This window comes from Afipia clevelandensis ATCC 49720 (assembly GCF_000336555.1).
GTDB lineage: Bacteria > Pseudomonadota > Alphaproteobacteria > Rhizobiales > Xanthobacteraceae > Afipia > Afipia clevelandensis.
In genome coordinates, this window is record NZ_KB375281.1 from 3,781,817 (window position 1) to 3,835,691 (window position 53,875).

At 58.0% G+C, this 53,875-nt stretch carries 60 protein-coding genes and 1 tRNA gene (1 of these 61 only partly in view); 31 read left to right on the forward strand and 30 right to left on the reverse strand.

All coding sequences use genetic code 11. The features are described from left to right. The first annotated feature begins 294 nt into the window (after positions 1-294). The 3 genes from HMPREF9696_RS21700 to HMPREF9696_RS21050 all read left to right on the forward strand — a co-directional run bounded on the left by HMPREF9696_RS21700 (position 295) and on the right by HMPREF9696_RS21050 (position 2,946). Positions 295-867 (forward strand): hypothetical protein, encoded by a 573-nt coding sequence (locus tag HMPREF9696_RS21700; protein ID WP_002714499.1) that lies wholly within the window; start codon positions 295-297, stop codon positions 865-867. A 170-nt stretch (positions 868-1,037) separates the two neighbouring features. Then, positions 1,038-1,982, forward strand: a complete 945-nt coding sequence (locus HMPREF9696_RS18105; protein ID WP_002714500.1) for a phospholipase D-like domain-containing protein — start codon at positions 1,038-1,040, stop codon at positions 1,980-1,982. Between the two features lie 43 nt (positions 1,983-2,025). Continuing rightward, complete coding sequence (locus HMPREF9696_RS21050) at positions 2,026-2,946, forward strand: CarD family transcriptional regulator (RefSeq protein ID WP_002714501.1); 921 nt, start codon at positions 2,026-2,028, stop codon at positions 2,944-2,946. Positions 2,947-3,039: 93 nt separating this feature from the next. On the opposite strand, the gene HMPREF9696_RS18115 is transcribed toward HMPREF9696_RS21050, so the two are convergent. From HMPREF9696_RS18115 to HMPREF9696_RS18120, 3 genes are read right to left on the reverse strand one after another with little or no spacing between them, the layout of a single operon-like run. Further along, positions 3,040-3,498, reverse strand: a complete 459-nt coding sequence (locus HMPREF9696_RS18115; RefSeq protein ID WP_245259242.1) for a DUF6641 family protein — start codon at positions 3,496-3,498, stop codon at positions 3,040-3,042. 56 nt (positions 3,499-3,554) lie between these two features. Continuing rightward, on the reverse strand, positions 3,555-4,259 hold the full coding sequence (locus tag HMPREF9696_RS21350; RefSeq protein ID WP_002714503.1) for a DUF2290 domain-containing protein: 705 nt from the start codon (positions 4,257-4,259) through the stop codon (positions 3,555-3,557). Next, positions 4,256-6,358 carry a DEAD/DEAH box helicase gene (locus tag HMPREF9696_RS18120; RefSeq protein WP_002714504.1) on the reverse strand — a complete coding sequence of 701 codons (2,103 nt, stop codon included), beginning with the start codon at positions 6,356-6,358 and terminating at the stop codon, positions 4,256-4,258. Before HMPREF9696_RS18120 ends, HMPREF9696_RS21350 begins: the two co-directional genes overlap by 4 nt. A 221-nt stretch (positions 6,359-6,579) precedes the next feature. Between HMPREF9696_RS18120 and HMPREF9696_RS18125 the strand changes: the two genes are divergently transcribed. Continuing rightward, complete coding sequence (locus HMPREF9696_RS18125) at positions 6,580-7,149, forward strand: recombinase family protein (RefSeq protein WP_040302161.1); 570 nt, start codon at positions 6,580-6,582, stop codon at positions 7,147-7,149. 165 nt (positions 7,150-7,314) lie between these two features. Here the strand turns inward: HMPREF9696_RS18125 and HMPREF9696_RS18130 are convergent, their stop codons facing one another. The 4 genes from HMPREF9696_RS18130 to HMPREF9696_RS18145 form a co-directional block, all read right to left on the reverse strand. Further along, the gene (locus HMPREF9696_RS18130; protein ID WP_002714506.1) at positions 7,315-8,379 is read right to left on the reverse strand and encodes a thiamine-phosphate kinase; all 1,065 of its coding nucleotides are present in this window, start codon (positions 8,377-8,379) and stop codon (positions 7,315-7,317) included. A gap of 39 nt (positions 8,380-8,418) precedes the next feature. After that, positions 8,419-8,973 carry a phosphoribosyltransferase family protein gene (locus HMPREF9696_RS21355; protein WP_081602413.1) on the reverse strand — a complete coding sequence of 185 codons (555 nt, stop codon included), beginning with the start codon at positions 8,971-8,973 and terminating at the stop codon, positions 8,419-8,421. 29 nt (positions 8,974-9,002) lie between these two features. Beyond that, a complete protein-coding gene (locus HMPREF9696_RS21360; protein ID WP_002714507.1) occupies positions 9,003-10,772 on the reverse strand; it encodes a 5'-methylthioadenosine/S-adenosylhomocysteine nucleosidase family protein in 1,770 nt (589 codons plus the stop codon). A 679-nt stretch (positions 10,773-11,451) separates the two neighbouring features. After that, positions 11,452-11,688: a helix-turn-helix domain-containing protein gene (locus tag HMPREF9696_RS18145; RefSeq protein WP_002714508.1), complete on the reverse strand. Its 237-nt coding sequence runs from the start codon at positions 11,686-11,688 to the stop codon at positions 11,452-11,454. A 612-nt stretch (positions 11,689-12,300) separates the two neighbouring features. On the opposite strand from HMPREF9696_RS18145, the gene HMPREF9696_RS21055 reads away from it, so the two are divergent. The 3 genes from HMPREF9696_RS21055 to HMPREF9696_RS21705 all read left to right on the forward strand — a co-directional run bounded on the left by HMPREF9696_RS21055 (position 12,301) and on the right by HMPREF9696_RS21705 (position 16,589). Further along, on the forward strand, positions 12,301-13,539 hold the full coding sequence (locus tag HMPREF9696_RS21055; protein ID WP_002714509.1) for a tetratricopeptide repeat protein: 1,239 nt from the start codon (positions 12,301-12,303) through the stop codon (positions 13,537-13,539). A 260-nt stretch (positions 13,540-13,799) separates the two neighbouring features. Beyond that, positions 13,800-14,969 carry a hypothetical protein gene (locus HMPREF9696_RS18160; protein ID WP_002714510.1) on the forward strand — a complete coding sequence of 390 codons (1,170 nt, stop codon included), beginning with the start codon at positions 13,800-13,802 and terminating at the stop codon, positions 14,967-14,969. 834 nt (positions 14,970-15,803) lie between these two features. Continuing rightward, complete coding sequence (locus HMPREF9696_RS21705; protein WP_002714512.1) at positions 15,804-16,589, forward strand: hypothetical protein; 786 nt, start codon at positions 15,804-15,806, stop codon at positions 16,587-16,589. 779 nt (positions 16,590-17,368) lie between these two features. Here the strand turns inward: HMPREF9696_RS21705 and HMPREF9696_RS18175 are convergent. The 8 genes from HMPREF9696_RS18175 to HMPREF9696_RS18210 form a co-directional block, all read right to left on the reverse strand. Further along, positions 17,369-17,701 (reverse strand): hypothetical protein, encoded by a 333-nt coding sequence (locus HMPREF9696_RS18175; RefSeq protein ID WP_002714514.1) that lies wholly within the window; start codon positions 17,699-17,701, stop codon positions 17,369-17,371. Between the two features lie 15 nt (positions 17,702-17,716). After that, positions 17,717-19,540, reverse strand: a complete 1,824-nt coding sequence (locus HMPREF9696_RS18180) for a DUF3631 domain-containing protein (protein ID WP_002714515.1) — start codon at positions 19,538-19,540, stop codon at positions 17,717-17,719. Next, a complete protein-coding gene (locus HMPREF9696_RS18185) occupies positions 19,530-19,796 on the reverse strand; it encodes a hypothetical protein (RefSeq protein WP_002714516.1) in 267 nt (88 codons plus the stop codon). The genes HMPREF9696_RS18180 and HMPREF9696_RS18185 overlap by 11 nt, the downstream gene beginning before the upstream one ends. 166 nt (positions 19,797-19,962) lie before the next feature. Further along, on the reverse strand, positions 19,963-20,853 hold the full coding sequence (locus tag HMPREF9696_RS21710; RefSeq protein WP_002714517.1) for a hypothetical protein: 891 nt from the start codon (positions 20,851-20,853) through the stop codon (positions 19,963-19,965). 130 nt (positions 20,854-20,983) lie between these two features. Then, positions 20,984-21,226, reverse strand: coding sequence for a helix-turn-helix domain-containing protein (locus tag HMPREF9696_RS22150; RefSeq protein ID WP_002714518.1), 243 nt, complete (start codon positions 21,224-21,226; stop codon positions 20,984-20,986). A gap of 107 nt (positions 21,227-21,333) precedes the next feature. Then, positions 21,334-22,119 carry a hypothetical protein gene (locus HMPREF9696_RS18200; protein WP_002714519.1) on the reverse strand — a complete coding sequence of 262 codons (786 nt, stop codon included), beginning with the start codon at positions 22,117-22,119 and terminating at the stop codon, positions 21,334-21,336. Continuing rightward, the gene (locus HMPREF9696_RS18205) at positions 22,116-23,321 is read right to left on the reverse strand and encodes a tyrosine-type recombinase/integrase (protein WP_002714520.1); all 1,206 of its coding nucleotides are present in this window, start codon (positions 23,319-23,321) and stop codon (positions 22,116-22,118) included. Before HMPREF9696_RS18205 ends, HMPREF9696_RS18200 begins: the two co-directional genes overlap by 4 nt. 173 nt (positions 23,322-23,494) lie before the next feature. After that, positions 23,495-23,579: transfer RNA gene (locus HMPREF9696_RS18210), tRNA-Leu, on the reverse strand. Between the two features lie 147 nt (positions 23,580-23,726). Here HMPREF9696_RS18210 and HMPREF9696_RS18215 point away from each other — a divergent pair. After that, the gene (locus HMPREF9696_RS18215; RefSeq protein WP_002714521.1) at positions 23,727-24,260 is read left to right on the forward strand and encodes a disulfide bond formation protein B; all 534 of its coding nucleotides are present in this window, start codon (positions 23,727-23,729) and stop codon (positions 24,258-24,260) included. 9 nt (positions 24,261-24,269) lie between these two features. Here HMPREF9696_RS18215 and HMPREF9696_RS18220 read toward each other — a convergent pair whose 3' ends face one another. Together HMPREF9696_RS18220 and HMPREF9696_RS18225 are read right to left on the reverse strand one after the other, a co-directional pair. Further along, a complete protein-coding gene (locus HMPREF9696_RS18220; RefSeq protein WP_002714522.1) occupies positions 24,270-25,361 on the reverse strand; it encodes an AbrB family transcriptional regulator in 1,092 nt (363 codons plus the stop codon). A gap of 140 nt (positions 25,362-25,501) precedes the next feature. After that, positions 25,502-25,801, reverse strand: a complete 300-nt coding sequence (locus tag HMPREF9696_RS18225) for a PsiF family protein (protein ID WP_002714523.1) — start codon at positions 25,799-25,801, stop codon at positions 25,502-25,504. 175 nt (positions 25,802-25,976) lie between these two features. On the opposite strand from HMPREF9696_RS18225, the gene HMPREF9696_RS18230 reads away from it, so the two are divergent. The 4 genes from HMPREF9696_RS18230 (at position 25,977) to HMPREF9696_RS18245 (ending at position 28,520) form a co-directional block, all read left to right on the forward strand. Then, the gene (locus HMPREF9696_RS18230; RefSeq protein WP_002714524.1) at positions 25,977-26,474 is read left to right on the forward strand and encodes a hypothetical protein; all 498 of its coding nucleotides are present in this window, start codon (positions 25,977-25,979) and stop codon (positions 26,472-26,474) included. A 70-nt stretch (positions 26,475-26,544) separates the two neighbouring features. Further along, positions 26,545-27,339 carry an LssY C-terminal domain-containing protein gene (locus HMPREF9696_RS18235; protein WP_051053268.1) on the forward strand — a complete coding sequence of 265 codons (795 nt, stop codon included), beginning with the start codon at positions 26,545-26,547 and terminating at the stop codon, positions 27,337-27,339. A 78-nt stretch (positions 27,340-27,417) separates the two neighbouring features. Beyond that, complete coding sequence (locus tag HMPREF9696_RS18240; protein WP_002714526.1) at positions 27,418-27,801, forward strand: CidA/LrgA family protein; 384 nt, start codon at positions 27,418-27,420, stop codon at positions 27,799-27,801. Continuing rightward, complete coding sequence (locus HMPREF9696_RS18245) at positions 27,798-28,520, forward strand: LrgB family protein (protein WP_002714527.1); 723 nt, start codon at positions 27,798-27,800, stop codon at positions 28,518-28,520. Before HMPREF9696_RS18240 ends, HMPREF9696_RS18245 begins: the two co-directional genes overlap by 4 nt. 53 nt (positions 28,521-28,573) lie before the next feature. On the opposite strand, the gene HMPREF9696_RS18250 is transcribed toward HMPREF9696_RS18245, so the two are convergent. After that, complete coding sequence (locus HMPREF9696_RS18250; protein WP_002714528.1) at positions 28,574-29,383, reverse strand: SDR family NAD(P)-dependent oxidoreductase; 810 nt, start codon at positions 29,381-29,383, stop codon at positions 28,574-28,576. A 128-nt stretch (positions 29,384-29,511) separates the two neighbouring features. On the opposite strand from HMPREF9696_RS18250, the gene HMPREF9696_RS18255 reads away from it, so the two are divergent. Together HMPREF9696_RS18255 and HMPREF9696_RS18260 are read left to right on the forward strand one after the other, a co-directional pair. Next, positions 29,512-30,453, forward strand: coding sequence for a GlxA family transcriptional regulator (locus HMPREF9696_RS18255; protein WP_002714529.1), 942 nt, complete (start codon positions 29,512-29,514; stop codon positions 30,451-30,453). A gap of 102 nt (positions 30,454-30,555) precedes the next feature. After that, complete coding sequence (locus HMPREF9696_RS18260) at positions 30,556-31,671, forward strand: alkene reductase (RefSeq protein WP_002714530.1); 1,116 nt, start codon at positions 30,556-30,558, stop codon at positions 31,669-31,671. Positions 31,672-31,681: 10 nt separating this feature from the next. Here HMPREF9696_RS18260 and HMPREF9696_RS18265 read toward each other — a convergent pair whose 3' ends face one another. The 3 genes from HMPREF9696_RS18265 to HMPREF9696_RS18275 form a co-directional block, all read right to left on the reverse strand. Further along, positions 31,682-32,239, reverse strand: coding sequence for an HNH endonuclease (locus tag HMPREF9696_RS18265; protein WP_002714531.1), 558 nt, complete (start codon positions 32,237-32,239; stop codon positions 31,682-31,684). Between the two features lie 117 nt (positions 32,240-32,356). Then, the gene (locus HMPREF9696_RS18270; RefSeq protein ID WP_002714532.1) at positions 32,357-33,448 is read right to left on the reverse strand and encodes a DUF2855 family protein; all 1,092 of its coding nucleotides are present in this window, start codon (positions 33,446-33,448) and stop codon (positions 32,357-32,359) included. Continuing rightward, positions 33,445-34,275 (reverse strand): DNA-3-methyladenine glycosylase family protein, encoded by an 831-nt coding sequence (locus HMPREF9696_RS18275; RefSeq protein ID WP_040302170.1) that lies wholly within the window; start codon positions 34,273-34,275, stop codon positions 33,445-33,447. Before HMPREF9696_RS18275 ends, HMPREF9696_RS18270 begins: the two co-directional genes overlap by 4 nt. A gap of 68 nt (positions 34,276-34,343) precedes the next feature. Between HMPREF9696_RS18275 and gluQRS the strand changes: the two genes are divergently transcribed. Continuing rightward, a complete protein-coding gene (gene gluQRS, locus HMPREF9696_RS18280; protein ID WP_002714534.1) occupies positions 34,344-35,222 on the forward strand; it encodes a tRNA glutamyl-Q(34) synthetase GluQRS in 879 nt (292 codons plus the stop codon). Between the two features lie 61 nt (positions 35,223-35,283). Next, positions 35,284-36,585, forward strand: coding sequence for an ATP-binding protein (locus HMPREF9696_RS18285; RefSeq protein WP_002714535.1), 1,302 nt, complete (start codon positions 35,284-35,286; stop codon positions 36,583-36,585). Here the strand turns inward: HMPREF9696_RS18285 and HMPREF9696_RS18290 are convergent. Next, entirely contained in the window at positions 36,536-37,420 is an 885-nt protein-coding gene (locus HMPREF9696_RS18290) for a YihY/virulence factor BrkB family protein (protein ID WP_002714536.1), read from the reverse strand. The two genes, HMPREF9696_RS18285 and HMPREF9696_RS18290, sit on opposite strands and share 50 nt — an antisense overlap. A gap of 136 nt (positions 37,421-37,556) precedes the next feature. On the opposite strand from HMPREF9696_RS18290, the gene HMPREF9696_RS18295 reads away from it, so the two are divergent. From HMPREF9696_RS18295 to HMPREF9696_RS18320, 6 genes are all read left to right on the forward strand, one after another. Continuing rightward, positions 37,557-37,754: a twin transmembrane helix small protein gene (locus tag HMPREF9696_RS18295; protein ID WP_002714537.1), complete on the forward strand. Its 198-nt coding sequence runs from the start codon at positions 37,557-37,559 to the stop codon at positions 37,752-37,754. A 29-nt stretch (positions 37,755-37,783) separates the two neighbouring features. Continuing rightward, positions 37,784-38,356: a cob(I)yrinic acid a,c-diamide adenosyltransferase gene (locus HMPREF9696_RS18300; RefSeq protein WP_002714538.1), complete on the forward strand. Its 573-nt coding sequence runs from the start codon at positions 37,784-37,786 to the stop codon at positions 38,354-38,356. Positions 38,357-38,488: 132 nt separating this feature from the next. Beyond that, entirely contained in the window at positions 38,489-39,235 is a 747-nt protein-coding gene (locus tag HMPREF9696_RS18305) for an electron transfer flavoprotein subunit beta/FixA family protein (protein ID WP_002714539.1), read from the forward strand. After that, positions 39,235-40,164, forward strand: coding sequence for an electron transfer flavoprotein subunit alpha/FixB family protein (locus HMPREF9696_RS18310; RefSeq protein WP_002714540.1), 930 nt, complete (start codon positions 39,235-39,237; stop codon positions 40,162-40,164). The genes HMPREF9696_RS18305 and HMPREF9696_RS18310 overlap by 1 nt, the downstream gene beginning before the upstream one ends. 144 nt (positions 40,165-40,308) lie before the next feature. Next, positions 40,309-41,187, forward strand: coding sequence for a 3-hydroxybutyryl-CoA dehydrogenase (locus HMPREF9696_RS18315; protein WP_009735196.1), 879 nt, complete (start codon positions 40,309-40,311; stop codon positions 41,185-41,187). Between the two features lie 74 nt (positions 41,188-41,261). Then, complete coding sequence (locus HMPREF9696_RS18320) at positions 41,262-41,441, forward strand: putative motility protein (RefSeq protein WP_002714542.1); 180 nt, start codon at positions 41,262-41,264, stop codon at positions 41,439-41,441. Here HMPREF9696_RS18320 and HMPREF9696_RS18325 read toward each other — a convergent pair. The 7 genes from HMPREF9696_RS18325 to tlpA all read right to left on the reverse strand — a co-directional run bounded on the left by HMPREF9696_RS18325 (position 41,438) and on the right by tlpA (position 44,847). Next, positions 41,438-41,818 carry a VOC family protein gene (locus HMPREF9696_RS18325; RefSeq protein WP_002714543.1) on the reverse strand — a complete coding sequence of 127 codons (381 nt, stop codon included), beginning with the start codon at positions 41,816-41,818 and terminating at the stop codon, positions 41,438-41,440. The genes HMPREF9696_RS18320 and HMPREF9696_RS18325 overlap by 4 nt on opposite strands. A 41-nt stretch (positions 41,819-41,859) precedes the next feature. Beyond that, on the reverse strand, positions 41,860-42,249 hold the full coding sequence (locus HMPREF9696_RS18330; protein ID WP_009735198.1) for a VOC family protein: 390 nt from the start codon (positions 42,247-42,249) through the stop codon (positions 41,860-41,862). A 142-nt stretch (positions 42,250-42,391) separates the two neighbouring features. Continuing rightward, positions 42,392-42,871 carry a VOC family protein gene (locus HMPREF9696_RS18335; protein ID WP_002714545.1) on the reverse strand — a complete coding sequence of 160 codons (480 nt, stop codon included), beginning with the start codon at positions 42,869-42,871 and terminating at the stop codon, positions 42,392-42,394. 40 nt (positions 42,872-42,911) lie between these two features. Beyond that, positions 42,912-43,271 carry a DUF1428 domain-containing protein gene (locus HMPREF9696_RS18340; protein WP_002714546.1) on the reverse strand — a complete coding sequence of 120 codons (360 nt, stop codon included), beginning with the start codon at positions 43,269-43,271 and terminating at the stop codon, positions 42,912-42,914. A 62-nt stretch (positions 43,272-43,333) separates the two neighbouring features. Continuing rightward, positions 43,334-43,681 (reverse strand): SRPBCC family protein, encoded by a 348-nt coding sequence (locus HMPREF9696_RS18345; RefSeq protein ID WP_245259274.1) that lies wholly within the window; start codon positions 43,679-43,681, stop codon positions 43,334-43,336. After that, positions 43,648-44,097, reverse strand: coding sequence for an ArsR/SmtB family transcription factor (locus HMPREF9696_RS18350; protein ID WP_002714548.1), 450 nt, complete (start codon positions 44,095-44,097; stop codon positions 43,648-43,650). The genes HMPREF9696_RS18345 and HMPREF9696_RS18350 overlap by 34 nt, the downstream gene beginning before the upstream one ends. 63 nt (positions 44,098-44,160) lie before the next feature. Continuing rightward, the gene (gene tlpA, locus HMPREF9696_RS18355; protein ID WP_002714549.1) at positions 44,161-44,847 is read right to left on the reverse strand and encodes a thiol:disulfide interchange protein TlpA; all 687 of its coding nucleotides are present in this window, start codon (positions 44,845-44,847) and stop codon (positions 44,161-44,163) included. A 129-nt stretch (positions 44,848-44,976) separates the two neighbouring features. Between tlpA and argH the strand changes: the two genes are divergently transcribed. The 9 genes from argH to HMPREF9696_RS18400 all read left to right on the forward strand — a co-directional run bounded on the left by argH (position 44,977) and on the right by HMPREF9696_RS18400 (position 53,578). Next, on the forward strand, positions 44,977-46,374 hold the full coding sequence (gene argH, locus HMPREF9696_RS18360) for an argininosuccinate lyase (protein ID WP_002714550.1): 1,398 nt from the start codon (positions 44,977-44,979) through the stop codon (positions 46,372-46,374). Positions 46,375-46,465: 91 nt separating this feature from the next. Further along, the gene (gene lptM, locus HMPREF9696_RS18365; protein ID WP_245259243.1) at positions 46,466-46,753 is read left to right on the forward strand and encodes an LPS translocon maturation chaperone LptM; all 288 of its coding nucleotides are present in this window, start codon (positions 46,466-46,468) and stop codon (positions 46,751-46,753) included. Positions 46,754-46,925: 172 nt separating this feature from the next. Next, positions 46,926-48,191 (forward strand): diaminopimelate decarboxylase, encoded by a 1,266-nt coding sequence (gene lysA, locus HMPREF9696_RS18370; RefSeq protein ID WP_002714552.1) that lies wholly within the window; start codon positions 46,926-46,928, stop codon positions 48,189-48,191. 182 nt (positions 48,192-48,373) lie between these two features. Further along, entirely contained in the window at positions 48,374-50,935 is a 2,562-nt protein-coding gene (locus HMPREF9696_RS18375; protein WP_002714553.1) for a TIGR02302 family protein, read from the forward strand. 206 nt (positions 50,936-51,141) lie between these two features. After that, positions 51,142-51,540 (forward strand): ArsR/SmtB family transcription factor, encoded by a 399-nt coding sequence (locus tag HMPREF9696_RS18380; protein WP_002714554.1) that lies wholly within the window; start codon positions 51,142-51,144, stop codon positions 51,538-51,540. A gap of 43 nt (positions 51,541-51,583) precedes the next feature. Next, positions 51,584-52,021 (forward strand): VOC family protein, encoded by a 438-nt coding sequence (locus HMPREF9696_RS18385; RefSeq protein ID WP_002714555.1) that lies wholly within the window; start codon positions 51,584-51,586, stop codon positions 52,019-52,021. Positions 52,022-52,062: 41 nt separating this feature from the next. Next, a complete protein-coding gene (locus HMPREF9696_RS18390; protein ID WP_002714556.1) occupies positions 52,063-52,593 on the forward strand; it encodes an SRPBCC family protein in 531 nt (176 codons plus the stop codon). 17 nt (positions 52,594-52,610) lie between these two features. After that, positions 52,611-53,009: a DoxX family protein gene (locus HMPREF9696_RS18395; protein WP_002714557.1), complete on the forward strand. Its 399-nt coding sequence runs from the start codon at positions 52,611-52,613 to the stop codon at positions 53,007-53,009. A 23-nt stretch (positions 53,010-53,032) separates the two neighbouring features. Continuing rightward, the gene (locus HMPREF9696_RS18400; RefSeq protein ID WP_002714558.1) at positions 53,033-53,578 is read left to right on the forward strand and encodes an SRPBCC family protein; all 546 of its coding nucleotides are present in this window, start codon (positions 53,033-53,035) and stop codon (positions 53,576-53,578) included. Positions 53,579-53,599: 21 nt separating this feature from the next. On the opposite strand, the gene soxR is transcribed toward HMPREF9696_RS18400, so the two are convergent. Continuing rightward, positions 53,600-53,875, reverse strand: the 3' portion of a protein-coding gene (gene soxR / locus HMPREF9696_RS18405; RefSeq protein WP_002714559.1) for a redox-sensitive transcriptional activator SoxR. It continues 192 nt past the right edge of the window; only the last 276 of its 468 coding nucleotides appear in the window; its start codon lies beyond the right edge, outside the window — the gene reads right to left on this strand; the stop codon is at positions 53,600-53,602.

The following is a 53,875-nucleotide window of genomic DNA, read 5'->3' on the forward strand; positions in this document are numbered from 1 at the left end:
TTCACTTCTATATATAAGCGTCGCCGCCTCAACTCGGCTTGCATAACAAAAATACTGACGTGACGGTGCGCTCGCGCTTTACGTATGATGATTTGGCGCGATCACATACTGAATTTTTGAGTGGCAATTTCACCGGTGAATTCGCCCATTAAAAAGCCCATTATTTAGCCGGTAGGCTCTGGAAAGGCGGCTCGCGCTCGTAGGTAAACTCGCCTGATGAAAAACTCGTAATCTTACGTTGACATTCCGCCGAGAAAATACGGATAGGGATTTGCGTCCGATCAGGAGACGCAGATGCCATCTAATCTGACGCGCCGGAGATTCATCGCAGCCTCATTGGTTGCACCAGCCGCTTTGCCAGTAAACGATGCTCTCGCGATAGATGATCCCGAACGACTTCGCCTGATACAACGTCGCGAATATCTTCAGTCAGAAATTGCAAAGCTCGATCGGCAATGGACTTTGGCCTACGCGAAACTGCCGTCGTGGTGCCGACCCGGATCGAAGTATCGAAGTCAGGATGGGTATATGTTTGGTGGAGTGGTCGGGTGGCCGGACGCCGGGTTTGATGCGATCAAGCTTGCTTCAGGTGATCTTCTTGTTCGTCCGTCAGCTCGGGATATCTTCGAGCTTCGCCAAAGCGATCGATCATCGATGGCTTTCGCTGAGAGCGAGAGGCTTTTTGCGCGTCGGTTGAAAGCATTAATTGGACGCTTACGCGAGCAACGGCGGGTCGAGAATGCTGTGAAGTTGCCACGATCATCCGCATGGCTTCCGCTAGAAATTAAGCTTGAAGGGGTAGAAGCGGCAATATCTTTGCTGCTCACCGGTGAGCATTCCGTATATGAGCGAGGCGCAAGGTTGTGATAGTCAAGAGTACGCGAGATATTGTGCTGAGCGTTTGCGGACGCGATTTCCGACAAGTTAGGCTGTTCGATGATGTTTGACCCGCAATGTAATTGTCACGGGTACACGCGGGAGTTAGGATCGATAGATTGCTTGTGAGATTTTCAGGATTTGCGCCTGTTGGGTGAGATATGAGGGTTCTCTATTCATCAAATGATCTGCATCAGAAGATTCTAGCGTTGTTAGCGAACCCATCTCCTTCCGATGAGCGCGTCATTCTAGTCGCCTATATCGGGACAGATGCGGAGGCGTTCCTGCCAGACCCGAATAAACTCAAAGTTGTTTGCTGCCTCAAGCCAGGAGCGACGGATGCTCTAGTTCTGTCTCGTCTGCACGACAGGAAAGCAAAGATTTTTAGGTCTGAAAGACTGCACATGAAGGTATACTGGTCTCGCGAGCGAGGATGCGTGATTTGCTCCGCAAACGCTTCCGGTGCGGCTCTTGGCAGATACTCTCAGAAGGAGGCTGGGGTATTCATTGAGCCTGGAAAGGTCGATATCAATAGGTTGCTGCGCTACGCGAGGCCGAAGACGATCACGAAAAAGCATCTGGAGAAACTGACGAAGGATACGGAGCGCTTACCAAGTGAATCCTCAAATGTATCTTGGGAGAGCGCACCGGATTTCAGAGAGTGGCGAAAGCGCGGCCTCAATCAGTGGAAAATCTGTTGGTGGTCTGAGGAAGCTAGGTTCGCAGAGGAATCTAAGCAAATATCTCGAAAGCGCTTCGGAATAAATCCATATGATTTTCTAAATGTCGCGGACGGCAAGTTAGAGCGCGGCGATTGGGTCCTATCGTTTGAGTCGCCGAGTTTGCGTAGCCTGGATTGGCTGCATGTTGACTTTATCGTGAAAACAAATCCCTCTTACACGGACTACGAGCCCGATCATCCTTTTCAAGCTGTTCAGGCAAATGCACCCCGTAGATGTCCGAGGCCCCCCTTCAGACTTGATCGGCGGTTTAGGCGCGCATTCAAAGGCGCTGTCAGAGAGTATGGCCTCGAACGGATCGAGCGGTTCGATGGTCGGCGTCCATCCAGAGAGTTTCTCGATTTGATTGTTGCTAACCTCGATTAGCCTTCTCGAATTCCAACCGGTCAGTCGTGCGGGGTGCTGTCTCATGGGAATCTTCGACAATGTCTTCGGAAAAAGTCACCGCAGACAAATGGAAGAAACTCTAAATCCGATACTCGCAATGAAACTCCAGCATTTTGTTGCGATTCCGAGTGAGCGGAATTTTGTCAGACATTGGTTTCAGTTCAAAACTCGCGAGGAAAAGCTTGAGGAATTTATAGTCGTCTGGATGGTCTTTGAAGATCGCGCGATCTATCATCGAACGCTATGGATGCGTGTTGGAATAGACAGCGAGTTCCGAGTGCTATCCGAACGCGGGCCTTGGTCTATAGCGATCGGATTTTTGCAGGAATTGGGCAAGCGGTTGCCTGCAAATACTCAATCACCTGTTGGTCACCATGCTGCTACTGTACCGATCGATCCTCATTTAGATCTCACGCGATCAAATTCGCACGTGAAGGTTGCGGATGAACCTCAGGCGGCGAGTGGTCCTGCAGGGGCTGTCCCCGATCTGCACGGATTCTCGATAGGTGAGATGTTATATTTTAAGCCCCTCAATGCTCTCGCACGAATAGTGGATTTGGAGCGATACGAAGGAGTCAACGGAGAAGGACATCGATTTGTAATTGAGTTGGAAGAGGAGGAGGCTGAGCTTCGCGTACCTGCAGCAAAGCTGCGGGATATTCTTGCTCGAAAGCCCCGTGAGTTTACAGCGGAAGAGCTGGAATCTTTGGAGGACGATGAGGATAATGTTGTTCTATCGGAAAGCCACGGATTTTTTGTCGACGAATATGTAGTTTATCCGGAGCACGGGGTCGGGAAGATAACTGCAATTCAAAGACAAGAGATAGCGGGCACAAGAATGGAAACGTTCGTAATACATTTTAAAGCTAATAACATGACGTTGATGGTGCCGACTGCCAATCACGCGAAAGTTGGCCTTAGAAAGCTTGCTGACGAGATCTAAAAATTCGAAATGCCCCCTGAGGCGCGCTTTAGTAAGTCTTCCTGCCACTTGTGGTGACAGGGGCCAAAATTTGGGCCCCCGTCACTGGTCAGTTCAGTTTGCCTTCTTGCGGGTCGGCGGCGTTCGGGACGCCTGGGCCAATTGCGCATCGAGTTCACCAGATCGCGTCGCGGCTATCAGAGTGTCGATCACGGCGGGAAGCTTATCGAGTGATGGCACCGCAATGGCTGCCTTGCCCTTCTCGAATTCGATTGCCTTCGAACCTGAACGGATGGCGAATAGATATGAGCCGTCGACGTTTTTGCGCCACCAGGGCAAGACGCGCTGATCGCTTTCGACAGACTTGCGAACGCCCTCGACCGTTGCGAACGACCGCACTTTCCGGACGTAACTTGGATTGCTGAGAAGCGCCTTCTGCTCTTCAAGTCGCGTAATTGTCCGAGCCCGACGTTCCATCTTGGGATCGGATTCGGTCTTGGGCAGGGCAGTGAAGTTCAGGGATTTCAGAGAAGTCATCATGTCCTCCATCAAATAGATGTTGAGGACGACCAAGTATAATGCCGATTGGCGCGATCACATACCGAAGAAATGGCGTCCGCACACGGAATCTAAAACGCAGCGAAATGTAGAGAGCGTTTTTCGTTCTCGCTAAAATCGTGGACCACGGTGGAGCGGGATAGTTCATCGATGAACGTCATATCGAGGCACAATGCGGGCGCGTGTCCATAGTACGAGCTTAAAGCCGCCCATCGATCGACATAATACATTTTTACGATCATCATCGTGAAAGTCAGTGGATTAAGGAGTCGAGCATACGGCCAGCGATTCTCAGCGTGTCGACCGATATGCATATGCGCGGCGGGATGTGAAAGCTCTCTATACTGGTGAGTTGCATATTCAAAACGGATAGAGGGAATCGCAGAAGCATAGGGCATGTCTGCAATTAAGTGATCTACATGTTCTGGCTCCATTCCGCCGATTTCTTCCAGCGCCTCCCACTGTTCAACGGCATCCTCGGCTTCATGAACGCCGGCTATCCACGGATTTGGGAGATAAGCTAGTCGCCATGACTGCTCGCCCATCCAGCTATACTGAAACATCGAATAGTCATTGAGTATGATGTTATAATAAGAACGAGATAACGCGGCTAAATAGATATCTCGATATGTAGCGGTTCTCGAAAGCGCTGTTCTGTTAAATTCTTGGTCGACCGGCAACGACGTCAAATTGGATACGGTTCGCGCTAAACCGGCTTCGCCATAGAGCAAATCCCAGGAAGCTCTAATTTTTCGCGCAAAGTCCGCGCTATTCATTTCTTGCGCCTTGAAGCCAAGAGGTTTCGAAGGTCTTCGTCTGTCAGGCCTAGCTCACCCTTCAACTTGTTCATTTCCTCGCGTGCCCGCATCATGCGCGCGTCACGCTCCGCTAGGTCGCGTTGGATCATGTCGATTTGTTTAGGGTCAGGCATTATGAAGCGAAGTTCGGGAGCAAGCTTCAGGGCCTGATCCATCTCGCCAAGAAGCTTATCAAACCCTTGCTTCACGCCGGTCACCCGAAGCCACCCCTTCGTGCGAGTAAATGCTGTGAAGAGGCGATTCCGACCCGTGCGAGACTTTAAGGGAACTGCGTCACAGCCCAAAATAGCAACGACAGCTGCTTCGTTTCCTTTGGCACGATAGACAGTGGACAGTGTTACTTTCCCCTCTATCAGAAAAGGCGGCTCACTGAAACGATCCGCGATAATGTTATTGGATTCTACGCCTTGCTCAGCAAGTGCTAACGATAGCTGAGAAAGATACATTCGAGCTGCGCGATCATCGATTGCAATCGCCATAAGGTCATGAGGTTCTAGCCCCGCAGCCAGAAACTGTCGAAATTGCTCTGCGCAATATCTGACCTCTTCAGCAACGCTGTCGAATGACTTAACTTCAACGAGAGGCTGCTCGTTAGAAGTATGTAGCTTGGCCGGGCTGTTGTGATCGGGTCGCCTTACGATTGTTTCTGTACCCGGACGAAAAGTGCCGCGCAGAACATCGTAACCAACGTCCTTCCAGTGCTCTTCGTCTTGTAACATCTGTACAGGCTGGCCATATAGTCCAAAACCGGTTGCGTGAGCTAAAACAAGTATATCGCGCTGGTTTCTGTAGCATTTAGGAAGAACGAAGTCGTTTGTCTCCGCTGTAGGCGGAACAGATCGTCGAAGGGATATTCTAGGCTGGCTGTCCTCGTCGTCCCCGAATAACTCCTCAGGAGTCCGGACATGCACATTGAAAATATTCTGAAGCTCGTCATAAGCCCAGATGATCTGTTTCTGATCACGATGACCTTTGGCTAAGAAAAAGCAGAGTTGATAAAATCCCTCAGGGAAATCCTGTCCTTCGTCAATGAGGACCAGATCGTAATGCGGCTGCACTCGACCAGAGTTTACCAGCGTCTTACATACGTGATCAAATGGGTCGGCTAGTTGCTTGACCTCACCGAAAGGAATTGGCGAAAGGCCAGCGCGCAAGCTCGCCTCTCGATATACACCGGGCAGATTCTGTTGGCCCCAACCATGTTGAATATCGATGTTCTTCCAATTTGGTTCCCCTTCGGCGAAGTGACGAAAGAACCTTGTGATCAATCTGGTCAGGTGGTCTCGCAAGCTTCTCGTGTAGTATGTGACAAGAATCTTTGCGTTGGGATTTTCTATGTGTGCGAGAGCGGCTTTCATCGCAAGGATTACGGTTTTGCCAGAGCCAGCTAAGCCTCGAATTCTCTGAGGGCAAGGCAATGTTGTTAATGCGACATACCTCTGTTGTGAATCAAACTTTGCTATTTCCTCTTCGAGTCGAGCAAGTGCTACTGCTGCCGGCTTGGATCCCGGATCATCTACCCGACGACGGACGCTGCGAGTTAACGCCTTCGCGCCTTCTAAGATCGAGCGAGCTTCGTCGAGCTCATCTGACGCCAAACCCTGATTTTGAAAAGATTGAACGAATCCCAGTAAGCCAGCTTCTGATGTAATTATCTCCGACCGCGCATCGGGCCAACTCTGAAAGCCTGGAGCGTAGAGGATGGGCACTACGCTGAACTTCAGACGGCGATCCTTGCCACGAAGCAACGCGCTTTTTAACATCTGCGCTTCTGCCGTTGCAGCTGCCTGGGCGATGCTCTCATCGGCTGCCGTTGCAGTGCCTTGATTGGCGTTTGACAGATACCGGATGAGCAAAAGACCCGTCTTATGACTCACTAGGGCTATATCAACGGGATGGCCTACAGCTTCATAGTCCTGAAATTTAGGCCAACCATAGTAGAGAACGCCACCGTCAATACCAAGGGCGGGCCCGTCCTGTTGCAGCCGCGTGATTGCAGCCTGTATCCCAGGAAACTGCCCTTGATCGGTGCGCGTCGGAATAAATTCTAGTGCCAAGTTAATTTCTCATCGTGCTTGCTGAGCGATAAGTTGAACAAATCGGATAAGATATCGCAAGCGTTTGATTTGCTGCAGGCATATCAAAGAAATCTTCGTTTTTCAGAGACTAGCTCACCCGTGAGCAGATCGCGATTTCACAGGTGAAATGGTCTCCTAAAACACTATCTGGAAAAGAGTCCTATCGGATGTTATGGTGCCTACTTTTATCGGAGAGCATCATGAGCCTTATCGGATATGCCCGTGTTTCGACCGGAGACCAGACGCCCGCTATGCAAATAGATGCACTTCAACAGTTGGGCTGCTCAAGAATTTTTATCGAGACCGCATCGGGCGCAAATGCCGACCGACCTCAACTTGCTGCCGCTTTGGACTATCTGCGTGAAGGCGATACCCTAGTCGTTTGGAAACTCGACAGACTGGCTCGTTCAATTAAGCAGCTCATATCTACAGTGGAACGTCTTGATGAAATGAAAGTGGGCTTCAAATCGTTGACTGAAAGCATTGATACAACCTCGCCATCGGGGAAACTCGTGTTTCACATCTTTGGGGCACTCACCGAATTCGAGCGAAGTATCATTCGCGAGCGTACGTCTGCAGGATTAATTGCTGCAAAAGCTAGAGGTCGAGTGGGCGGCAGGCCAAGAGCGATGTCATCACAGCAATTGATTGCGGCGAAGGCGCTAATTGCAGATGGCAGACTGACAATTGTAGAGGTTGCGAGGCAGGTAGGTGTCTCAGACGCAACCCTTTATAAGTACATCCCAGGCCCAAGGCGTAATGCCGCTTAAAACTACAACCAGCGTTTATATTTTAAGCTTGAAGAGAAGGATCGCGGTTAGTCGGATGGGACTCGTTATAAAACGGGTCAAGTATCATCAGTTAATTTTTACCAGCAAATAAAAGGGTAAGAATAATTCGTCAAACCACAAGCTGCGCCTAACAATCGGTAGTATTTACTCAAAAAGATTGTGTTCTTGCCATCGCGTTGGCAGTCGATCAAGCCAATCACCGCCCGTAAAGTTTTCATTATAGAAAAGTCTCAAGTTTCGTTTTTCGCCATCGGCGAAACGCATCGTAGTTCCCTTAGATTCAGTTATACGTCCGATGTTTATGAGGTCACCACCAGTCGCAATCACCAAATTACGAACCGCTTCGAATTTCTCGGCTTCAATCGCAAAAAGGTTTTCCCACACAAATCCTGGGGTGAAAGCAAAACACAACGGATCTACTTTCAATTCATTAGAAACCAGAGAAATTCTATCGTCCAACAAAGCCAAAGCCTTTTCGTAAATTATTTCTGCACCGAACCCTGCGCCATCAGTTAGCAGATGGATCGCACCGCCAAGGCCGTCACTAGTATCGACACATGCGTTAACGGCCCCACTTGAAGCGGCCGCGCGGGTTTCATCGAACGGCAACAACAAGTTATCTTCTAAAAAACTTGATTTAAGATCACTCATTACCTCGTCACTTAAAACGAGTTTGTAATGGTCAGCGATGAAATAACTCCACGCCACTCCGATTTTCTTTTTCCTCTTTGAGGACAAGGCAATTACATCGCCCGGACGAGCAGTCTTGCGACTAAGGAGAAAATCTTTCTCAACCAATCCGATTGCGGTTCCGACAATTGTCTCTTCTCTTGCTTGTTTAGTATCGCCACCGATTAGAAAAGCCCCAAACTTTCGCGCGTGGTCCTGAGTCGCTAAAATCAAGCTCTGCCACTGATTTAAATCGCAGTTTTCGGACATATAAGTATTCAACAGAATGCCAACCGGTCGTCCACCTTTTGCAATCACGTCCGAAAAGCATTGAACTACGCAAAGTCTGCCAGCGTAATCCATTGATCGTAGATATGCCGACGGCGCCACTCTATCTGTAGTCAACAGGAGATAGTCAGACGTTCCAAGGTCAAGAATTGCACAATCATCTCCAACGCCAACGGGATCCAAATCTGATCGAAGAAGTGTTTTGCTCAACCACTTATGAAGGTTGTACTCGCCTATATCATTTAGTTTCATGATGCTTCCTAAGCGAAGATTTAAAGTATTATCGCTACCTTATAAATCAACGCGCTGCGCAACAACAATAGAAGCCACTTCTGCGGCTCCTGCCGCGAACAAAGCCCTTGCACACTCTCTAAGGGTAGCGCCGGATGCGCGAATGTCATCGATGACGACGATGACTTTGCCCGCGACAATCGTGTTCGCTTTCATTGAACCAGCTATTGCTGCATCCCTTTGATTACAATCTATGCCTTTAACAGGGTCCACTTGCCGAACGAAACTTAAAGCCGCGCGCATCGGACCAGAGGAAAGCAGCGGTACTTTGCTCGAAATCGCATCAGCTAGATCGATTAGATGGTACGGCTTTTGTTCAAACCCTAGTTTCGCAGGCACGTAACAAATTGAAAAAGGTGCTGCGTTCTCCGCAAAGACGTTAAGACGGCCCACCAGAAGATCGGCAAATTCATCCACAAATGGCCGCGGCTCATTAAAGCTTTTATATGCGCGAAGATTATTAGAGAAATTGTGCGCATAATCGTTTCGGTAAAACGACGTTACTGCGTCGATCAAGATTGTTCGATGAAGTACGTGGTCAGTAAGAACGCCCATAGTTGTGTTAAACTCAAAAAGCCAAAACCTCACAGCGGAAAGGAAACATCTTCCATCGGCTGGCCGCAGCGCTCAATGTAAAGTCGGAATGCTCGATTAAACGACATCTGTATTTCGACTAAGAAATGGTCGAGATCTTCCGAGCTTTCGATGGGCTCGTAAAAATCGGCGTTCACTAAACCTAACACATAGCGAACGTTGCCGAACTTATCAGGGGCAAAGACCGGGATATTTACGATAGCATTCACAGTAGACGCTTTGGTAATGCTTAAACCTCGTTGATATCCATCCTTCGATTTTGCGTCATATAGGGCCGCGTAGTTTTCAGTAATGCGGATGCCATATCCGGTTTTACGATCAAAAACGGAATTCTTCGTTCGGAGCTTATTGTATTCTTCGGCATGGCGCTCGATCGTGAGATAGCTAGGGAATGAAAACGAATCCGTTCCATTTAATAGGAATAGCTCTTGAAGTGTGCGGCCATTTAAGCCTAGTCGCCTTTTCGTGGTTGCTTTGATTTCATCGTTCGCAAGGAAGCAGTAGTATTTTGAAAATTCATGACTTCTGACAAAAACTTTTTCAGCATTTTCAAGTACTATACACATCCATATCGCGTCATTTCCCCAATATAAATCCGCTTCACGAAGCGTCATCGTCCACGAAGAAGATGCCCCATTTTGCCGGCGCAAAAACATTATATTTGTACCGAGAACTGGAAGCTTAAAGACCCTAAGCTGCTCCGTATAAACAGAAAGCAAACTCTGCAAAATTCGCCAAAATCTTATTCTTGTCAGAAAGGGATCCTCTGGAAAGGACATCGATGCCCACTGCTCTAAATCGAGATTTATGGCATTCAATATCGTCTTGCGATTTGGCCAACGAGCTATTTGCGAAGCGGGTGCCGACTTTGTTTCCTCTGCCTTCGGCAATTTTTCTTCGGTTTTAGTGCCAGAAGGTTCCTCTCTCGCCGAATATGCGGTTTCTAAAAAAGAACGAGCAAATGTTGCGGCTGCTAGAGCGGAAACGTAATGGAATTCGTCCTTTAAAGGCGCATCATCACCGAGACCGCCGTCTTTATCTCGATCTCCGTAGTCAGAGATACCCCGGATCACCATGCAGGGCGTGATGGGGCGGACCGAATTGCATCCTTTAACGAAACCGTACCCTTCCATCTCTCCCGCACGGATCAAGTTGTACTTTGTGTGAAGTTTTTTGAGCTCTCCATTCGCCAAAACCTTCTCGCCAGAGGCTACTAAAATATTTTCATGTAATCGGGGCTCGCCAAGTGTTTTTCTAGGAGCCATTTTTGGCGGAATCTTCGATTGAAGCTCAACCAATTGTTCGATCCACTTTAAGTGTGCAGTATAGAAGCTTACGTCGCGTAAAATATGTGGAGAGGTTTGTTGCAACCTGCTTCGATCCAACACACCATCTTTGGTAGTCTTAACATATTCATAAGCCCAAATTCCGGCGCTTGTAACAACGTCTCCCAATGAGAACTCACGAATTCCACATGCGACGCCGATCAGCAACATGCTTTCCGGTTTAAAGTGTCTGATCATTGATTCGGTTGGGCCAACAACTTCTGTGTTGCCAGAATTGCCGACGCAAGAAATTACGATGCGAAGTTTCCTTCCATCACTATTGTTCAGAAAAACTATCCAATAACGACATTCGTCGCGACGAATATCAGGGGGATCATCTGGTGAGCGGCCAAATGCTAAAAGCGTGGCCGCAAGCTCGACCTTTGGTAAAATAGTTAAAACGCCAATTGTCGAAATGTCGTCTTCTTGAGGCATTTGACGCCTGATCAACGAGTTCTAAATTGATTGCGGCAAAAAAATACACCCAACTATTCAACAACTTCTTGGAGCAGGCAAGGGCTATTTAACTAAACCAAGACCACGCGCGGAAGAGCAAACGTCGATCTTGCGTACTGCTAGCCTGTTATGCCTTTTAGCGCAATTGCTAGATCAAGCGCACTCGCAGACAATTCCGTCAATTCTCTATCATAAGGACCGCGCTTCAAAGCTCGCGGATTACTTTCGTGAGCGCACGATGTTTATCGAGTACGATGTCATCGAGAAATCAACCAGCAAGATAACGTCGGTTAGGGGGTCAGCGTTTCTTATTTCGCCCGATGGTTGGGCCATCACCGCCAAGCATGTGTGGGCACGCGTCAGTAGTTCTGACTTTGAACAAATCTCTCCGACCATCATCCGAATTGCAAACGATAGACGCACAGAGCCTCTTATTCTTGTGAAGGACTCTATTCCTTCATCGGAAAACGGCGACGTTTCGCTATTTCAAGTTGCGAGTGAATCGGGCAAGCCGATAGGGAAATACTTCTGCGTATACAAAGGAAACGAGTCCGCTGTAGTTGAGAGCGATGAAACTGTTTCAGCTTGGGCCTACTACGCGATTGGAGAGAGCAACCGAGTTGGAAATTTTCGATGTTTCCAACAAAGGTGCGCCAAGCTAGGGGCGCTTCTTGCCGGGTCTCTGCGATATCGGCTTCAGAAATGCGTCGGGCGACTGTCCCAGGACCTTTGAAAATTTTTCCACGATCTCAAGGCCCACATAAGTCAGACTGCGTTCGATTTTGCTCACATGCGCGCGGTCAACTTCTGCCTCATAGGCCAATTCCTCTTGGGAAAGTCCCTTTTCCTGCCGAATCCGGCGCAAATTAGCAGCAAATAGTTGGCGGATTTCCATAGCCCAGCCAACCGCATTGTGGTCTCATGACCCACGGCCTTAAAACCGAATTTGTAGCTATCTCAAAAAGCTAGCCGGGTTTGGGAGAAGAAATTTTGCTAAGTCAAAACTCGGCTTTAAGACCGACTTGAGATATCTTATATTGGGTCCACTCGGCGACGAGTTGGTGTTTCTGATTTGGGAGGGGACTTTGTTGCGGCTCTACAGAAAATATCCGAGCGTGTTTGGATTGATATTGGCAATCGCAATAATCTGGGGCGCGCTTCTGATCTCCGATCAAACGTTTCTCATATATCGCCGCGACGTAAGCAGCGACCGAGCCTTCGGGACGCAATGCACCTATTTCGGCGGGGCTAGGACATATAGCGCGGTCCGCATCTTCTTGAACCCAGAAGCGCAACGAAGCTTCTCATGTCCCACCACGAAGCTAGCGAGCCAAGACCTCTCCTGATCAGTCGTCGGCAAATTTCAATTAGGGAGAGCATAGACATGAGATTCGTAGTTGCGGCGCTATTGCAGATGTCTGTCCTTGCGACGGTCAGCGCGAACCCAGCCGACGTTGGATTCCGATGTGATGAGTTAGCATCAGCAGACTCGGACGGAGGAAGGAAGATGGTCCGGTTTGAAGATATCGATGCCAATGCGGCAATGCCAGCATGCGATTGGGCTGTTCAGACCTATCCAAACGAGCCGCGTTACTCTGTGCAGTTAGGAAGGGCATACGAGAAAGCTGGAAGCGCGGAAGCTGCAATGGATGCGTATGCCAAAGCTGAAAAGCAAGGAGCTGTAGCAGCGGCGTATCTGATCGGCCTCATTCATCTCGAGGGGAAGGGAAGTTTCGCCAAGAATCCTGCAATAGCGGCATCCTGGTTCAAGAAATCGGCCGATAAAGGCTATGCCCCCGCGCAAACGGTACTTGGGATCCTCTACGAGCAAGGCTTAGGCGTTACGAAGGACCAGGAACTGGCAAGGAGGTTGCTTCAAAGGGCAACAGACCAGGCCGATACGATAGGGTTGATTGACCTCGCCCGGAAGTACCTTGCGCGAACCGGAATCGAAAGGGACGATGCGAAAGCCTTCTCGCTCATGATGAAGGCCGCTGAAGAAAATGACCCGGTCGGTCAATTCGGCGTAGCCTATATGTTGACGTTCGGACAGGGAACGCAGCGCGATCCCAAGGCCGCTATTCCATGGCTACAAAAATCCGCTGATCAAGGACATGCCGATGCGCAGTATGCGCTCGGACTTGAGTTACTAAAAGGGGAGAGCACCAAGAAGGACGATGCCCGAGCCCATGCATGGTTCGTGAAGGCGGCAAATCAAGGTAATGCCAACAGCATGCTCGCCCTTAGCAATATGTATGCAGACGGTCTGGTCGTTTCGAAAGACGAGAAGGAAGCAATAGTTTGGCTACATAAGGCGGCTGAAGCAGGTAACGACATAGCGCGCGAAAGGCTGAAGAGCCAAGAAGCCCAGACCGCCAACACGCCAGTTGTCGATAAGGCCGCCGATCTGCGAGAGGCTTATACCAATTATCTAACGGTCAAGACCTGCTACGACATGCGCAAAGACTACGTGATCCGAATAATCAGCGAAGACGATGTGGCAGTTGCAAAGAAAGCGATGAGGAAAATCGAAGATAGCAGCGTTCTTTCCAAAGAAGACAAAGACACGGCTTGGAAGGCTGGCAACGAGAAGGGTCAAGCGATCGCTGAACTCGCCGAGTTAGCTCGTACATTCGGTGCATCGGGATACTCCGATAATGTCAACTTCGCTTGCCGTGCTGCCTTATCATCTCTGCGGGAGGCGGCTGGGCCGGAGAACGCTGGAGTCCGCAAGCGGGACTTTTGATATTTAGAAGGTCGATTCAACTCTCACCCGCTTAAGCGGCGAGCGGGCGGCGATCGTGGCGTCAAATAGGATTGCGCCCCCACTCACCAGCCACCTTCAGCGTATTCGCTGCCCCCATTATTGTCAGCTTTACGGACTCAATGGTGGAATCTTGAAGTGGGCGATCGCCAGTCCCGCCCGATGAATTCACGCAGCCGCAAGCGCCCTATTGAAGTTCGACATTCCCTCTGTGATACTTAAGCTTTTGGGGGATTGTTCATATGTTTAGACGAGCGATTATTTTGCTGTCCGCCTTAGTTATCAGCCCGTGCTTTGCTGATCCGCTTACCGAGGCACGAGATGTCGCGAATTCTAAGAACCCTGTCGGCGCCGCCCTTTCGTCATCCTCATTTGGGTGCTTTCTACTAGGGCCACCTTCACCGCAGCGGGATCTTGCCGGTTCTCCTGGACCGGGAGTTGCCGGAACCATCACTGTCCCAAAAGGTCTGGGCGATGGGTACTCATACGATCTCTCGGTGAAAGGACAGCTTTGTCAATTGACGGACAATACCAAAATTCCGTTCATTGACCTCTCTGACCCCAAGAACAAAAGCAAGATTGTAGGAGGTGTCCAAACAATCGTTTTCAAGAATGAAATTGCAGCCCAATTGAAACTCACTATGGGAACGTGGCTCAATTTGATCGATTTCAATGCGGAAGATCTCGAAGAAGTGGGGATCTATATTAGTGCTGAGACATACGATCTTTCGGAGCAGAAGCTCAGGACAGCATTGCTGAATATGCGCAAGGAATCGGGGAATGCATGCTCGGCATTAACGGACCCAGCAGCTCGTCAGATTGTTCGCAGTTGCTACGGCCTAATTACGATTTCTCTTCAAGCAAAGAAAAATCTTTCCCTGAATGTCCTTGACTTAAAGTTCGCCAATCTCGTGGTGGGTTTGAATGCAAGATGGCTTAGAGACGTAAAAGGTGCCTCGGCTGACTGCAGTCCCCCCGGCGGAGCAGCAGGCGCCAGCAGCCCAAATCCTGTTGCAAGCGCTAATACCGGTGGGGCTGGCGGAGTCACTGCACCAGTGCCAGCGAATAGCAATGGCGTAGAAGCCAACATCAAGTTACCTGCCGGCGTTGTACCGATCCTGCCAGCGGGACTTGAAGTAAACTTACAATTGGGTGCCGACAAGATAGCTGTGAAAGCGCCCTCCGCTGCGGACGTCGCCAAGTCGAAAGACGAACCGCAGAATAAAGCCAAGGCGACACCTGCGGCCGTGAAAGCCGCGAACGACGCTAAGCCAGCCCAGCCTCCCGCGCAGGACAAAATTTGCGTTCAAAACGTAATCTATCGAACCAGCGACGTAATGATTATTGGAGCCAACTTTTTGGACGCTAAAACAACCAAGAAGAATCAGGACTGGCTGAAAAAGCAACCATGAAATGAGTGTGAATTATGCATAACCGCGCTCTATTGGTAGTATTTGTCGCATTTCAACTCAGCGGCTGTGCGGCAGCGCCGACTTTTCGTAACGCAGTTTTCCTGGTTGATAAAAGCGCCCCGTTACAGGTTTTGGAGCCTAAAGGGTTTTTGCCGCCACCAAAGTCTCCCTTTTATCTACAAGCCGCTTACCGATACCCGCCTGGTTCGGTAATAATTCCGAGCATAAACGAGTCACCGAATCCAATCTCGGAGTCGGCTGGCTTAATAGGCGAAGCGCGCGAACAGTGCATGCAGGAGTCATTTGCACTTCGTCGCTCTGTGCTTAGGTCTCGATTGGCGCCCGTAAAACTCGTCTACAGCTTTGGCGGCGCAGTGGGTTTGCCGTTTGCAGATCAGATTGCGCTTCAGCAGTTCCGGAATCAGGGAGGGCTAACGGAGCTCCCCGACAACGTGATCGCTTATATCCGACACGTCGAATTTAATATTGATCGTATACGAACATATGAAGGCAGTCCGGAACAAATGGCAGCTGCCTTGAGATCGCTCCGAACGGTGGCAAGGACGTGCGATCCGATTGAATCGCCGAACTCAGCGGTTGTGATTCAGAAGGTATATGTTGGTCGCGTTCGGTCGTTCGTTCGGCTCGACGATGCGATTGGTGTTGCATTGGGAGGCAACTGGAAAGACAAGGTGCAAAAGTCGATTAGGTCGTCATTCGATGGACGCAGTGTAATATTTGCCGTCGAAACAAAGCCGCTTTCCGCATATAGGCTGTAGCAAATGAAAGGTTAGTCGACCGGTGAACGCGTCTATGATGAGAGAACGAAGGATAATGTCCGCGTTCATAAAAGCATTCCGCTTTCTTTTTTCTCTTACTTTTGCCTTCCTTCTACCGCTGGAATCCTTTGCAGGCGATCTTCCGACCAGCAGCGCTGCTGCAGAAGCAGGAGATTCAATATTTTTAGCTCGCTATTTCGACGCCTCATGCGACCGCACCTCTTGCAGGACAAATGATGCCGATGCGCCACAAGTCGGAGCGATCATCGCGCCAAAGGCTTCGATGATTGGCTATCCGGATAGCCTTGTTTGTAATGGCTCTGGGAAAAACAAAACCAAAAACTATCGCGTTCAGGCTGTCGTAAAATCGACGACAGAGCGAATGATTCAAGCCTTCTTCGCCGAAAATCCTAAATCGGCTGAATTGGTAGCAATTTTGAAGCAACATCGAGTCACTTTCCGAGCGAGTGAAGTATACCGTGAGGTGACAGAGGCGGAACCGTTAATGATTAACGCGATCGCCAGTATCCCGAATTACTGCTTGCAAAAAGCTCTATCTAATCTTCGCGCGACCCAGTTTGTCTCGGGTAGATGGTTCGGCCTCCTTTCCCTTGGAATGCAGGTTGAAAACGCGACTGCAGAGCAGATCAAGTCATTCCTTCCGAAACATTACTCCGTGGCCGAACAAGCGGTGCAATCTGGAACAGTCGACGTGACTATCAGCGGAATTTCACCGAAGCTCTTTGCGGTTCAGATGGGTGACGTTATTCCACTCGTGTCCCGACACCAGGACATCTTTGGAAGAATCGAGCTAAACGAAAAGCGGCGCTTTCGAAATTGATCACGATCCAGTCCCCCTTGTTTAAATGGCGAGCGAGCGGCGATCGTGGCGTCAATTTTGAATTCAGACCCTATCCACCAGAGTCAAAATCAAACCAAGCATCGCCGCTCTGATTGGTTCTATTTCAAGCGACCCTCTTCACGCATCTTGAGTTCATATTCAGCGCACTGTTGCATCGTGAACTGCCGTACCGGTGAAGCTGGGCCGTATTTGTTTCCGCGAAAGCCACGCGTGCGTGCTGATCCAGGGCGGACATGAGGATTAATTTTGTGCCGCTCTTCGTATGGATACTCGCCGTGACCTGCTCCCCTGAAATGCCCCCGGTTTTGAGTTAGGGTTCTGTTCTCCACCGAGGAGACGGACAATGCGTAAAGGCAGGTTGAAGGAATTGGCCTCGCAACGGCGCCGCTTCGGCTACCGTCGTCTGGGGCTGCTATTGGCTCGGCAAGGGGTCCGGAAGGCCCGGTACGCCATTGCGCTGGAACAGGCCGAGGCGGTGCTGGACGCCAGACGTGCTGCACTGGACGACGAAGGGCATCCCGTGCATGTCCCGGTTTCTCGGCGTGCATTCGCCACGTTATCGGGGCGACTTTCGCCTGGCAGCCGACAACGAAGGTTCGATCGTCAACCTTCAGGTAGAGTTCTTCATCCGGGCAAGCGGCGGCGGCATTTTCCGGACCTTGGAAGCCGTCATGCGCCAAACTTGCCCAGGACGGGGGGCCGGGGGCAGAAGGGCGCTGTAGAGCCGTCCCAGCCGTCCCACCCGTCCCAAATTATGACTACGGGAACGTACCCTTCGATGAGGGGCTGCGTTGAACAAAGGGCTGCCCTAGCGCTTGCGAACGCGCTTTTGCCAGTGTTCGCGCTAGAACGGTGTCGTATTCTTCCGGCAACAGCTCATGGTGCGCCAAGACCGCCTGGATGAACGCTTCAAGGAAGCTGTCAATTTCGACCCATGTCTTGAGCGCGATGTCGACTGGCCACTCGTAATAACGGCCGTCGCCATCATCACGGGTCGACAGAAGCTCGCTTGCCAAGATGCGGTACGGCGGCAGAGGCGGGCGCGATTCGAGGCCATGTACGGTCACGGCCCACTGATCGTTTTGAAACATCACTCGCGCCTCCTGTTACCAGCCATCCCACCACTGATCGGGTTTCTGTCCATAGCGTTTGAACAATTCCTTGAACTGGGCACGCTCGTAGCCCTTGGTTTGGAGCGGCGTCCGGACGTTCTTGACGTGGATTCCGTGTTCGTTCCTCAGAAGCTCGGCAAGACGGCGTTGGCCATTCGATCCCCACTCGCTCCAGGGACGTTCCGCCATTTGTTTGAGAAAGCCGACCAAACCGGCCGATCCCATAGCATCCAAGCCCGTGATATCGAAAACGCGCTTGATGTCGATAATCAGCAGTTCCTGGATCGACGGCTCTTCTTTGTCGATCGCCTCGATCGCTTGCGCCACTGCGTGGACATGTTGGGTCCACTCCTGACCGGCATCTTCTGCAATGGCGAGAATGGGCTCCCATTTGTCTGCACGGCGGGATGTGAATCCCGGCGGCATTTGCGGCTCAGCGCCACGCAAGCGCTCGACGGCCTCGCGAGCCCAGGCTTCACAGCGCTGGGCGAGAGCCTTCAACTCGACGTCGTGCTTGTTGCGCAAAGGTTCGCAGATTTCTTCGGCAAGCTTTCGGTGCATGCGGAAAACGATGCAACGGGTGGCAAGGGCTTCCGGCTCTATCTTGCCGATTTTTGCTATGACCTTCGGACACCAAGCGCGATACTCCTTACCGCCAGCGCGGCGAATGAGTGGGCCGTTACGCTTAAAGCCGACATTGAAGAGCGCAATCAGGTCGTTCTTGTTGCTCAAGAACATGTCGCCCTCGTCGAAAAGCAACGTGTGGCCTGCATTTGCGAGCTCAAATAACGTCGGTCCCGTTAAGCCGAACGTAGGCTTTGGGCGTGGGCTCAGCTTCGTGATGAGTTCAAGAACCGTCGACTTTCCGCATTCAGGCACGAATGATTGGAGCACCGGTATCGGCGATGTCTGGGCCGCCTCGAACGCCCAGAAATGCAGCACCACAAGGGCCAAAATGGAACTGTAGCCTTTCTGCAAAACTGCATGGCGGTCGAAAGTTTCGCTGATCAGTGAAAGCAGCTCGCCGGTTTCATTGGAGTTGCGTGTCGGCTTCGCAACTTCGGCAGGAGGCGACCCGTCGTCTGCCGATGCGGCATCGTCACGCGTCTTTGCCGAGACGTTGGAATCCGCCGCCTCCTGGCGCTTACGCGTTATATAACTCGCGAGAATTGTGAGAACAGCGGTCAGCGAAGGGAAGACAGGGCCAATCATGCTCTGCACCTCGCCGCGTATGAACGGGATGTTCTCAGCTCGCAGCAAATGCTCAGCGAAGAGTTCCATAGACTGATGTACCGCCTTGCGGTGATCATCTCGCTGAAGGTCGATTCTGTAAGTCTTCGCACCGCTGCAAGCATCGACTGCCGCGTGGCGTTCGAGATGGCAAACGGCCACGAATCCTTCTGCCGCGTCGAGCTTTTCGGCCCAGCGTTTGTGCGCTGCGTCGTCTGCGTTGCGCTTGAGAATATAAGAACTCACCTTTAGCCGGTCGGCCAGTTTTTCGGCTGCGATGTCGAGGCCGATGTCCTCCGGTCCGATCAGCACGACCTTGCGCTCTCCAAGCTTCGCTGCGTCGGCGGCATATAAAATGGCGCCGGGAATGCCCGCAGTGGTGAAGTCGACGCGAGGTTCCAAGACGTACTTCTTGTAGAGATAGTCAGCGGTCACATCGCCGACGAGCGAATCGCGAACGGTTAGAGCCTTCGTTGTCACCGACTTCTTCTTCGCACCTACTACCTTGACGACCTTTCTGGCCGCTTTCGCGAGAGCCTTCGCCCGCTTGATGCCGCCTGGCGCTTTTGTTGTGTTCTTATTCTTCATGCGCGGGACCTTTCGGCGCATTCGCCTTCAATGCCGCTGCGACCGACGGAATTACTGCCGAGACGATTTCCCTGAAGGCGTCGCGCTCGGCTTGCTTGCCGTCGATGAAAATCGTTCCGGTCGAAGGCCACCAGCGAAGCTTGGCTGACTTGTCGATCAAAATGTATTCGTGGGGGTTCGTGCCGCTCCACGTGCCAGGAATGCCGAGGCCAGCAACAATGTCCTTGAGGTCAGAATGAGTTCCGTAAAATTTCATGAGTTAAATGCCGTTCTTGTTCGGTGTTATGCCCACGCGTAAAGCTTCGCGAAGGTCGTGAAGCGAACATGGTGCGGTGCCGGTCACGCGCAAGTCCGAGCGATCGGCCACTATGTCCACCGGTGTTTCTGGGTGTTTCTTCACTCCGAAATATTTTCAGGAAGGCTCATGGGAGAGTGTCCTGTGCGGCGTGTTCGGTCACCGGGTTCGCGATGCCTGCGTCAGCGAGACATGATGGCCAAGAGTCCCAGAGCGATGCGGGCAACAGATTGTTGGCTTCGTCATCAACAACACGTTCGATGCGCAGGCGATCCTGACGGGCGAAGTTCGCAATGACGCGCTTGATGCCGCGCACACGCATGCTGTCCAAGAGGGCGTCCGCCATATCCGGTAACATTGGCTTCAGAACCGATGTCGGGGTGACACGGATCTTCTCGAATGGATTCGCGATGTTCGGAAGATCATGGCCAAGGCAGTTCGGCTTCAAACGACGCTCGACACGGAGGCGCGTGATTCCATCGTTCGCCTGGGTTCCCTTGTCATAGACTGCGATGTTGTCTTTGCCGATATAGACGGTCTCGGGCACGCCAAGCTGGCTGGAGTAGATGCCGTGCTTGCGCATGTGCGAGCTGCGGACGATTACGTCGTCGGCGAGGATGTCAGGCAAGTCCACGGCCACATCGGCGCGGGTGACCTTGCCGGTCGCGACGAACTCGCGGAAATCCACGCCCGCGATGGACAGTAATAATGTGTCGAGCTCCTCACGGCCTACGGGCCCGAGTTTCGCCGGGTTGCACTCGATGCGGTAGGCGTTCGTTCCCTTTTCCCAGGCACCAAGCTGAATGGTGCACTTCTCGATGCCAGAGCCAGTTCGAATCGGGACGGCAGCTTGAACCGCGTAACGGGAAGTGGAGGCATAGGGGATGCCCAGCTTGGTGCAGTGGTCCTGGAACGAACGAACGTTGCTCTGGACTTCAACGGAATCAGACTCTGGCCTCGTAACCGAGAGCTTGTCGAGTTTCAAAATGGACAGTGAGGTTGGGTTTGAATCAGGCATGCGGTATCGCTCGTTCGCAATGAACGTTCCTTTGAACTGGTGTGGGTGTAGGTGTGGGTGTGAATAACCCGGCTTATTAGAGCGAGCCCGTGGGCGAATTGCCCACGGGGCTTGTCAGACAGCCGAAGTTCTACTCGCGGTGAAACCAATCATCTGCGTCGTGCACACCAATGAGTCGGCAGCCCCGCTTCTTTCGAGACTTGAGTCGACCCGCCTTTATCTCATTGTAAACGTGACTTCGGCTTACGCCGAAAACTTTGCAGAACTCGGAGATCCGGTAGGCTTTTTTCTGCAACGGCGGCGTGGTGATCAAGGCCGTGTCAGGATCGGGGTCCCGCCTCGGGTCACTAGTCTCGAAACTATCCTCAAGCATCAGTCATTTCTCCTTCGGTTAAGCGACCACGTGGCCGCACCCTGGGAGCTATGCTGGCGCCGTGAGGTATCCTAATGCAGAGATGTATGAAATTCCTGCACCAGTTCTTAACGAGCAGACAGGACCGCGTCGAACTCCTCCCGGATAAACTCGACCTGGTCCTTAAACCACTTCTCTCGGCGTCTTAGTGAGAGGGAACGATACGCTTTTCGATCTTCGAGCGTGCCAAGCCACAAAACTGCTCGACGAGCTTTCCGGCGATCATCACCTGACCGCTGCTTATCCTTGGGAAGTGGGCTTGCAATCCTTTGCGATTCAGGTCTGCTCAATGGTCGATCAACTGATTCCCCGATTTGTCTGATCTCCTCCGAAGTTGGGATGCTTTCCTCAAGCCAGCGCCGTACAGCTTGCCATGGCTTTTGGGGCGTCGCGGTCTTTCTGTTGCGAGACCGCGAGTGCATCTTGATACTCTCGATCTCATTTCTGAGGACTCCATAGACCTCTTGAATACCCGCGTCGTAACGTGTCGGTACGTCCTTATCTGGGGAAGTCGTAACCACCACGAGATGGACGATGTGCTCGCGCAAAGCATCAATCTCGAGGTCCCGCGATGCGGCTTTGCGATTTGAGATTTTGAATAGTGGATGCGGATTTCCGACCTGAGCGGACTTCACCGCAGAAAGCAGGTATTCGAAGGGAAGCGCTGCGGCTGGGGAAAGACGTATGTCGGACAAGAAACAACTGAGTGCGGTGAGGGCAGGCAGAATTTCCTCGATTAGTCCCGGCGATTTTTGATTTGAAGACGTGCGTGTTCGCGCAAGACCATTGAGATCTCGACGAAGCCCGGTAACCGCCTCCTGATCGGCGAGCAGCTTTTTCTGTTTTTGATTCATTTTTTCCGAAGGTCTTGTTGACGAAGATCGTCCAAATAATCGGCCCAGTACTGCATCATTAGAACGCGCTCGGGCATGTGTTGTGCAGCGTTATATGCGCGTCGAACTTCATTCTGCTCAATGTGAGCAAGTTGCCGCTCGATTACATCGGGCGCGAATTTTCCGCTCTCGTTGAGCCGGGTTGAAGCCATAGATCGAAAGCCATGGGCAGTCATCTCATCTCCGGAATACCCCAAGCGACGAAGCGCGCCGTTGAGCGTATTTTCTGACATTGGTCGGTGCCACGAGCGCAGAGAGGGGAAAAGGTATCGAGACTCACCGCTGATCTCGCGTATTTCTTCAATAAGTTTCATTGCCTGTCGTGAAAGCGGGCAGATATGGTCTCTTCGCAGCTTGGTTTTGTTTGCGCTTACCCGGATCAATTTTGCAGAAACGTCGATCTCTGACCATTCGAGGCTTCGCAATTCGCCTGGGCGCAGAAAAAGAAGTGGCGCGAGCTTGAGCGCGATACGCGTCACTGAATGTCCGTCAAACCCGTCGATCGCTCTAAGTAAGCCGCCGATTGCATGCGGATCTGTGATGCCTGGATGATGACGCACCTTTGGAGTGGTTAATGCATCGCGCAGGTCGGCTGACACGTCCCTTTCCGCACGGGCTGAAGCGATGGCGTATCGAAATACTGCGCCCACCGTACTTCTTACTCGGGATGCTGTTTCGTAACGGCCTGTGGACTCGATCTTCTTCAGAACAGCAAGCAATTCTCTTGCGGTGATCTCTGCGATGGGGCGGTGCCCCAGGTCCCTGATGACAAAATCGAGCAACCATTCCTTCTTGACGAGCGTTGCTTCGGCCTGGCCTTCAGCCTTCCATTTCTGAAGACATTCCTTCGCTATCGAACTGAAATCGTTGCTCGCAGCAATTCTCTTTGTTTCTCGCTCTTCTCGTCGAACTTCCGAGGGGTCCTGACCTTGAGATAGAAACCGCTTGGCTTGAATTCGTGCTTGTCGCGCGTCTGCGAGCGACACCACCGGATACGCGCCCAACGAGAGAAGTTTCTGCTTTCGGTTGAAGCGATAGGCAAGTCGCCATAAGCGCGATCCTTGCGGAGTCACGTAAAGATGCAATCCGCCGCCATCGAAGATTTTGTATGGCTTCTCTCGGATTTCGGCGTGGCGAAAATCGACATCTTTCAAAGCGGACATTGACTGGCTCGAGGTTCAACAAATTTTAAAATACCCACAAATCTATCTACTTTTCACGTCGATAGGAAGAAGCGCCGGAAGACACCGGGAGACCTCTATGTAATTCTAATATATGGGATTTCTTTTAAATATAATCTAGCAGATACGCGAGCAGACACTCTGAAACGGAGGTCTGGTGCCCCTGGCCGGAATCGAACCAGCACTCCTTGCGGAACTCGATTTTGAGTCGAGCGCGTCTACCAATTCCGCCACAGGGGCCTGCAGGACCGCCGCCCCGGGGGCGAACGGTCTGAAGCGGGCGGAATATAGCTCGCGCGATGATGCGGTCAACCGCCTGTGATTGGCCATGCATCGACACCACGCACCCGGCAGGGTAGGACCCTTGCCGAACAGGAGATTTTACTCGTGACAAGCGGCATGATCGTCAGTTCCGGACACGCGAATACCTCGACAGATGCCGTATGTGTCGCGGGTGCCGTGATCGCTGTGGTGGCCGCGCTGACCCTCGCCGGCGCCTGGTTCTTCCAGCTCGTGCTCGATATCCGGCCCTGCCCGCTGTGTCTCGAGCAGCGCTACGCCTATTACTTGGCCATTCCGCTGGCGGCGCTGGTAGCGTTCGCCGCCTCGCGCGGGGCGTCGCGCCGCTTGCTTGTCACCGGCCTCGTCATCCTTGCGCTGGCATTGCTCGCCAATGCGGGGCTCGGCGTCTATCACGCCGGCGTGGAATGGGGCTTCTGGCAGGGGCCGACCGACTGCAGCGGTCCCATCGTCGATTTCGGCAACACCGGCAACCTGCTCGACGGTCTCAACAAGGTGAAGGTGATCCGTTGTGATGAAGTGCAGTGGCGCTTTCTCGGATTGTCGCTCGCTGGCTACAACGTGCTGATCTCGCTCGCGCTGGCGGCGGTCGCTGCCCGGGGTATCGCGAAAGCGCGATAACGCAGAGCTTTAGTCGTCGGCATCGACCTGCGGCTGCCCGAACAGATGAACGATGCCCGGTGTCGCGATCGAGACGAACACGAAGCGCGACAGATGATGCGCGCCCACAAAGATCGGGTCGATATGCAGCGTGAGCGCCAGCGCCAGCATGGCGTCCATCGCGCCCGGTGAGAAAGCCACCACGATATCGCCGAACCGCGCGCTGGTCGTCATTGCGACGATTGCGACAAAGATCGCCGAGATCACGATCGCAACGCTGAACGATCCGAGCGCCGCAGCCATGTGACTGAGCAGCGTGCGGGCTGAAATCCGCGCGAACCGCGTCCCGATCAGCGCTCCGATTCCGATCAGCGCGGCGGCATAGGCCCAGGCGGGCAGGCCGCCCTCGATCGTGCCTGCGCCATGCAGGATGCTGGAGCCAAGCATGGCGCCGAACATCCAGCTTGCGGGAAATTTCAAAAGACGCAGCGCCAGCGCGGTGGCGACGCATCCTGCCACGAGCAGCGCGAGCGCCAGCGGTGTCGCCGGAGCGGCATGGATGGATGAACCGGAATGCTGCGCCAGTCCGGCGGCGGCGAGGATCAGCGGCAGCGCTGCCGTCAGGATAATCACCCGCATGGTCTGCACCACCGCGATGCCCGCGACATCGGCGCGCCGTTCGTTGGCCAGCATGATGATTTGCGACAGTGCGCCGGGACTGCCTGCGAGCAGCGCGGACGTCCGGTCCCAGCGATGAATGCGCTGCAGATAGTAACTGCTGCCCATGGTGGCGCAGAAGGTGGAGGCGGCGAGGATCGCGATGCTGATCGGGTAAGACGCCATGTTGGTCAGCATTTGCGGCGAGACCATCGAGCCGAGCGACAGGCCGAGCGTCATGAGGACGATATGGGCCATCAGCGGCGGCAGACCCATCGGGCGCCCTGCAATCGCTGCGGCACCTACGGCGATCATCGCGCCCGAAATCAGGCCGCCGGGCAGTTGCAGCCATTGGAAAAACGCGCCGCCGGCGAGACCGATCAGCAGCGTTTCAAACGTATGCAGGATGTCCCGCGCGGTGATGTTGCGAAAGGCGTGGGACAGTTTTTGGCGGACAGATGTCATTGCGGCGGGATTCGGGAAGCGGCCAAGCCGTTATCCCAAATCCCGCTAGGAGCCGCAAACGATGCGCGAGCATGGCTCGCACATTGTCCATGCGTGGCGGGAGAAAGGGCAGGCCGGTAGGGCCTGCCCTTCGTTGCGCGTCAGTTCGCCTTGCCGGCGGTCTTCTTGCACTCGGAGCGGAATTTCTTGCGTTCCTTGCCGTGCAGGCCCTTTGCGTCTGCCTGCTTCGAGCATTCGAGCGAAACAGCCGTGCGTTCGGGCTTGGCGGCTTTCGGTGTTTCCGCCTTGGTGGGGGCGGTCTTGGCAGGCGCGCTGGCAGGTGCGGACTTGGCGCTCGGTGTCGCCGGCGTTGCGGGAGTAGTCGTTTGCGCGAGCGCCGATCCGGCAAGCATCAAGGATGTTGCGGCGGTGACCAGAAGGCGAGAAGTAAGGGTCGTCATGGGCTGAACCTCATGTTGCAGAGAGCGCGAGCCTTTGCCCGGGAGCATGAACCGTGGGTGAACGGGCGGCGCGAGCCGCTCATTATTTTTTGATCGGCATGAGAGCGGCGCGTTGAAAGCAACCCGGCGTGAGCTAGGATGTGCTGCGTTCGATATCCCCTATCAGGAGAGTTCGATGACAATCCGAGCCAATCTGTTGTGTGCGGCGCTGCTGGCTGGCGCAGCCACATTCGCCGCGATGCCTGCGCAGGCGCTGACTGCCCAGGAATGCAGCGCGAAGTATCAGGCCGCGAAGGCCGCCGGCACGCTGGGCGATCAGAAGTGGAATGATTTCCGAAAAGCGCAATGCGGCGCCGATGCCTCGCCGGCCGCGGCGGCGGCTCCCAAGGAAGCGCCGAAGGCTGCGCCCAAGGAATCCGCCAAGGCGGCGAAGGAAGCTCCGAAGGCCGCTGAAGCGCCGAAGCCGGCGGCCGCTCCGGCCGCCGCGGGCGCCGCCGTGTATCCAACCGCGATTTCGCCGAAGTATTCAAAGGAGACTGCGGGCAAGGCGCGGATGCACACCTGCGTCGATCAGTACAACGCCAACAAAGCCACCAATGCCAATGGCGGGCTGAAATGGATCCAGAAGGGCGGCGGGTATTACAGCGAATGCACCAAGCGCCTGAAGGGCTGACACCGGTGCGGACGTTGAGCAGCCGGGCATGAGTCCGGCTGGCCCCGCGCGCCGGCGATGGTCGCGCAACATGAAGCGCACGCTGATTGTGCTGGGCTTCTTCCTCGTGGTTTACGGGGCCATTGCCTATATCCTGCTGCCGTCATTCTGGCGGCATTACGAACATCAGAAAAAGCTCGACGGCCTGCCGATGGTCACGGTCACCGCGCAGGGCATTCCCGCCGACCCGATCAATGTCGGACTGGTCGGCTCGTCCAGCGATGTCCTTTGCGCCATGCGCGAGGCGGGATGGACGCCCGCCGATCCGATCACCTTGCGCTCGTCACTGGAAATCTCGGGCAGCGTGCTGCTGGACAGGCCCTATCCACGCGCGCCGGTCAGTCCGCTGTATTACGACGGCCGCCGCGAGGATTTCGCCTTTGAAAAGCCGGTCGGAAAGAGCGCCGACCAGCGGCATCACATCCGCCTGTGGATGGTATTGAAGGATGGAGAGGAGAAGCGTCCGGTCTGGCTCGGCGCGGCGACCTTCGATCGTGGCGTCGGGTTCAGCCACTACACCGGCGCGGTGACACATCATATCGCGCCCGATGTCGACGCGGAGCGGCAACTGATCGAAACCGATCTGCAGGCGGCGGGGATGATCGAGGCGCGATACACGGTGGCTGGTGTCGGTCCGACGCTGAATGGCCGCAACGGCGAGGGCGACCCATACTACACCGACGGCGAGGTGTGGATGATGCGGCTGGTGGAAGGCTGCGCGCGGCGTAACAAGCCGCCTGTTGTCCTGTCCGGCCCCGCGGCGAACGAACTCAAGGATGCGATCTGGAAGAGCGTCGCTAACTTGTACCGGCGCACGCAGCAATAACGTGCGGGTCATGCAAGGGATGCGATTGACAGCTCCGTGCCGGCGCGCGTGATATGCGGCGTCGTTCCGGAGTGCCGCATGATCGCAAGCCTGAGTGTTATCCTGATCTGTCAGTTGATCGGTGAAGTGATCGTGCGCGGGCTGCGCTGGCCGTTGCCGGGGCCGGTCATCGGCATGGCGCTTCTGTTCGCGCTGCTGATGCTGCGCGACCGCGTCTCCGGGCTGGCGCGCGGGCCGCTGCGGGACAATGCCGTGGAAGGCACGGCAAAAGGGATGCTGGCGCATCTGTCCCTGCTGTTCGTGCCCGCCGGCGTGGGCGTGGTGCAGAATCTCGATCTGCTGGCGCAGCGGGGTGTCACGATCGCGCTGGTCCTTGCGGCTTCGGTGGTGGTGACGCTGCTGGTGACGGCGGGCACGTTTCTCGTCATCAATCGTCTTCTGGCCGGGAAGCGTCCATCATGACGGACAATCCCTTCGCCTTGTGGGTCTATCTATCCCAGACACCGCTGCTGTGGTTGTCGATCACGCTTGCGGTCTATGCGGCAGCGGATGCCCTGTCGCTGGCGACGCATCGCAATCCGCTAATGAATCCGGTGCTGCATTCGATCTGGGTTATCGGCCTATTCCTGTATCTCACCGGCACCAGCTACACGACCTATTTTGGCGGCGCGCAGTTCGTGCATTTCCTGCTCGGGCCCGCGACCGTGGCGCTGGCCGTGCCGCTCTATGAGAACCGGGCCCGCGTCGCGGCGGCTATCCTGCCGATGCTTGCGGCGCTGCTGGTCGGCTCGGCCACGGCGATAGTCTCGGTAATGCTGTTCGCGGAAGCCGCCGGGTTGCCGCGAGAGATCGTGCTGGCGCTGGCGCCGAAATCCGTCACCGCCGGCGTCGCCATGGGCATCAGCGAAACGCTGGGGGCCAATCCGGCGATCACGGTGATCGCGACGGTACTGACTGGCGTCATGGGCGCGATCGTGGTCACACCAACGATGAACCGGTTGGGCATTACGGATTTCCGCGCGCGGGGCTTTGCCGTCGGGCTCGCGTCGCATGGCATCGGCACCGCCCGGGCGTTTCAGGTCGATGAGGTCGCCGGCGTGTTTGCCGGCATTGCGATGGGCTTGAACGCGCTGGTGACGTCGTTGCTGGTGCCGCTCGCGGTCACCGTGTTGTTGCGATGACAAGGCCCTCGCCGGTGAGCGAGGGCCTTGTTTCATTCAAATGAACCGGAAAGCTATGCAGCGCTCTTCTTCTTGTAGCGGTCGGCAGCTTGCGCCCGCGACAACTTCGGCGTGAGCGCTTTCCGGGCCGCATCGTAGTTTTCCCATTCCTTCACGTCAGGCAGCGATGGAATGGTGATGAGTTCGCCGAGATCGAGTCCGGCGAGCGAAGCATCCACCATCTCGTCCGCCTGCATCACAATGCCCTGCGGAAGATGCGCGACCGGCACACCGGCGACATCCCAGAAGTTCGTTGCCGTCGCGCCCGGGAGCACGGCCTGCACGCGGACGCCGCTGTCCTTGAACTCCTTGTGCAGCGCCTGGGTAAAATTCACCACATACGCCTTGGTGCCGCTGTAGGTGCCGTTCAGTACGTCGGTGTCCAGCGCCACAATGGAGGCAATGTTAATGATGAGTCCGGTCTTGCGGGCAACGAAGGCCGGCGCCGCCGCGAGCGCCAGCCGCGTCAGCGCGACGACGTTGAGCTGGATCATCGCATCCATGTCGTCGGCCTTGGAGGTGAGCAGGGGAGCGGCGGAGCCGACACCGGCATTGTTGACCAGTGCAGTAATAGCTGGATCCGTCTTCAGACGCTCCTCGATGCGGCGGACATCGGCCTTTGCGTTCAGGTCGGCTGGGAGCACCTCGACCTTGCGGCCGGTTTCCTTCGTCAGCCTGGCCGCAAGCGCATCCAGCTTGGCCTTGTCGCGCGCGACAAGGATCAGGTCATAGCCGCGGCGGGCGAGGCGGTCGGCGTAAATGGCGCCGATGCCGGATGAAGACCCGGTGACGAGGGCAACGCCTTTGGTCGTGCTTTGAGACATGGTCGTTTCTCCTTGGTTCGGTAAGGCGGGCGGAGCCCCGTCTGCATGGAGAAACTAGGTGGTTGCCGTCATGTCTTAAATGTCATATAAACCTCGTTTCAGGACATTGACGAAAATCGGGTGTCGTCATGAAACGGATCGGTCTCGTTGTGTTTCCCGGCTTCCAGATTCTCGATCTGGTCGCCGTGACGGTTTTCGAGGTCGCCAATACGCTCGGCAAGGCGCCGGCTTACGCGATCGAGCTGTTGTCTGAAACAGGCGGCGGGGTCATCAGTTCGTCGGGCGTGTCGGTCGAGACGAGGCCGTTTGGCGAGGCACGTTTCGACACCGTCATTGTCAGCGGTTGGATCGCGCCGCTCGCGCCTTCTCAGGGCCTGCTCGACTATATGAACGCGGCAAGCCAAACAGCGCGCCGCACAGCAAGCATCTGCACCGGCGCCTTTGTGCTGGCCGAGGCGGGTCTGCTCGATGGCCGCCGCGCGACCACGCACTGGGCCTTTGCACGCGACATGCAGGCGCGGTTTCCGAAGATCAAATTGCAGGAAGACAAGATTTACATCGTCGACGGGCCGATCTGGACGTCCGCGGGCATGACGTCGTGCATCGACCTCTGCCTTGCGATGGTTGAGGACGATCTTGGCGTCGACATCGCCCGCGATGTCGCTCGCAAGATGGTGGTGTATCACCGCAGAACCGGCGGGCAGTCGCAGTTTTCGGCGCTGCTGGAACTGCAGCCGAAATCCGACCGCATTCAGGACGCGCTCGCCTTCGCGAAGAAGAATTTGAAGCGCGAACTGTCGGTGGAGATTCTTGCGGAGGCGGCCAGGCTCAGTCCCCGGCAGTTCAGCCGCGCCTTCCGCGCAGAAACCGGACAATCGCCGGCCAAGGCCGTGGAGAACCTGCGTGTCGAGGCCGCGCGCATCCTGATGGAAGAGGCCGAGCATCCCGTCGAGGTGATCGCGCGGGAAACCGGATTCTCCGATCCGGAGCGGATGCGGCGGGCTTTCCTGCGGGCCTTCGGCCAGCCGCCGCAGGCGATCAAGCGCGCCGCGCGGATGGCTGCCGCATAGCCGCGCGTAGAGCTGCCATGCGTGCGCTTTGCCTTCAAACAGGGAGGCGGGCGTGATCTGGTGCGCCTCGAATTCCTGACGCCGATCCGGAGGCTTTGATCAATGTCTGCTTCGCTCTATTCGCCGCTCAAGGTCGGGCCCTATCAGCTCAATCACCGTGTGGTCATGGCGCCGTTGACCCGGATGCGGGCCGCGCAGGCCGACAACGCGCCGCATGGGCTGAACGTGGAGTATTATTCCCAGCGTGCCACCAAAGGTGGGCTGATCATCGCGGAGGCCTCGCCGGTGGTTCAGACCGGACGCGGAAATCCCAGAACACCGGGCATCTATTCGCGCGAACAGATTGAAGGCTGGCGCGCGATCACCGACGCCGTTCACGCCAAGGGCGGAATCATCTTCCTGCAGCTCTGGCATGTCGGGCGCGTGTCGCATTCGTCATTCCAACCCGGCGGCGCGCTTCCGGTCGCGCCATCTGCCGTTCCCATCTCGGGCAATTTCACCGCCATGACGGCGGACGGCAAGCAGGTGCCCTATGAGACTCCGCGCGCACTCGAAACGAGCGAGATCGCAGGCATCGTCGAGAGCTTCCGCGAAGGGGCTCGCAACGCACTGGAGGCGGGATTCGACGGCGTCGAGATTCATGGCGCCAACGGCTATCTGCTGGAGCAATTTTTGCAATCGCGCATCAACCAGCGGACAGATCAGTACGGCGGCTCGATTGAAAATCGCGCACGGCTGCTGCTGGAGGTGACCGACGCCGCCATTGGGGTGTGGGGTGCCGATCGCGTAGCCGTGCGCCTGTCGCCTTACGGAGTCGCCAACGACACCGGCGAAGCCGATCCGATGCCGCTCTATGGCCATGTGGTAAAGGCGCTGGGCACGCGCGGTCTTGCCTATCTGCATTTCATCGAGCCCCGCAGCAGCGGCGCAGGGCGTGCCGACGTCAATCATCAGAACGTGCCGTCGGCGATGGACCTGTTCCGGCCGCTATGGCCCGGCGTTCTGATCACCGCGGGCGGATTTACCCGGGAAGCTGCGGAAGACGCTGTTGCATCGGGCAAGGCGGACGCCATCGCATTCGGGCGGCACTTCATCTCGAATCCGGATCTGCCGCATCGGCTGAAGCAAAAGGCGCCGCTCACACCTTACAACCGCGCGACCTTCTATGGCGGCGCGGAGACCGGTTACACCGACTATCCGTTTTACGAAAACGCCTGAACGCGAATTGTTACGGATCGAGTTCGGTGTCCCAGTAAAGATAGTCGAGCCAGCTTTCGTGCAGGTAGTTCGGCGGGAACAGCCGGCCGTTGCGATGAAGCTGATGCACGGTCGGCGCGAACGGCGTTTGGCGCGGATGCATCTTCGCCTGCGCCATAGTCATGTTGCCCTTGCGCAGGTTGCACGGCGAGCACGCCGCCACGACGTTTTCCCATGTGGTCTGGCCGCCGCGCGAGCGCGGGATGATGTGATCGAAGGTCAGGTCCTCGGGCGAGCCGCAATACTGACAGGAGAACCGGTCGCGCAGGAACACGTTGAACCGCGTGAAGGCGGGATGCGTGGTCGGCTGCACGAACGACTTGAGCGAAACGACGCTCGGCAGCTTCATCTCAAAGGAGGGGCTATGAACCGCGTGATCGTAATTGGCGACGATATTGACACGGTCGAGGAACACGGCCTTGACAGCATCCTGCCAGGACCAGAGCGAGAGTGGATAGTAACTCAGCGGCCGGAAGTCCGCATTCAGCACGAGCACCGGCCAACCGCCTTGTGACACATGTGCGTTCAAGTAACGCTCCTGGCCCCAACCCCAATTGGCTGCGAAGCAGCTTGGGATGACATACTACAGGCAGCGTGACGGGATTGTGAAGAGCGTTTCGGCTCACCTGCCGGTGACCGCTGTACCTCAGTCGGCCATCGACAACATGTGCGCCTGTGCCGGTTTTACGCGGCCTTTCAGCGTGTCGAGATAGACCTGCTGAACCGCATCGGAACCCCGGCTTTCCACCACATCGAGCTTCGGCCCCATGGCGGCGGTGAAACCCGACCAGACCGCGCCGAATCGCTGGTCGATTCCACCCGGACCCCATTCCTTGGCGCGCTTGCGAATCTGGTCCGGTGCGAAGAACCATGTCGGTTTCGCACCCGGCAGCGACTCATCGTCCGGCGCGGCGTCTTGATGGGTGAGACCGACCCGCCCGCTATAGACCATCCGGTCACCGAAGTGCTTGTGCAGGCGGGTGCGCAGGTCGGGATTGCCCGCCATGTCGACAAAGGCGACCGCTTGCTGCGGCATCGCTTCAATCTGGTCGTAGGTGACGACCTCGTCGTAGCAGCCGAGCGACGTCACGAAGTCCTTGTTGCTCCCCGACGTGAGCCCGATCACACGCACCGGCTTGCGATGGGTGTGCAGCAGCCACGCAAGGCCGAACGCGGTCTTGCTCGACGCACTGGAGAGGATCACGCTTTGCGCGCCGAAGAAGTCCTTGTCGGCGAGAAAATCGTCGACCAAAAATGAGAGCATGAACAGCGGGCGCAGCAACGCCTGATAGTCGCCCTGACGTCCCTCGAAGGCGGGATCGCCGGTGACGCGCGCATAGGCGTTGTAAACCGGCGACACGCCCTGCCGGTGCGCGGCAGCGTCGCGGAAGCCGCCTTTCTTCACGTCGGCGGCCTCGATCACCAGATGCGTCGCCATCGGCAGATAGCCGAAGATGACTTCGCCACTGGCGATATCCGGATGGCGCGATTCGATGACACGCCCGAAACCCCAGACCGGAATGTTGCCGAAACCTTCGGGCGCGGGAAACAGGTGCCAGTATTTCAACTGCTCGCCGAGCATCGCATAGGTGATGTTGTTGGCTGTGAACGCGAAGCGATCGACCTTCACCAGCAGGCCATCTTCCGGCAGTTGCGTGATCCCAGGCATCGGCACCTCCATCACCCTGCACGTGCCGAGATCGTTGCGTCCGACGACAAACTGAGTGAAGGATGTCATTTCCGTGCTCCCGCTTTTTTCGCTGCTGTCTTTGGTAACGCAGTCTTGGCCGTCTTCGCTGACGATTTTGCGACGCGGGATTTGTTTAAAACGCCTTTGGTGTTTGAAACGGATTTCGGTTGTGCGGGCTTTTTCTTCGCGACTTTCTTTTTCGCAGGCGGTTTGGGCGACGCTGTCGCGGCGCCTGCGATCACGCCCTCGCGTTTCTTGATCGCGTGATAGTACGACCACCACAAATGCGCTGCCGCGCCGCGCAACGGCCGCCACGCTTCTGCAAGCGGCTGCATCTCTTTCACCGTCGGTCGCGATTTCAGGCCGAGCCCGATCCGCATCGCTTCCTGAATCGCAAGATCGCCCGCAGGCCATGCGTCGCCATGACCGAGACAGAACAGCAGATAGATGTCCGCGGTCCACGGGCCGATGCCGTGCAGACGTGTCAGCGTCGCGTGCGCGGCGTCGGCATCTTCCTCCGCGAGCACGTCGAGGTTGAGCCGCTCCTCGCTCAACTCACGCGCGATGAATTTCAGCGATTTGATCTTCGCAGCCGACAGGCCAAGACGCCCGAGCCGGTCGGCACGCGCCTTCTTTACCGCGTCATGATGAAACGGATCGAAGGTCGTGCTGACTCGGCCCCAGATTGCCGCGGCGGCCTTGGTCGACAACTGCTGGCCGCAGACGATGGCCGCAAGACCGGCGAATCCCGGTTCGCGCCGGCGCAGCGACGGCATGCCCGCGGTCTCGAGCACCGGGCCGAGACGCGGGTCGATGCGGACCAGCGCGTGAACGGCGTCATCGAGGTCCGCTTGCGTGTCGAGATGGACTGTCATTGGATTTGTGAGCATGAATGGAATCGGACGCGAGTGCAATTCCATGATGCGTCAGACAGGTTTGAGCCATGCCGCCACCCGTTTTCCGTTTTGCGCCAAGCCCGAATGGATTTCTCCATCTCGGGCATGCACGCTCGGCGTTGCTGAATTTCGATCTCGCGCAACGAACCGGGGGACGGATGCTGCTGCGCATCGAAGATATTGATACCACGCGCTGCAGGCCCGAATACGAACAGGCGATTTATGACGATCTCGCGTGGCTCGGGATCGCATGGGAGCAGCCTGTGCGGCGGCAGTCAGAGCATCTGCCGCTTTACCGCGAGGCCGTTGAGCGCCTGATGCGCGACGGCCTGATCTACCCGGCGTTCGAGACCCGTGCCGAAATCGCCCGCGTGGTTGCGGAGAAGGAAAAATCAGCCTCGTGGCCGCGCGATCCCGATGGCGCGCCGCTCTATCCGGGAACTGGCCGGCATCTTTCAGCGGATGAGCGCGAGCGAAAGATCGCTGCCGGTGCGCCCTATGCGTTGCGGCTCGACATGGCTGAAGCCATGGCCCGCATCGGTCCGCGCTCGTGGATCGAGGAGGGGCAAGGTCCGGACGGCGAAACCGGCGATGTTCCCGCGCGGCCCGAGCAATGGGGCGATGTCATCCTCGCCCGCAAGGACACGCCCACGAGCTATCACCTCTCGGTGGTGATCGACGATGCCCTGCAGGGTGTGACCCATGTTGTGCGCGGGCAGGACTTGTTCAGGGCCACCGATGTGCATCGTTTGCTGCAGGAGCTACTCGGACTGCCGCAGCCGGTTTATCGCCATCATGCCCTCGTGCTGGACGAGGCGGGGCAGAAGCTGTCGAAATCCACACGGTCGACAGCACTGCGGGACTTGCGCGCCGGGGGGATGGCCCCGGATCAGGTGCGGCGCCTTGTTGGTATTGCAAGCGGCTGAACCCGCCATGGCGTGACTCCCGCGCCCCCGGCATGCCATGTTGGATGTGGATGGGGGAATCATGGCGGCGACATCGCGCGTCAAGCGGAGCCTGAAGACGCGCGTCAAGCGCGGCGCGAAAGCGCCTGCGCAGCAGCCTCCCATGGCGAAAAAGGCTGCTCCCAAGAAGCCTGCTCCCAAGAAGAGGGCTATGGCAAAAAAGCCTGCCCGCAAACCATCCAGGACGCCTCCGGCCAAACGGCCCGAGGCGGACCCCCGGATCGTCGAAGCCGCGCTTGCTGCCTTCGCGCATGAAGTCCGCACCCCGCTGACCGGCATTCTGGCGATCAGTTCGCTGCTGGCGACCTCAGAACTCGGCGAGCGCGAAAAGCGCTGGGTCGACACCATCAAGGCTGGTGCGGAGCATCTTGCGGCGCTGGCGACGCTGTTCGTCGATGCCGCACGCAGCGGCAGCACCGGGCTTGCGGTGCGTCAGGACTTTTTCGATCTGCGGACGCTGTCGCGAACGCTGGGAGATTCGCTGGCCGGACGGGCGTCCGCGAAAGGCCTGCAATCTCAGGTGAGCATCGCCGACGACCTGCCCGCCTTTGTGATCGGCGATCCGGTTCGCTTGCGCGCCGCTCTGGAAAACCTGATCGACAATGCGGTCAAGTTCACGCAGCAGGGCAATGTCGCGCTGGACGTGTCGGTGAAGGCCGGTGCGGGCGGGCGGCTTCGCGTGTTTTTTGCCGTGTCCGACAGCGGCATCGGTCTGTCGCTTGCGGAGATCAGGCGGCTGTTCAAGCCGTTCTCGCAGGCCAATGTCAGCATCGCCTCCCGCTTCGGTGGCGCCGGTCTGGGGCTGTCGTCGGTGAAGCAGCTTGCGCGCGCGATGGGGGGCGACATCACCGCCAGCCAGCGCGGCGGCGGCGGAACTACGTTTGTCCTGACAGTGGCGTTAAAATCGGCTGACGGACTGAAGCCGCCGCCAGGCGTGGAGATGCCGGCGTCAGTCCCGCAGGGCCTGCGCATTCTGAGCATCGAGGACAATCCGTTCGGGCGCGTGGTGCTCAACGCCATTCTCACCGAACTCGGTCATCAGGCCGAATTCATCGGGCGTGGCGAGACGGCGCCGGAACGGATTGCGCAGGGCGGGTTCGACGCGGTGCTGATGGACATGGTGCTTCCCGGCATCGACGGGATCGAGGCGATACGGCGCATCCGCGCGCTGGAAGGAGCGTGCGGACGGATCGCGATCATCGGCGTATCGGGACGTGCAGAAGACGAGGAGCCATCGCGCGCGGCTGGCGCCGATGGATTCCTCACCAAGCCGGTCAGCCCGCGTGCGCTGGCGGCGGCGCTTCTCCGGGCGGTGCGGCACTAGTTTTCTGCCACTTGGCGATCGACGCATTCAGTTCGCCGCCGTAGACGAAAATCGCGGCGATGAAATACAGGAACACCAGCGCGATCATCACCGAGGCGAGACCTGCATAGGTCGTCACGTAATTGCTGGCGAAGCGCGCGAGATACTGGCCGAACACCACGCCGGAGACCAGCGAGCCGACCATGGTGACCACGATGCCCGGCATGATCTCGCGCATCCGGCGCGAGCCGGCGGGCAGCCATTTGTGCAGGATCACCAATGCCACGATCAGCGCGATGATGGTGAGGCCGAAGCGCAGGACGTTGAACAGGTCTTCGTTCGGTTCGATTCGCAGCGGAATGAGACGTCGTGCGGCTTCAATGAGCAAGGGACCGAGCACGATCAGGAAGGCCATCGCCAGCGAGGTGACGGCGGCAACCATCGTGTAGCCGATGGATTCCAGCCGCAGCCAGTACCAGCGCCGCTGTTCGATCACGCCATAGGCGCGGTTCAGGCCGACGCGCAGGCTCTCGACGCCGTTCGAGGCGAAGTACAGCGCGAGCACGACACCGATGGTCAGCACGCCGCTGTGAGACTGGGTCAGGACATTGTGAACTTCACCGGAGAGGGCATCGGCGACCTGCGACGGCCAGGTTTCCAGGATCATTTCCGCGGCCTGGTCCGCCAGCTCCTTCGAGCCGAAGAACCCGGCCAGCGAGGTGATGACGATCAGGAAGGGAAACAGCGCCATCAGCGCCGAAAGTGCAATGTGGCTGGCAATCGCCCAGCCGTCATCGGCCAGGAACGTATAGAACGCATCGAGTGCGATATTGAACGTGCCCTTGATCAGCCTCACGATTCACCCTGATCCATCACACCCATGATTTACCGTGCCGGTCACCCAAAGTCATGTACGGCTGAAACGCGAAAAGGTTCTGTCCCGCCTTTTCCGGCGGGTGGCATGAGGCCGCCCGCGGTGTTATGTACCCCTCATGACATCGTTCCTTTCAAGTATCGCCCTTCCGATCGCATTGGCCGCGGTCACCATCGTGCTGATGCTCGGCCTGTTCAACATGATGCGCGGCGGCTCGCCGAACACCTCGCAGAAGCTGATGCGGCTGCGCGTGTTGTTTCAGTTCATCGCCATTGTCATCGCCATGCTCGCCGTCTGGGCGCTCGGCCGGAGCTGACGCGCCAACCGCGACAACGGATCAACGCCATGGTCATTCTCAACCGGATTTACACGCGCACCGGCGATGACGGCACCACGGCGCTCGGCAGCGGCGAGCGCCGTCCGAAATATGATCTGCGCGTCAGCGCCTATGGAACCGTCGATGAGACCAACGCCGCGATCGGCGTGGCGCGGCTTCACTTGGCGCCGGCACCTGCGATTGATGCCATGCTCGGGCGGATACAGAACGATCTGTTCGATCTTGGCGCCGATCTGGCGGTGCCGCAGCGGGACGGGAAAGCCGAGCGGCTGCGCGTGCTGACCACACAGGTGGAGCGCCTTGAGCAGGATATCGACGCACTCAATGCCCACCTCGCGCCGCTAACCTCGTTTATTTTGCCTGGCGGAACACCGGCGGCGGCGCATCTGCATCTGGCGCGAACGGTTTGCCGCCGGGCGGAACGCCTGGTGGTGGAACTGGCATCCCAGCCGGAGGAGCCGGTGAGCGACGCCGCGATCCAGTATCTCAACCGCTTGTCGGATTTTCTTTTCGTGGCCGGCCGGTCGGTCAATGACAACGGGGCCGGGGATGTTCTCTGGGTGCCCGGTCAGAACCGTTGAGCGGTGATATTAGGTATACCTTCCTCGTTTTCCATTTTTCGCGCGTTGACCCGGATTGGCGGGACTATTAGGTTCCGCCGCCAGCCGCATTAATGTGGATGTGATCAATCATTTCAGGACGAAGGGGAACCGATGAAGGTTCTGGTGCCGGTTAAGCGCGTCGTTGACTACAACGTCAAAATTCGCGTCAAGAGCGACGGGACGGGTGTTGAACTCGCGAACGTCAAGATGTCGATGAATCCGTTCGACGAAATCGCTGTCGAGGAAGCTCTGCGCCTCAAGGAAGCGGGCAAGGCGACCGAGGTGGTCGTCGTGTCGATCGGCCCCGCACAGGCGTCGGAGACGATCCGCACCGGCCTCGCCATGGGCGCAGACCGCGGCATCCTCGTGAAGACCGATGCGACTGTTGAACCGCTCGGCGTCGCGAAGATTCTGCAGAAGATTGCCGAAGACGAGAAGCCCGGCCTGATCATTCTCGGCAAGCAGGCGATCGACGACGACAGCAACCAGACCGGCCAGATGCTCGCAGCATTGCTCGGCTGGGCGCAGGCGACCTTCGCCTCCAAGCTTGAAGTCGACGGATCGGATTTCAAGGTCACGCGCGAAGTCGACGGCGGCCTGCAGACGGTCAAGGTCAAGGGCCCTGCGATTGTCACCACCGACCTGCGCCTCAACGAGCCGCGCTATGCGAGCCTTCCCAACATCATGAAGGCGAAGAAGAAGCCGATCGACGAGAAGGCTGCCGACAGCTTCGGCATCGACCTCTCGCCGCGCCTCGAAGTTCTCAAGACCACCGAGCCTCCAGGCCGCAAGGCTGGCGTCAAGGTCAAGGACGTCGCTGAGCTGGTGTCGAAACTCAAGGAAGCGGGGGCGCTCTGATGGCCACGTTGCTGATTGCTGAACACGATAACGCATCCATCAAGGACGCCACGAACAAGGCGCTGACCGCTGCCGCTGCTCTTGGCGGCGACGTGGACGTGCTGGTAGCGGGCGAAGGCGCCAAGGGCGCGGCGGAAGCCGCCGCCAAGCTCAAGGGCGTTCGCAAGGTGCTGCTGGCCGACAACGCGGCCTATGCACACGATCTGGCCGAGCCGCTGGCCGCGCTGATCGTTTCGCTGGCCGGTCCCTATGATGCCATCGTTGCGCCGGCGACCACCCGCTACAAGAACACGCTGCCGCGCGTTGCAGCGCTGCTCGACGTCGCGCAGATCTCCGAGATCATCAAGGTGGTGTCGCCCGATACGTTTGAGCGCCCGATCTATGCCGGCAACGCGATCCAGACCGTGAAGTCGAAGGACGCCAAGAAGGTCATCACCGTCCGCACCTCGACCTTCGGTGCCACCGGCGACGGCGGCAGCGCATCGGTCGACAACGCGGCGGCCGCGGCCGATCCGGCGCTGTCGAGCTTTGTCGGCGAGGAAGTCGCCAAGAGCGATCGTCCGGAACTGACCTCGGCGAAGATCATCGTCTCCGGTGGCCGCGCGATGCAGAGCCGCGAGAACTTCACCAAGTATATCGAGCCGCTGGCGGACAAGCTGGGCGCCGGTGTCGGCGCATCGCGCGCCGCGGTCGACGCGGGCTACGCGCCGAACGACTGGCAGGTCGGCCAGACCGGCAAGGTGGTGGCGCCCGAGCTGTACATCGCGATCGGTATTTCCGGCGCGATCCAGCATCTGGCCGGCATGAAGGACTCCAAGGTGATCGTTGCGATCAACAAGGACGAGGACGCGCCGATCTTCCAGGTCGCGGATTACGGCCTTGTCGCCGATCTCTATCAGGCCGTCCCGGAACTGACGGCTGCGGTCTAAAATCGAAACCCGGGCGCTTTGCGCCCGGCCTTGTTCATGCACCGGCCGGCGGAAATTCCGCTGGCCGGTGTTTGACTTCCTATCAAAGGGTACGGCATGGTTGCCGTATCCTGCGGGGCAAGAGCGACAGAGATCGAAAAGCGAATGGCAGCGATCAAGACGGTTGGTGTGATTGGGTCAGGGCAAATGGGCAACGGCATCGCGCATGTTGCCGCGCTCGCCGGGTTCAACGTGGTGCTCTATGATGTTTCAGCCGATCGCGTGAAGTCCGCGATGGCCACCATCAACGGCAACCTGACGCGGCAGGTGGCCAAGAAGACCATCACCGAGGATGCCCACAAGCAGGCGATCGCCAGGATTTCGTCCACGGATAATCTCGACGGCTTCGCGAACTGCGATCTGGTGATCGAGACCGCCGTGGAGAAGGAAGACGTCAAGCGCAAGATTTTCCATGATCTGTGCCCCGTGCTGCGGCCGGATGCGATCATCGCCTCGAACTCGTCGTCGATCTCGATCACCCGCCTTGCGGCCTCGACCGACCGTCCGGAGAAGTTCATCGGCATTCATTTCATGAATCCGGTCCCGGTCATGGAACTGGTCGAACTGATCCGCGGCATCGCCACCGACGATGCGACCTTCGATGCCGCGCGCGGCTTCGTCACCGCGATGGGCAAGCAGATCGCCGTTTCGGAAGACTTCCCGGCCTTCATCGTCAATCGCATCCTGCTGCCGATGATCAACGAGGCGATCTATACGCTGTACGAGGGCGTCGGAAATGTCGAAGCCATCGACGCGGCGATGAAGCTCGGCGCGCATCATCCGATGGGGCCGCTGGAACTGGCGGACTTCATCGGACTCGATACCTGTCTGTCGATCATGCAGGTGCTTCACGAGGGACTGGCGGATTCCAAGTATCGCCCGTGTCCGCTGCTGGTGAAGTATGTCGAAGCCGGATGGCTCGGCCGCAAGTCGCAGCGCGGCTTCTATGACTATCGCGGCGACAAGCCGGTGCCGACACGCTGACGCGAACGGTCGTCAGCTTTTGTTAACCCTCTCCATTTAGGTTCGCGGCCGTCAAGCGGAGAGAGTGCGTTTCCATGGACGTGATGAGCATCGTCAGCAGCATGATGGCCATGCAGGCTGCCAACACGCAGCAGCAGATCGCCACCAGCGTGATGAAGCAGAATATCGATTCGGAAAAATCGGTGCTGCAACTGCTCCAGCCCGCCGCGAACAATGCGCCGGGTGTCGGCGGCAATCTCGATATTTCGGTCTAATCGTCGACCGGGGTGATCCATCCGATGCCGGCGCCGCCGGGTTCGGTCAGGATCGCGATACGTCCCACATACGGCACGTCGAAAATCGGACGCATCAGTTGCGCGCCGGCTGCGACGGCTGCCTTGACCCGCGCATCGACATCGTCGACCGCGAGATAGGACATCCAGCCTTCGGGCACGCCCTCGAATTCGGGGCGGTCGGTCGGAAAGATTCCCGCCGCCATTTCGCCGTCGGCATAGGCAACCCAATAGGTCGCGCCGTCTTCCATCGGCATCGGCTCGAAGGTCCAGCCGATGGTCTTTTTGTAGAATTGCATGGCGCGTTCCGCGTCAGGTGTCACCAGTTCATTCCAGTGGAAATGTCCGTGCGCCGTCATGGCGGTTTCCTCGTTGCTGTGCGCCGATCGCGGCGATCCGCCTACATCATGCCCTTGGCATCTATCACCGACAGGATGTTGCCTGCGGGATCCTTGAACCAGGCGATGGTTGGCCCGCCATTGTTGCGCGAAATGCCTTTGGCATCGGTCTTGAACGCCGGGTCTTCATAGATTTCAAAACGCACGCCGCGCTTTCCAAGTTCATCGACGGCCCGATCCACATTTTCGACCGGAAAGTTGAGGACGGTGAACGTCGCCGGCGTGTGAGTGGCTTTCGGGTAGATCAGCACATCGGCGCCGCCGCCGAGATGGAGGCTCAGGATGCCGTGCTCCTCCGAGAGGTCGAGGCCGAGTGTGCGGCCGTAGAACTCTTTCGCCTTCCCGATATCGTTGGCCGAGAAGCCGCTGAATGCCTTGCTTGTCTTCAACATGGCCTGTCTCCCTTGCTCCGCGGTCGCTTCGGCGTGAGCCCACGCCACGTTGAACGCCCGCGTATAGAAATTGGTTGCAGGTTCCATCGCTGGAATGACCGCAAGGCCATTCCAGCGGCGAGACTTGCAGGATCGCGCCGGTTCAGGCTGCCTTGTCATAGGCCTGTTTAAGGGTTGCGATGTCGAGCTTGGTCATTTGCATGACGGCTTCCATCATCTTTTGCGATTGTGCGGGCGACGCACTGCCCATCAGATGCGGCATGTCTTTCGGAACGATCTGCCAGGAGATGCCGAACCTGTCCTTGAGCCAGCCGCACTGCTGCGTCTCGCCGCCGCCCGCAGAGAGCTTGTCCCAATAATGGTCGATCTCCTGCTGGGTCTCGCAATTCACCATGAACGAGATGGCCGGCGTGAAGGAGAACATCGGCGGTCCGTTCAGCGCCAGAAATTTCTGGCCCTCGATTTCGAGTTCTGCCGTCATGACCGAGCCCTTCGGCATCGGCATGTTTTCGCCATAGCGGGAGATGTGGCCGACCTTGGCGGACTTGAAAACGGACTTGTAGAAATTGACGGCGTCCTCGGCTTTGCCGTCGAAGAACAGGCAGGGCACGATGGTTTGCATGGAGTTGCTCCCTTTGTTTCTGAACGGAAGGATCGCGCGGTCAGGCCGTCACGATGGTGTCGAAGCCGCCGAAGAACATGCGCTTGGTGTCGAACGGCATTTTCTTCGGGTCCATCATTGCGCCGAGCCGCGGGTCCTTCATCACTTTTTCCATGACCTTGTCGCGATGCTTGCGCGACTTGTAGGTGATCCAGGAAAACACCACCGTCTCGCCAGTCTTCAGTTTCACGCTCTGCGGAAACGACGTCAGCTTGCCGGGTTTGACGTCTTCGGCGACGCATTCGCGATAGTCGAGCGCGCCGTGTTCAAGCCAGACCTTGCAGGCCAGCTTGGCCAGCGCGGTGTAGGCCTTCAGGTTCTTCTTCGGGACCGGCAACACAAATCCGTCGACATACTGCATTTCAGACTCCTTGGTGTTTTTCATGTTTTGCCACCGGCGTTGTGCCGGTGGTGTCGTTGATCTCAGGCAAAGAACTTCTCGAGCTTGTCGAGGGTTCCGGTCCAGCCGCGCTTGTGGCCGTCCCGCGCCGCCTCATCGAAGAACTTGTCATGAGTCAGCGTGAGCAGCGTGACATCGCCTTCCTCGCGCAGCACCACGGTGACCTGCGAGACACGCTCCGGTGTCGAGTGCCATGCCCAACTGAAGACGAGACGCTGATAGGGCGTCACTTCGAGATACTTGCCGCCGACCTGATGCGACTGGCCGTCGTCGGTGCTGAAGTTGATCTTGAAGTGGCCGCCGACACGCACGTCCATGTCGGCCCGCACGCTGTCGCCTATGGTGTGTCCGGGTCCGAACCACTGGACGATTTTGGCGGGATCCGTCCACGCTTCGAAGACTTTCGCAGCGGGAGCTTTGAGTCGTCGGGCGAGGGTGAGGCTGGGCTGGGTGAGCATAGGTCCTTCTCCACAAAAGCGGCGAGGCGATCGAGTTGCGCGGTCCAGAAGCGCTGGTAGCGGCCGAGCCATTCCATTGCCTGCTCCATCGGCGCCGCGGTGAGGCGGCACGTCACCGTGCGGCCGGTTTTGGTCTTTGTGATCAGCCCGGCGTCAGAAAGCACATCGAGATGCTTCATCACGGCCGGCAGCGACATCGCGAACGGCTTTGCGAGCTCGCTGACGGTGATGTCGCCGCGGCCTTCGAGTTCGGCCAGCAGGGCCCGCCGGGTCGGGTCGGCGACCGCAGCAAACACACGGTTCAGGTGATCGGACGAATAGTAAACCATTTGGTTAAGTATAGAGGCGCGAACGATCCCGTCAAGAGGGCAGTCCCGGATGGACCTGCGGCGTTATTTCGCGGTGGCGGCCTTGATCAGGTTGACGGCGTCTTCGCTGGCCCACTCGGCAGGCCCTGCGATGGTTCCAATCTCGCAGCCTGCGCCATCGACCAGCACCGACGTCGGCATCCCGAGCGCCCGGCCTGCGCTCTTCAGGTCCTGGAAAACCTTGGCCTTCTGGTCATGGAAGTAGGCGAGTTTGGTCAAGCCGGCATCCTTCAGGAAGGCTTTCGGCTTGTCGGCGTCGCGGGTGTCGATATTGATGGCGACGACCTCGAAGTCCTTGTCCCCGAGCGTTTGCTGCAGCTTGTCCAGGGCGGGCATTTCCTTGCGGCAGGGGACACACCAGGTCGCCCAAAGATTGACCAGGACCGTGCGCCCCTTCCATTCCGAGAGTTTCCGGGTTTTGCCTTCCGCGTCCTGGAAGGCGAGGTCCGGGATCTGGAGCGGAGCGGTGGCCATGGTTAATGCGGCGACCTCGCCCTTCACCAAGGGAGAGATTTTCCTGGCCAGATCGACCGCAGGGGCACACTGAGCCTGCGCCTGTGCATTGCGCATGAACCCGCCGATCCCGTATACCCCACCCACCCCGGCCGTGGCCGCCAGAACGGCGGCAATGGCGGCGATCCGGATGCGAACCGCATTCGTGCGGGGCAAACCGGAAGTTACAGGATCGGTCTTGGGCTTGGTTTCGGGCATGGTCTTGTCTCGGTTGACGTCGTCAAAACGCCGTTTCCGCAACGGTTATGGCAATTTGACGGAGGACTTTCGGTGACGGCTGGATTTCTGAGCAGGAACGCGTGAGTAGCAGACGGTGAGTGGCGGACAATGAGCAACAAGATGTGGGGCGGCCGCTTCGGGGAAAGTCCCGATGCGATCATGGAGGAGATCAACGTCTCGATCGACGTGGATCAGCACCTTTACGCCCAGGATATCGCTGCGTCCAAGGCTCACGCCGCGATGCTCGCGGCTCAGGGCATCATCACCGCCAACGATGCAAAAAACATCACCAGCGGTCTAGACACGATTTTGTCAGAGATCGGCAAGGGCGCGTTCTCGTTCAAGCGCGCGCTTGAAGATATCCATATGAATGTCGAGAGCCGTCTCGGCGAACTGATCGGGCCGGCCGCAGGCCGCCTGCACACCGCGCGTTCGCGCAACGATCAGGTCGCAACGGATTTCCGTCTCTATGTGCGCGATGTCATCGACGACATCGACCGCGCGCTGGCGGCGTTCCAGCGGGCGCTGGTGGATCGCGCCATCGAGCACGCCGATACCGTGATGCCCGGTTTCACCCATCTGCAGACCGCGCAGCCCGTGACATTCGGTCACCATCTGCTGGCTTACACGGAAATGGCGTCGCGCGACCGTGGCCGCTTTGCCGATGCGCGCAAGCGGCTCAATGAGAGTCCGCTCGGCGCTGCGGCGCTGGCCGGGACCTCGTTCCCGATTGATCGCCACGCGACGGCTCGGACGCTCGGCTTCGACCGGCCGATGGCCAATTCACTGGACGCTGTGTCGGATCGTGACTTCGTGCTCGAGGCACTGTCCGCCTCCGCGATCGCTGCCGTGCATCTGTCGCGCTTCGCCGAGGAGATCGTGATCTGGACCTCGCCGCTGGTGGGACTGGTGCGCCTGTCCGACAAGTTCACCACGGGCTCGTCGATCATGCCGCAGAAGCGCAATCCCGATGCCGCCGAACTGGTGCGCGCCAAGACCGGCCGCGTGATCGGCTCGCTGAATGCCTTGCTGATCGTGATGAAGGGGCTTCCGCTGGCCTATCAAAAGGACATGCAGGAAGACAAGGAAGGCGCGATGGAAGCCTTCGCCGCGCTGTCGCTTGCGATCCGCGCCATGACCGGCATGACGCTCGACCTGGTGCCGGAAGAGGCACGCATGAAGGTGGCAGCCGGCGAGGGCTACGCCACTGCGACCGATCTCGCTGACTGGCTGGTGCGCACGCTCAAGATGCCGTTCCGCGAGGCGCATCATGTCACCGGGCGGATTGTTGCGAAGGCGTCGGAGCAGGGTATCGCCCTGCACAAGGTCCCGCTCGGCGACATGCAGGCCATTGAACCGAAAATCACTGAAGGCGTGTTCGACGTGCTGTCGGTGCAGGCCTCGGTGGATAGCCGCACCAGTTATGGCGGCACCGCCCCGGCAAACGTGCGGGCGCAGGCCCAGGAATGGCTCAAGCGGCTGGAAAAAGAGCAAAATTCGGGCTGACCCCGGAAATTTTCGTTCAATCCAGCCCTCGCCAGAGCGGCACCTTCTTTGTATGGTGACGCGCAATTTCAGGGACACGGGACACTGCTGCGTGACTGCTCGTTCGAATCGCTACTTCTCGAAGCTGACCGCCGTCGGGCTGATTGTCGCGTCCTGTGCGCTGGCCGGGTGCGGCCGCAAGGCCGGCCTCGATCTTCCGCCCGGTGCGGCTGAAGAGCAGAAACTGAACAGGGGCGCCGCTGACACTGCCGACACCGCCGACCGGAATTCCGCAGGCAACCTGCAGAGCCAGGTTTACACGCCGTCGGGCAGCAAGAGCGTCGCGGTCGCGCCGCGCGGCGAGAAAAAGCGCATCCCGCTCGACGCGATTTTGGACTGAGACGAGAGTCTCGTATCTGACATTCGTTGCAGCCTGCAGTGCTTTCCCTGCGAACGTCAGATACGAAACGACACTAGTAAATCATAACAACTCCAGCGATCCTTGGTTCTGACATTCGTAAAGGGTGCCTGCGGAAAATCGTGATACGAATGTCAGAACCGGATCGCCAGGCATGAATCATTTCCAGTATCGCAACGGCGTGCTGCACGCCGAAGACGTGAGCTTGGCCCGCCTCGCGGACGAGGTGGGGACGCCGTTTTATTGCTATTCGACCGCGACGCTGGAACGTCACTACCGCGTCTTCTCCGGCGCATTCGCCGGCACGCCGCATCTGGTCTGCTACGCGATGAAGGCGAATTCCAACCAGTCGGTCTTGCGCACGCTGGCCAAGCTCGGCGCCGGCGCGGATGTGGTGTCGGGCGGCGAACTGATGCGGGCGCTGGCGGCGGGAATTCCGGCGAACAAGATTCTGTTTTCCGGCGTCGGCAAGACGGCGGACGAACTGCGCCTCGCGGTGTCGCACGACATTCTGTGCATCAATGTCGAATCCGAGCCGGAGCTTGAGGCCCTGTCGCGGATCGCATCCGCCATGGGCCGCACCGCGCGCATCTCGATCCGCGTCAATCCGGATGTCGATTCCGGCACGCACGCGAAGATTTCCACCGGCAAGTCGGAGAACAAATTCGGCATTCCGATTGCGCGGGCGCGTGAGGTCTATGCCCGCGCCGCGAAACTGCCGGGCATCGAGGTCACCGGCGTCGACATGCATATCGGCAGTCAGATCACCGATCTCGGCCCGATGGAGGCGGCTTTCCGCCTGCTCGCCGAATTCGTCACCGTGCTGCGCGGCGATGGCCACACCATTTCGCATGTCGATTTCGGCGGCGGCCTCGGTGTGCCCTATTACGAGGATCGCGCCGCGCCGCCTGAGCCTGTCGCCTATGCCGAGATGGTCAAGCGCGTGACGCACAATCTCGGCTGCACGCTGATGTTCGAGCCGGGCCGCATGATTGTGGGCAATGCCGGCATCCTGGTGTCGCGCGTGATCTATGTGAAGCACGGCGATGCGCGCAACTTCGTCATCATCGACGCCGCGATGAATGACCTGATTCGCCCGACACTCTATGAGGCGTATCACCAGATCATGCCGGTGCGTGCGGCGGCGCCGGACGCGCCGGTGCTGGTGGCGGATGTGGTGGGTCCGGTGTGCGAGACCGGCGATTATCTCGCGCTCGGGCGCAACCTGCCGGAGCCGAAGGAGGGCGATCTGCTCGCCATCATGACGGCGGGGGCCTATGGCGCCGTGCAGTCCGGTACCTACAACACCCGCGCGCTGGTGCCCGAGGTGCTGGTGAACGGCGATCAGTATGCCGTCGTGCGTCCGCGCATCGAGGCCGAAGCCCTGATTGCGATGGATCGCGTCGCGCCGTGGCTGTAGCTGCGTAACGGGCGGCAAGCCATCCCGCCTGTTCCTGATTCGAGATTTTCGGCTCTCTCACGCTTTCGTGAGAGATCGCCTTCGGTCGCGGCAGAGCGCTTGCATGTGGGTATGCGGCATCGGGGCCATGCCTCATTGCCGCCGCCGTGGTAAGCTGCACTGAACCGTAGCCGGAGAACCCGTTGATCGGATCGAGCCCAGACCCGTTGGAGCGTCCGCGGACCGCCGAGGAGGCGCGGAAAGCCGAGCTTGCGCAGGCCTTGCGGCGTGCGCGGCTTGCGGTCGCATGGGAGCGCGGCTGGCCGCATATCGCGCGCATTCTGACGGTTGCGGGCCTGTTCCTGGCGGCATCATGGGCCGGCTTGTGGATCACGTTTCCGCTGACCGGACGCATTGTCGCATCCGTGCTGTTTGGGTTGCTGGCGATTGCCGCGCTGGCGCCGGCGATCCGGTTTCGCTGGCCGACGCGTGAGGACGCGCTGCGCCGTCTCGACCGTGGAACCGGTATTGCGCATCGTCCCGCCACCGCGCTGACCGATACGCTCACCTCGCAGGATCCGCTCACACAGGCGCTCTGGCAGGAGCAGCGTGCGCGCACGCTCGCGTCGATCAAGCGCATCCGCGCCGGTCTGCCGTCGCCGCGCCTCGCGCTGCATGATCCATGGGCGCTGCGCGCGCTGGTCGTGGTGCTGATGGTCGCGACCTATGTCGCCGCGGGCAGCGACCGCTTCGCGCGGGTGGTCGCGGCGTTCGATTGGGATGGTGCGTTCTCCGCCGCCAATGTTCGTGTCGATGCCTGGGTGACGCCACCGTCTTACACCAGCCGTCCGCCGATCATCCTGTCGGCATCCGCCAACAAGGATGCGCCGCCGTCAGATGCTGCTCCGGTGTCCGTGCCTGCGGGAAGCACGCTGATCGTGCGGTCCAGCGGCGGCCGGCTTGACGTCGCGGTGGATGGCGGCGTGACGGAGGTCCCTGTCACCGGCAATGCGCCGCAGGGCACCAGCGAACGGCACTTTACCATCGCCGGCGATGGCGCCGCGCATGTTCGCGCCCCGTCGGGTCAGCCGCAATGGACGTTCCATGCGACGCCGGATCGCGCGCCCAGCATTTCGCTGGCGAAGGATCCGGAGCGGCAGGCCAAGGGCGCGCTGCTGCTGTCGTACAAACTTGAGGACGATTACGGCGTCACCGAAGCGCATGCGCAGTTCACACCGCGCGCGCCCAAAGCAGATGACGACAGCGCGCAGCCGCAACCGTTGTTCGATCCGCCGTCGATCACGCTCGGCTTGCCGAATGCGCGCACCCGCAACGGCGTCGGCCAGACAGTGAAGGACCTGAGCGAGAATCCCTATGCCGGTGCCGATGTCACGCTGACCCTGACGGCAAAGGATGAAGCGGGCAATGAGGGCCGCAGCGAGCCGTTCGAGATGCGCCTGCCGGAGCGGCTGTTCGTCAAGCCGCTGGCCCGCGCCTTGATCGAGCAGCGCCGCAATCTTGCGCTCGATGCCAACCAGAAGCCGCTGGTGCTGATCGCGCTCGAGGCGCTGATGATCGCGCCGGAAGCCTTTGTGCCGGAGCTTGGACACTATCTCGGTCTTCGCAGCGTTTCGGGACAGCTTGTCCGCGCCAACACGCGCGATGCGATGCGCGGTGTGGTGGACAGCCTGTGGGCGCTCGCGGTCGCGATCGAGGACGGCAACATCACCGATGTCGAGAAGGCGCTTCGGGCTGCCCAGGATGCACTCAAGGAAGCGCTGGAGCGCGGTGCGAGCGACGAGGAAATCAAGAAGCTCACTGACAATCTGCGCGCAGCGCTGGATAACTTCATGCGTCAGCTCGCCGAACAGCTCCGCAACAATCCGCAGCAACTGGCGCGTCCGCTGGATCCCAACGCCCGGGTGATGCGCCAGCAAGACCTCAAGAACATGATCGACCGGATGGAGCGCCTGTCGCGCTCCGGCGACAAGGATGCGGCGCGTGCGCTGCTCGACCAGATGCAGCAGATGCTGGAAAACCTGCAGATGGCGCAGCCGGGACAGGGTGGCGACGGCGACATGGAGCAGGCGCTGAACGAACTCGGCGACATGATCCGCAAGCAGCAGCAGTTGCGCGACAAGACCTTCAAGCAAGGGCAGGACTCCCGGCGCGACCGCAGCCGCGGGGAGCAGGGCGACCAGAGCCAGATGGATGGTCTGCGTCAGGACCAGCAGGCCCTGCGCGATCGTCTCGGCAAGCTGCTCGACGACATGAAGAAGAACGGCATGATGCCCGGCCAGCGTGGCGACAAGGGGCAGCCGGGTCAGGGCCAGCGCGGCCAGCAGGGGCAGGGCGGTGAGGACGACGGCGATTCGCTCGGCGATGCCGATTCCGCCATGGGCGATGCCGGCAACCAGCTTGGCGAAGGCAATGCCGACGGTGCGGTGGGATCGCAAGGCCGCGCGCTCGAAGCCCTGCGCAAAGGGGCGCAGAATCTCGCGCAGTCGATGCAGCAGGGCGAAGGGCAGGATGACGGCCCGGGCAACCGCGCCGGCCGCCAGCAGAACAGTGGCAACACTACCGATCCATTGGGCCGTCCGCTCAATGGCCGCGAGTGGAGCGACGATCTCACCGTGAAAATTCCCGGCGAGATCGACGTGCAGCGTGTACGACGCATTCTGGAAGAACTGCGCCGCCGTCTCGCCGACCCAAACCGGCCGCAGATCGAACTCGACTATATCGAGCGCCTGCTCAAGGATTATTGAGCTTTCCCCGATCTTCATTGGTCATGGCCGGATTTTTTCCGGCCATTCACGTCTTGTTTTCGTCATTGCGAGCGAATCCATCCCTCGTTCCGTAGAGGGCGGATTGGTCCGCCGCTTCGTTCTTCGCAATGACGGCTTGACTATCCCGGATAACGGCTGTACTTAACCAAAAGGTTATTTAACCGAATGGTTATATGGAAGCCGGAATGGACCCCCTCAGCATCAAGTTCGCCGCTCTTGCCGATCCCACCCGCCGCGCCATTCTCGCGCGGCTGGTGCTGGGCGAGACGTCGGTGACGGAGCTTGCCGAGCCGTTCGCCATGAGCATGCCGGCGGTCTCGAAACATCTCAAAGTGCTGGAGCATGCGGGTCTCGTCACGCGCGGCCGCGCGGCGCAATGGCGTCCGTGCAAGATCGAACCCGCCGCGCTGAAGGATGTTGACGATTGGCTGGAGAGCTATCGCCGTTTCTGGGAAGCGGGGCTCGACCGGCTCGAAGCCTATCTCGGCGAACTGCAGGCGACAGAAGCGCTTGAAGCGCCGGTCAAGCGGCGCAAGCCGGTGAAACGCAAATCACCGAAGCGGACTTCTTCCTTGAAGAAATAGACATTCACGTCAGACCACCCAAACCCGCGTCAGGAGTTTCACAATGGCCGATCAGACACCCCAGCTTCCCCCGCTTGTTCCGCATCTCGTGGTCGAAGGCGCGGCCGATGCGCTTGAATTCTACAACAGGGCTTTCGGCGCCACCGAAATCATGCGGATGCCGGCGGAAGACGGCAAGCGCCTGATGCACGCCCAGATGACGGTGAACGACGCAACCGTGTTCCTGATGGATTACTTTCCCGAATACTGCTCGCACGGCGACGGGAAAACCGAATCGCCGAAGAAACTTGGCGCCTCGACTTTCCTGCTTCATCTTGAAGTGCCGAATTGCGATGAAGCCTACAAGCGCGCGATTGACGCCGGCGCGGTGTCGATCCTCGCGCCGTGGGATGCGTTCTGGGGCGCACGCTATGCGCAGGTGCGCGATCCGTTCGGCCACGGCTGGAGCCTGGCGCATCCACAGCCCGCGCCGGCGGCCTGATCGTTCGTTCATCACAGAACAACAATCCTCGGAGAAGACAGATGGCTTCGTCGCAATCTGCCGCGCTTGCGGAAACGTACAGCAAGGAGTTCGTCATCGAGCGCCTGTTCGATGCGCCGCGCGATCTGGTCTGGAAAGTGTTCACCGAGCGCGATCATCTGATGCGCTGGTGGGGCCCGAAAGGCTTTAAGATGATCGTCGGCAAGCTCGACCTCAAGCCCGGCGGAATCTTCCTCTACGGCATGCAGGCGCCGGACGGCAGCGAGATGTGGGGCAAGTGGGTGTTCCGCGAGATCGTCAAACCGGAGCGGCTCGTTTTTGTCAGTTCATTCTCCGACAAGGATGCCGGATTGACCCGCCATCCGATGGCACCGACATGGCCGATCGAAATGCTGGGCACGGCGACGTTCATTGATCAGGGCGGCAAGACGAAGCTGGTCAATCGTGTGGTTGCGCTCAATGGATCGAGCGAGGAGCGCGCGACCTTCGAGGGCAACTTCGACAGCATGACGCAGGGTTGGGGCGGAACATGGGATCGACTCGCGGCCTATCTCGCAACGCTGCAGGCTTGAGTACCGGAACCGTCGCCATGAACGAACTCGTTCCGATTTCAACGACCGCACTCTGGACCGGCCGCATTCTCAGCGGCCTGGTCGTGGTGTTCCTGCTGTTCGATGGCGCGATCAAGCTGATTCCGCTCGACGTCGTCATCGAGACCTCGCGGCAGCTTGGTATCCCGGCGAATCTTGCGTTCACGCTCGGCATGCTGACGCTGATCGGCGCGCTGCTCTATGCCTATCCGAAAACGTCCGTGCTCGGCGCCATCCTGCTGACCGGCTATCTCGGCGGCGCGATCTACGTGCATGTGCGGGCCGGAAGCCCGTTGTTCACGCATACCTTGTTCGGCGTCTATCTCGGAATCCTGCTCTGGGGCGGACTTTATCTTCGCGACGAACGGTTGCGCCTGATTTTTCCCTGGCGGCGCTGACGCCGTACCGATGGAGATGAAACATGACGACCCTGATGTATATCGCGATCGCTCTGGCCATCCTGATCGCCATTGTCGTCGGTCTGGCGGCAATGCGGCCCGATACGTTCCGGGTGCAGCGCTCGATTGATATCAATGCGCCTGCGGACAAGATTTTTCCGCTGATCAACGATTATCGGAACTGGGGCTCGTGGTCGCCCTACGAGCACGTCGATCCCGACATGCAGCGCACCTTCAGCGGCGCGCCGAACGGCAAGGGCTCCATTTACGAATGGCGCGGCAACAAGAATATCGGCCACGGCCGCATGGAAATCCTCGACACGGCGCCGCCGTCGAAGGTGGTGATCAAGCTGGATTTCTTCAGCCCGTTCGAGGCGCACAACATGGCCGAGTTCACCATGCAGCCGAAAGGCAGCGCGGCCAATGTCACGACAAACGTCACCTGGGCAATGCATGGCCCGGTACCGTTCATGGCGAAGATCATCCACATGTTCATGAACATGGATCGCATGGTCGGCGGCCAGTTCCAGCAGGGGCTGGTCAGCATGAAAGCCGTCGCTGAGAAATAACGGAGCGATGCGGTGTCCGCGCTAGCGATCGAACATTCTTGCGCCGGGACCTTGCGCCGCGGCCCTGTCGCCCGGATTGCGCAGCGGGCAGGTCTTGAGCGACAGGCAGCCGCATCCGATGCAGCCGCCGAGATGGTCGCGCAGCCGGGTCAGCCTGGCGATGCGCTCGTCGAGGTCCTTGCGCCAGCTTGCGGAGAGCCGCGCCCAGTCCCGCGCAGTGGGCGCGCGGGTCGCCGGCAGCGTCTTCAGCGCGTCGCGGATCGCAGCAAGCGGCACACCGGTGCTCTGCGCCACCTT

What these genes read in the sequence shown, in the direction of transcription:
- HMPREF9696_RS21700 (WP_002714499.1), top strand. Translation starts at nt 295, where the DNA reads ATGCCATCTAATCTGACGCGCCGGAGATTCATCGCAGCCTCATTGGTT.
- HMPREF9696_RS18105 (WP_002714500.1), top strand. Translation starts at nt 1,038, where the DNA reads ATGAGGGTTCTCTATTCATCAAATGATCTGCATCAGAAGATTCTAGCG.
- HMPREF9696_RS21050 (WP_002714501.1), top strand. Translation starts at nt 2,026, where the DNA reads ATGGGAATCTTCGACAATGTCTTCGGAAAAAGTCACCGCAGACAAATG.
- HMPREF9696_RS21350 (WP_002714503.1), bottom strand. Translation starts at nt 4,259, where the DNA reads ATGAATAGCGCGGACTTTGCGCGAAAAATTAGAGCTTCCTGGGATTTG.
- HMPREF9696_RS18125 (WP_040302161.1), top strand. Translation starts at nt 6,580, where the DNA reads ATGAGCCTTATCGGATATGCCCGTGTTTCGACCGGAGACCAGACGCCC.
- HMPREF9696_RS18130 (WP_002714506.1), bottom strand. Translation starts at nt 8,379, where the DNA reads ATGAAACTAAATGATATAGGCGAGTACAACCTTCATAAGTGGTTGAGC.
- HMPREF9696_RS21355 (WP_081602413.1), bottom strand. Translation starts at nt 8,973, where the DNA reads ATGGGCGTTCTTACTGACCACGTACTTCATCGAACAATCTTGATCGAC.
- HMPREF9696_RS21360 (WP_002714507.1), bottom strand. Translation starts at nt 10,772, where the DNA reads ATGCCTCAAGAAGACGACATTTCGACAATTGGCGTTTTAACTATTTTA.
- HMPREF9696_RS18145 (WP_002714508.1), bottom strand. Translation starts at nt 11,688, where the DNA reads ATGGAAATCCGCCAACTATTTGCTGCTAATTTGCGCCGGATTCGGCAG.
- HMPREF9696_RS21055 (WP_002714509.1), top strand. Translation starts at nt 12,301, where the DNA reads ATGGTCCGGTTTGAAGATATCGATGCCAATGCGGCAATGCCAGCATGC.
- HMPREF9696_RS18160 (WP_002714510.1), top strand. Translation starts at nt 13,800, where the DNA reads ATGTTTAGACGAGCGATTATTTTGCTGTCCGCCTTAGTTATCAGCCCG.
- HMPREF9696_RS21705 (WP_002714512.1), top strand. Translation starts at nt 15,804, where the DNA reads ATGTCCGCGTTCATAAAAGCATTCCGCTTTCTTTTTTCTCTTACTTTT.
- HMPREF9696_RS18175 (WP_002714514.1), bottom strand. Translation starts at nt 17,701, where the DNA reads ATGTTTCAAAACGATCAGTGGGCCGTGACCGTACATGGCCTCGAATCG.
- HMPREF9696_RS18180 (WP_002714515.1), bottom strand. Translation starts at nt 19,540, where the DNA reads ATGAAGAATAAGAACACAACAAAAGCGCCAGGCGGCATCAAGCGGGCG.
- HMPREF9696_RS18185 (WP_002714516.1), bottom strand. Translation starts at nt 19,796, where the DNA reads ATGAAATTTTACGGAACTCATTCTGACCTCAAGGACATTGTTGCTGGC.
- HMPREF9696_RS21710 (WP_002714517.1), bottom strand. Translation starts at nt 20,853, where the DNA reads ATGCCTGATTCAAACCCAACCTCACTGTCCATTTTGAAACTCGACAAG.
- HMPREF9696_RS22150 (WP_002714518.1), bottom strand. Translation starts at nt 21,226, where the DNA reads ATGCTTGAGGATAGTTTCGAGACTAGTGACCCGAGGCGGGACCCCGAT.
- HMPREF9696_RS18200 (WP_002714519.1), bottom strand. Translation starts at nt 22,119, where the DNA reads ATGAATCAAAAACAGAAAAAGCTGCTCGCCGATCAGGAGGCGGTTACC.
- HMPREF9696_RS18205 (WP_002714520.1), bottom strand. Translation starts at nt 23,321, where the DNA reads ATGTCCGCTTTGAAAGATGTCGATTTTCGCCACGCCGAAATCCGAGAG.
- HMPREF9696_RS18220 (WP_002714522.1), bottom strand. Translation starts at nt 25,361, where the DNA reads ATGACATCTGTCCGCCAAAAACTGTCCCACGCCTTTCGCAACATCACC.
- HMPREF9696_RS18225 (WP_002714523.1), bottom strand. Translation starts at nt 25,801, where the DNA reads ATGACGACCCTTACTTCTCGCCTTCTGGTCACCGCCGCAACATCCTTG.
- HMPREF9696_RS18230 (WP_002714524.1), top strand. Translation starts at nt 25,977, where the DNA reads ATGACAATCCGAGCCAATCTGTTGTGTGCGGCGCTGCTGGCTGGCGCA.
- HMPREF9696_RS18235 (WP_051053268.1), top strand. Translation starts at nt 26,545, where the DNA reads ATGAAGCGCACGCTGATTGTGCTGGGCTTCTTCCTCGTGGTTTACGGG.
- HMPREF9696_RS18240 (WP_002714526.1), top strand. Translation starts at nt 27,418, where the DNA reads ATGATCGCAAGCCTGAGTGTTATCCTGATCTGTCAGTTGATCGGTGAA.
- HMPREF9696_RS18245 (WP_002714527.1), top strand. Translation starts at nt 27,798, where the DNA reads ATGACGGACAATCCCTTCGCCTTGTGGGTCTATCTATCCCAGACACCG.
- HMPREF9696_RS18250 (WP_002714528.1), bottom strand. Translation starts at nt 29,383, where the DNA reads ATGTCTCAAAGCACGACCAAAGGCGTTGCCCTCGTCACCGGGTCTTCA.
- HMPREF9696_RS18255 (WP_002714529.1), top strand. Translation starts at nt 29,512, where the DNA reads ATGAAACGGATCGGTCTCGTTGTGTTTCCCGGCTTCCAGATTCTCGAT.
- HMPREF9696_RS18260 (WP_002714530.1), top strand. Translation starts at nt 30,556, where the DNA reads ATGTCTGCTTCGCTCTATTCGCCGCTCAAGGTCGGGCCCTATCAGCTC.
- HMPREF9696_RS18270 (WP_002714532.1), bottom strand. Translation starts at nt 33,448, where the DNA reads ATGACATCCTTCACTCAGTTTGTCGTCGGACGCAACGATCTCGGCACG.
- HMPREF9696_RS18275 (WP_040302170.1), bottom strand. Translation starts at nt 34,275, where the DNA reads ATGACAGTCCATCTCGACACGCAAGCGGACCTCGATGACGCCGTTCAC.
- gluQRS (WP_002714534.1), top strand. Translation starts at nt 34,344, where the DNA reads ATGCCGCCACCCGTTTTCCGTTTTGCGCCAAGCCCGAATGGATTTCTC.
- HMPREF9696_RS18285 (WP_002714535.1), top strand. Translation starts at nt 35,284, where the DNA reads ATGGCGGCGACATCGCGCGTCAAGCGGAGCCTGAAGACGCGCGTCAAG.
- HMPREF9696_RS18295 (WP_002714537.1), top strand. Translation starts at nt 37,557, where the DNA reads ATGACATCGTTCCTTTCAAGTATCGCCCTTCCGATCGCATTGGCCGCG.
- HMPREF9696_RS18300 (WP_002714538.1), top strand. Translation starts at nt 37,784, where the DNA reads ATGGTCATTCTCAACCGGATTTACACGCGCACCGGCGATGACGGCACC.
- HMPREF9696_RS18305 (WP_002714539.1), top strand. Translation starts at nt 38,489, where the DNA reads ATGAAGGTTCTGGTGCCGGTTAAGCGCGTCGTTGACTACAACGTCAAA.
- HMPREF9696_RS18310 (WP_002714540.1), top strand. Translation starts at nt 39,235, where the DNA reads ATGGCCACGTTGCTGATTGCTGAACACGATAACGCATCCATCAAGGAC.
- HMPREF9696_RS18315 (WP_009735196.1), top strand. Translation starts at nt 40,309, where the DNA reads ATGGCAGCGATCAAGACGGTTGGTGTGATTGGGTCAGGGCAAATGGGC.
- HMPREF9696_RS18320 (WP_002714542.1), top strand. Translation starts at nt 41,262, where the DNA reads ATGGACGTGATGAGCATCGTCAGCAGCATGATGGCCATGCAGGCTGCC.
- HMPREF9696_RS18325 (WP_002714543.1), bottom strand. Translation starts at nt 41,818, where the DNA reads ATGACGGCGCACGGACATTTCCACTGGAATGAACTGGTGACACCTGAC.
- HMPREF9696_RS18330 (WP_009735198.1), bottom strand. Translation starts at nt 42,249, where the DNA reads ATGTTGAAGACAAGCAAGGCATTCAGCGGCTTCTCGGCCAACGATATC.
- HMPREF9696_RS18335 (WP_002714545.1), bottom strand. Translation starts at nt 42,871, where the DNA reads ATGCAAACCATCGTGCCCTGCCTGTTCTTCGACGGCAAAGCCGAGGAC.
- HMPREF9696_RS18340 (WP_002714546.1), bottom strand. Translation starts at nt 43,271, where the DNA reads ATGCAGTATGTCGACGGATTTGTGTTGCCGGTCCCGAAGAAGAACCTG.
- HMPREF9696_RS18350 (WP_002714548.1), bottom strand. Translation starts at nt 44,097, where the DNA reads ATGGTTTACTATTCGTCCGATCACCTGAACCGTGTGTTTGCTGCGGTC.
- tlpA (WP_002714549.1), bottom strand. Translation starts at nt 44,847, where the DNA reads ATGCCCGAAACCAAGCCCAAGACCGATCCTGTAACTTCCGGTTTGCCC.
- argH (WP_002714550.1), top strand. Translation starts at nt 44,977, where the DNA reads ATGAGCAACAAGATGTGGGGCGGCCGCTTCGGGGAAAGTCCCGATGCG.
- lysA (WP_002714552.1), top strand. Translation starts at nt 46,926, where the DNA reads ATGAATCATTTCCAGTATCGCAACGGCGTGCTGCACGCCGAAGACGTG.
- HMPREF9696_RS18380 (WP_002714554.1), top strand. Translation starts at nt 51,142, where the DNA reads ATGGACCCCCTCAGCATCAAGTTCGCCGCTCTTGCCGATCCCACCCGC.
- HMPREF9696_RS18385 (WP_002714555.1), top strand. Translation starts at nt 51,584, where the DNA reads ATGGCCGATCAGACACCCCAGCTTCCCCCGCTTGTTCCGCATCTCGTG.
- HMPREF9696_RS18390 (WP_002714556.1), top strand. Translation starts at nt 52,063, where the DNA reads ATGGCTTCGTCGCAATCTGCCGCGCTTGCGGAAACGTACAGCAAGGAG.
- HMPREF9696_RS18395 (WP_002714557.1), top strand. Translation starts at nt 52,611, where the DNA reads ATGAACGAACTCGTTCCGATTTCAACGACCGCACTCTGGACCGGCCGC.
- HMPREF9696_RS18400 (WP_002714558.1), top strand. Translation starts at nt 53,033, where the DNA reads ATGACGACCCTGATGTATATCGCGATCGCTCTGGCCATCCTGATCGCC.